The 57,671-nt window shown below is 68.4% G+C and carries 45 protein-coding genes (2 of these 45 cut by a window edge); 23 read left to right on the top strand and 22 right to left on the bottom strand.

Features of this window, described 5'->3' with window-relative positions; translation table 11 throughout:
- The 9 genes from N7640_RS11745 to N7640_RS11705 all read right to left on the bottom strand — a co-directional run.
- Positions 1-570: the 5' portion of a sulfotransferase family protein gene (locus N7640_RS11745; protein ID WP_279905248.1), read on the bottom strand. The gene continues 435 nt to the left of window position 1, outside the view; 570 of the gene's 1,005 nt are visible here — the first part of the coding sequence; the start codon lies at positions 568-570; the stop codon falls past the left edge of the window.
- Positions 558-1,361, bottom strand: a complete 804-nt coding sequence (locus N7640_RS11740) for an aspartyl/asparaginyl beta-hydroxylase domain-containing protein (protein ID WP_279905250.1) — start codon at positions 1,359-1,361, stop codon at positions 558-560. Before N7640_RS11740 ends, N7640_RS11745 begins: the two co-directional genes overlap by 13 nt.
- Positions 1,362-1,396: 35 nt before the next feature.
- Positions 1,397-3,493, bottom strand: coding sequence for a biotin/lipoyl-binding protein (locus N7640_RS11735; RefSeq protein ID WP_279905251.1), 2,097 nt, complete (start codon positions 3,491-3,493; stop codon positions 1,397-1,399).
- Positions 3,494-4,813, bottom strand: a complete 1,320-nt coding sequence (locus N7640_RS11730; RefSeq protein ID WP_220814276.1) for an HlyD family efflux transporter periplasmic adaptor subunit — start codon at positions 4,811-4,813, stop codon at positions 3,494-3,496.
- The gene (locus tag N7640_RS11725) at positions 4,810-5,592 is read right to left on the bottom strand and encodes an efflux RND transporter periplasmic adaptor subunit (RefSeq protein WP_279905252.1); all 783 of its coding nucleotides are present in this window, start codon (positions 5,590-5,592) and stop codon (positions 4,810-4,812) included. Before N7640_RS11725 ends, N7640_RS11730 begins: the two co-directional genes overlap by 4 nt.
- A 110-nt stretch (positions 5,593-5,702) precedes the next feature.
- Entirely contained in the window at positions 5,703-6,308 is a 606-nt protein-coding gene (locus tag N7640_RS11720; protein ID WP_220814278.1) for a hypothetical protein, read from the bottom strand.
- A 74-nt stretch (positions 6,309-6,382) separates the two neighbouring features.
- On the bottom strand, positions 6,383-7,792 hold the full coding sequence (mapR, locus tag N7640_RS11715; protein ID WP_279905286.1) for a GntR family transcriptional regulator MpaR: 1,410 nt from the start codon (positions 7,790-7,792) through the stop codon (positions 6,383-6,385).
- Positions 7,793-7,857: 65 nt separating this feature from the next.
- Positions 7,858-9,273 carry a cytochrome c oxidase accessory protein CcoG gene (gene ccoG, locus N7640_RS11710; RefSeq protein ID WP_279905253.1) on the bottom strand — a complete coding sequence of 472 codons (1,416 nt, stop codon included), beginning with the start codon at positions 9,271-9,273 and terminating at the stop codon, positions 7,858-7,860.
- A 124-nt stretch (positions 9,274-9,397) separates the two neighbouring features.
- Positions 9,398-10,732, bottom strand: a complete 1,335-nt coding sequence (locus N7640_RS11705) for an alpha/beta hydrolase (RefSeq protein WP_279905254.1) — start codon at positions 10,730-10,732, stop codon at positions 9,398-9,400.
- Between the two features lie 282 nt (positions 10,733-11,014).
- On the opposite strand from N7640_RS11705, the gene N7640_RS11700 reads away from it, so the two are divergent.
- The 5 genes from N7640_RS11700 to maiA all read left to right on the top strand — a co-directional run bounded on the left by N7640_RS11700 (position 11,015) and on the right by maiA (position 17,781).
- Entirely contained in the window at positions 11,015-13,459 is a 2,445-nt protein-coding gene (locus tag N7640_RS11700) for an EAL domain-containing protein (RefSeq protein ID WP_279905256.1), read from the top strand.
- A gap of 223 nt (positions 13,460-13,682) precedes the next feature.
- A complete protein-coding gene (hppD, locus tag N7640_RS11695; RefSeq protein ID WP_279905257.1) occupies positions 13,683-14,768 on the top strand; it encodes a 4-hydroxyphenylpyruvate dioxygenase in 1,086 nt (361 codons plus the stop codon).
- 100 nt (positions 14,769-14,868) lie between these two features.
- Complete coding sequence (locus N7640_RS11690; protein WP_279905258.1) at positions 14,869-16,008, top strand: homogentisate 1,2-dioxygenase; 1,140 nt, start codon at positions 14,869-14,871, stop codon at positions 16,006-16,008.
- A gap of 137 nt (positions 16,009-16,145) precedes the next feature.
- Entirely contained in the window at positions 16,146-17,129 is a 984-nt protein-coding gene (locus tag N7640_RS11685) for a fumarylacetoacetate hydrolase family protein (RefSeq protein ID WP_279905260.1), read from the top strand.
- Positions 17,119-17,781: a maleylacetoacetate isomerase gene (gene maiA / locus N7640_RS11680; protein WP_279905261.1), complete on the top strand. Its 663-nt coding sequence runs from the start codon at positions 17,119-17,121 to the stop codon at positions 17,779-17,781. Before N7640_RS11685 ends, maiA begins: the two co-directional genes overlap by 11 nt.
- A gap of 378 nt (positions 17,782-18,159) precedes the next feature.
- Here the strand turns inward: maiA and N7640_RS11675 are convergent, their stop codons facing one another.
- Positions 18,160-18,876, bottom strand: a complete 717-nt coding sequence (locus N7640_RS11675; protein WP_279905262.1) for a hypothetical protein — start codon at positions 18,874-18,876, stop codon at positions 18,160-18,162.
- A 255-nt stretch (positions 18,877-19,131) separates the two neighbouring features.
- Entirely contained in the window at positions 19,132-19,599 is a 468-nt protein-coding gene (locus tag N7640_RS11670) for an Lrp/AsnC family transcriptional regulator (protein ID WP_279905263.1), read from the bottom strand.
- A 197-nt stretch (positions 19,600-19,796) separates the two neighbouring features.
- Here N7640_RS11670 and N7640_RS11665 point away from each other — a divergent pair, with 197 nt between their 5' ends.
- The 3 genes from N7640_RS11665 (at position 19,797) to N7640_RS11655 (ending at position 26,345) form a co-directional block, all read left to right on the top strand.
- Positions 19,797-23,261 (top strand): indolepyruvate ferredoxin oxidoreductase family protein, encoded by a 3,465-nt coding sequence (locus tag N7640_RS11665; protein WP_279905264.1) that lies wholly within the window; start codon positions 19,797-19,799, stop codon positions 23,259-23,261.
- A gap of 166 nt (positions 23,262-23,427) precedes the next feature.
- Positions 23,428-24,480, top strand: a complete 1,053-nt coding sequence (locus tag N7640_RS11660) for a Glu/Leu/Phe/Val dehydrogenase dimerization domain-containing protein (protein ID WP_279905265.1) — start codon at positions 23,428-23,430, stop codon at positions 24,478-24,480.
- A 458-nt stretch (positions 24,481-24,938) separates the two neighbouring features.
- Positions 24,939-26,345 (top strand): amino acid permease, encoded by a 1,407-nt coding sequence (locus N7640_RS11655; protein WP_279905287.1) that lies wholly within the window; start codon positions 24,939-24,941, stop codon positions 26,343-26,345.
- A gap of 170 nt (positions 26,346-26,515) precedes the next feature.
- On the opposite strand, the gene N7640_RS11650 is transcribed toward N7640_RS11655, so the two are convergent.
- Positions 26,516-28,123, bottom strand: coding sequence for a methyl-accepting chemotaxis protein (locus tag N7640_RS11650; protein WP_279905266.1), 1,608 nt, complete (start codon positions 28,121-28,123; stop codon positions 26,516-26,518).
- A 60-nt stretch (positions 28,124-28,183) separates the two neighbouring features.
- Entirely contained in the window at positions 28,184-29,227 is a 1,044-nt protein-coding gene (locus tag N7640_RS11645) for a metal-dependent hydrolase (RefSeq protein ID WP_279905267.1), read from the bottom strand.
- Positions 29,228-29,364: 137 nt separating this feature from the next.
- Between N7640_RS11645 and edd the strand changes: the two genes are divergently transcribed.
- The 7 genes from edd (at position 29,365) to N7640_RS11610 (ending at position 35,984) form a co-directional block, all read left to right on the top strand.
- Positions 29,365-31,188: a phosphogluconate dehydratase gene (gene edd / locus N7640_RS11640; protein WP_279905268.1), complete on the top strand. Its 1,824-nt coding sequence runs from the start codon at positions 29,365-29,367 to the stop codon at positions 31,186-31,188.
- Complete coding sequence (pgl, locus tag N7640_RS11635) at positions 31,185-31,901, top strand: 6-phosphogluconolactonase (protein ID WP_279905269.1); 717 nt, start codon at positions 31,185-31,187, stop codon at positions 31,899-31,901. The genes edd and pgl overlap by 4 nt, the downstream gene beginning before the upstream one ends.
- A 197-nt stretch (positions 31,902-32,098) precedes the next feature.
- On the top strand, positions 32,099-32,521 hold the full coding sequence (locus N7640_RS11630) for a YciI family protein (protein WP_220814300.1): 423 nt from the start codon (positions 32,099-32,101) through the stop codon (positions 32,519-32,521).
- Between the two features lie 13 nt (positions 32,522-32,534).
- Positions 32,535-32,954 carry a VOC family protein gene (locus tag N7640_RS11625; RefSeq protein ID WP_279905270.1) on the top strand — a complete coding sequence of 140 codons (420 nt, stop codon included), beginning with the start codon at positions 32,535-32,537 and terminating at the stop codon, positions 32,952-32,954.
- Positions 32,955-33,003: 49 nt separating this feature from the next.
- A complete protein-coding gene (gene arfB / locus N7640_RS11620) occupies positions 33,004-33,417 on the top strand; it encodes an alternative ribosome rescue aminoacyl-tRNA hydrolase ArfB (RefSeq protein WP_220814318.1) in 414 nt (137 codons plus the stop codon).
- A gap of 287 nt (positions 33,418-33,704) precedes the next feature.
- Entirely contained in the window at positions 33,705-35,027 is a 1,323-nt protein-coding gene (locus N7640_RS11615; protein WP_279905271.1) for a hypothetical protein, read from the top strand.
- Between the two features lie 3 nt (positions 35,028-35,030).
- Positions 35,031-35,984, top strand: a complete 954-nt coding sequence (locus N7640_RS11610) for a sensor domain-containing diguanylate cyclase (protein ID WP_279905272.1) — start codon at positions 35,031-35,033, stop codon at positions 35,982-35,984.
- Between the two features lie 43 nt (positions 35,985-36,027).
- On the opposite strand, the gene N7640_RS11605 is transcribed toward N7640_RS11610, so the two are convergent.
- The 4 genes from N7640_RS11605 to N7640_RS11590 are packed head-to-tail and all read right to left on the bottom strand — an operon-like array spanning position 36,028 to position 39,051.
- Positions 36,028-36,708, bottom strand: coding sequence for a glycosyltransferase family A protein (locus tag N7640_RS11605; protein ID WP_279905273.1), 681 nt, complete (start codon positions 36,706-36,708; stop codon positions 36,028-36,030).
- A complete protein-coding gene (locus tag N7640_RS11600; protein WP_279905275.1) occupies positions 36,705-37,304 on the bottom strand; it encodes a methyltransferase domain-containing protein in 600 nt (199 codons plus the stop codon). The genes N7640_RS11605 and N7640_RS11600 overlap by 4 nt, the downstream gene beginning before the upstream one ends.
- Positions 37,301-38,065 carry a PIG-L family deacetylase gene (locus N7640_RS11595; protein WP_279905276.1) on the bottom strand — a complete coding sequence of 255 codons (765 nt, stop codon included), beginning with the start codon at positions 38,063-38,065 and terminating at the stop codon, positions 37,301-37,303. The genes N7640_RS11600 and N7640_RS11595 overlap by 4 nt, the downstream gene beginning before the upstream one ends.
- Positions 38,062-39,051: an acyl-CoA dehydrogenase gene (locus N7640_RS11590; RefSeq protein ID WP_279905277.1), complete on the bottom strand. Its 990-nt coding sequence runs from the start codon at positions 39,049-39,051 to the stop codon at positions 38,062-38,064. Before N7640_RS11590 ends, N7640_RS11595 begins: the two co-directional genes overlap by 4 nt.
- 183 nt (positions 39,052-39,234) lie before the next feature.
- On the opposite strand from N7640_RS11590, the gene N7640_RS11585 reads away from it, so the two are divergent.
- Complete coding sequence (locus tag N7640_RS11585) at positions 39,235-39,630, top strand: NUDIX domain-containing protein (RefSeq protein ID WP_220814307.1); 396 nt, start codon at positions 39,235-39,237, stop codon at positions 39,628-39,630.
- Positions 39,631-40,458: 828 nt separating this feature from the next.
- On the opposite strand, the gene N7640_RS11580 is transcribed toward N7640_RS11585, so the two are convergent.
- A complete protein-coding gene (locus N7640_RS11580) occupies positions 40,459-41,019 on the bottom strand; it encodes a nucleotidyltransferase family protein (RefSeq protein WP_220814308.1) in 561 nt (186 codons plus the stop codon).
- Between the two features lie 196 nt (positions 41,020-41,215).
- Between N7640_RS11580 and katE the strand changes: the two genes are divergently transcribed.
- On the top strand, positions 41,216-43,378 hold the full coding sequence (gene katE, locus N7640_RS11575) for a catalase HPII (RefSeq protein WP_262880256.1): 2,163 nt from the start codon (positions 41,216-41,218) through the stop codon (positions 43,376-43,378).
- A 173-nt stretch (positions 43,379-43,551) separates the two neighbouring features.
- Here katE and N7640_RS11570 read toward each other — a convergent pair whose 3' ends face one another.
- A complete protein-coding gene (locus N7640_RS11570) occupies positions 43,552-44,061 on the bottom strand; it encodes a hypothetical protein (protein ID WP_279905278.1) in 510 nt (169 codons plus the stop codon).
- 158 nt (positions 44,062-44,219) lie between these two features.
- On the opposite strand from N7640_RS11570, the gene N7640_RS11565 reads away from it, so the two are divergent.
- Positions 44,220-46,499, top strand: coding sequence for a fatty acid cis/trans isomerase (locus N7640_RS11565; protein ID WP_279905279.1), 2,280 nt, complete (start codon positions 44,220-44,222; stop codon positions 46,497-46,499).
- 214 nt (positions 46,500-46,713) lie between these two features.
- Here N7640_RS11565 and N7640_RS11560 read toward each other — a convergent pair whose 3' ends face one another.
- The 3 genes from N7640_RS11560 to phhA form a co-directional block, all read right to left on the bottom strand.
- Positions 46,714-47,913, bottom strand: a complete 1,200-nt coding sequence (locus N7640_RS11560; RefSeq protein WP_279905280.1) for an aspartate/tyrosine/aromatic aminotransferase — start codon at positions 47,911-47,913, stop codon at positions 46,714-46,716.
- Entirely contained in the window at positions 47,910-48,263 is a 354-nt protein-coding gene (locus N7640_RS11555) for a 4a-hydroxytetrahydrobiopterin dehydratase (protein ID WP_192397398.1), read from the bottom strand. Before N7640_RS11555 ends, N7640_RS11560 begins: the two co-directional genes overlap by 4 nt.
- Before the next feature lie 77 nt (positions 48,264-48,340).
- Positions 48,341-49,171 (bottom strand): phenylalanine 4-monooxygenase, encoded by an 831-nt coding sequence (gene phhA, locus N7640_RS11550; protein ID WP_279905288.1) that lies wholly within the window; start codon positions 49,169-49,171, stop codon positions 48,341-48,343.
- A gap of 226 nt (positions 49,172-49,397) precedes the next feature.
- Here phhA and N7640_RS11545 point away from each other — a divergent pair, with 226 nt between their 5' ends.
- From N7640_RS11545 to N7640_RS11525, 5 genes are all read left to right on the top strand, one after another.
- Entirely contained in the window at positions 49,398-50,951 is a 1,554-nt protein-coding gene (locus N7640_RS11545; RefSeq protein WP_279905281.1) for a sigma-54-dependent transcriptional regulator, read from the top strand.
- Between the two features lie 846 nt (positions 50,952-51,797).
- Positions 51,798-53,753 carry an acetate--CoA ligase gene (gene acs / locus N7640_RS11540; protein ID WP_220815037.1) on the top strand — a complete coding sequence of 652 codons (1,956 nt, stop codon included), beginning with the start codon at positions 51,798-51,800 and terminating at the stop codon, positions 53,751-53,753.
- 278 nt (positions 53,754-54,031) lie between these two features.
- The gene (locus tag N7640_RS11535) at positions 54,032-54,319 is read left to right on the top strand and encodes a hypothetical protein (RefSeq protein ID WP_279905282.1); all 288 of its coding nucleotides are present in this window, start codon (positions 54,032-54,034) and stop codon (positions 54,317-54,319) included.
- 345 nt (positions 54,320-54,664) lie between these two features.
- Positions 54,665-57,046: a xylulose 5-phosphate 3-epimerase gene (locus tag N7640_RS11530; RefSeq protein WP_279905284.1), complete on the top strand. Its 2,382-nt coding sequence runs from the start codon at positions 54,665-54,667 to the stop codon at positions 57,044-57,046.
- Between the two features lie 184 nt (positions 57,047-57,230).
- Positions 57,231-57,671: the start of an MBL fold metallo-hydrolase gene (locus N7640_RS11525; RefSeq protein WP_279905285.1), read on the top strand. 918 nt of this gene lie beyond the right edge of the window; only the first 441 of its 1,359 coding nucleotides appear in the window; the start codon lies at positions 57,231-57,233; the stop codon falls past the right edge of the window.

Here is a 57,671-nt window from a genome sequence, read left to right as displayed (position 1 = left end):
CTGGGACACGGCGATCTCCAGCGGGTCGCGGTAGAGGAAGAGACGTGGCGTGTTCGGGTAGAGCTGTTGCAGCAGCGCTGCCTCGAAGACGTTCCAGGCGTCCAGCTTGACCAGCAGCCGCTGTTCGTCGCCTCGCCGGCGCTGGCCGAAGGCGGAGAGCAGGGCGGCCACCAGGGCGGGCTGGTGGGGCGCCATGTCCGGGTCGGCTCGGTGGGCGCGCAGCAGGCTGTCCAGGGGAGGTGGTTCGGAGAGCACGACGTTGCGCTCCAGGCCGGCGAGCATCCGCGCCATCAGCGTGGAGCCGCAGCGCGACGCATGGAAGATGAACGCGCCGGGGGCCAGGCCCGGGTTGGCGGCCTGCCAGTCCAGCAGCGCCTGGAGGCCGGTTTCGCGGCGGAAGGCCTGGTTGAAGGGCAGGCGCAGGGCCTGGTCCACGTCGTCGCGGAAGAAGGGATGGGTGAGTCGTTGCTCGCCGAACCAGCACCAGTCCACCCGCCATTCGCGGTCGGGGCGCCAGAGGCGGATGGGCAGCCAGCCGTGGAAGTCCTCGCCGGGGTTCATGCTCGCCATTGGTCGCTCCAGGCCTGCCGTCCCTGGCGCATGGCGCCTCGCACTTCCGCCTCGGAGAAGCGCAGCCCCTGTCGTTCGCCCAGCGCCACCACTTCGCGCAGGAAGTCCCGGGTGTCGGTCAGCGACTGCAGCCGCCGCGCCAGCTGCGGATCCCGTTCGACCTGCTGGCGGAAGCGCAGGAAGTCCTGCACCGCCTTGCCCGGCTGCAGCGCCGGCGTGGTCGGCAAGCCCTGTTCGATGGCGGCCAGCAGCCAGTCGTTGGGCTCGCAGTCCAGCACCAGGTGGATGCGTTCCGAGGACGAGGGATTATCCACCCGGTGGGGCCGGGACAGGTCGAGGAACCAGCACTCGCCGGGACGCATGGGGGCCTGCAGGCCGTCGACCAGGAATTCCACACCTTCGGGGCTCAGCAGCGGCACGTGCAGGCGCAGCACGCTGCCGGCCAGGCCGAGGTCCGGGTCGCGGTGTTCGTGGATGCGCGAGCCGGGGCCGAGGCGCAGCAGGCGCGCGCTGCGGACGGTGGTGTGGAACGCTTCCAGCAGTTCGTGGAAGGCCGTCTCACGTTGCCACCAGCCGGTGCGCACCGGCGCGCCCTGGCCGGGGGCCAGCGGCAGCGGGGCGTCGTCCGCCGCGATCAGGGCGACGCCGCTCCAGTCGCCTTCGTAGTAGCCGGTGTTGAAGTGATGCTGCCAGGCGTCAGGGGCGATCCGCTCCAGCGCCTGCAGCAGGGGTTCCAGGGCGAAGGCGAGGGACAGTCGCGAGCAGATCGGCAGTGCGTGGGGTTCGAGCATGGAGACTTCCCTGTTTCCCGTGGATGACAACCTTGTCAGAAGCCGCTTTCCCTCACCCCCAGCGCCGCCAGCCGGCGCCAGGCCGCGCCGAGGACGGATTGCCCCGCGCCGTCCAGCACCACCACGCCGCGCAGGGGCTGGGACGGATCGGGTAGCTCGTCCAGCAGGGTCAGGCGCACGCCGTACTGGGCCTGCACCGGTTCCGCCCGGCGCTGGGCGTCGCGGCGCACCGCGATGGGGCCGTGGTGGTCGGAGCTGAGCGACTCCAGTTCAAGATAGGCGACGCCGGTGTCGTCCACTTCATCCAGCCGCACCGCCAGCGCCGGGCGGGCCGGGTCGTCGGCGATGAAATGGCCCTCGGCGCCGGATTGCACGCGCCACAGGTATTCCTCTCCCAGGTAGCCGCGCAGCCGCAGGCCGGCCGCCTTGACCCGCACCAGCGGATCGGCGGGGCTCAGCCAGCGGCCGGGGGCGAGGGCGGGCAGCAGGTCGCGCACGGTCCCGGCTTCCGGGGCGCGTAGCTGCAGCCGTTCGCGCTGCGCGGCTAGGCCCCGGTATTCGGCCACGGCCTCGGCCAACTGCTGTTCGAGGATGCCCACGTCGCCGGCCGTCTCGCTGCGCCCGGCCTGGCGGCGCAGTTGCAGCTGCAGGATCTGGATTTCATGGCGGACGATGGCCTGCCGCGCGTCCAGGTCGGGGGACTCCAGTTCCAGCAGCAGGTCGCCCTTGGCCACCGCCTGGCCGTCGTGCACGTGCAGCTGTTTCAGGCGCGCGGCCACCGGGGCGTGCAGGGCGCTGGTGCTGGAAGCCTCGAGCATCGCCGGCACTTCCACGCCGCTGCGCCAGGGCAGCGCCAGCACGGCCAGCACCAGCAGCAGGCCGCTCGCGGTCAGCAGCACCTTGGACGGGTTCGCCTGGTCGCGGCGGCTCCACCATTCCTGCCACTCGCGCCAGATCGGCAGGCCGATGAACCAGAGCAGCTCGACCAGCATCAGGAAGATGCCCAGCAGCTTGAAGAACATGTGGTACACGGCCAGGGCGATGCCGAGGAACAGCGCCGCGCGCCACAGCCAGGCGCCGTAGCCCCAGAACAGCAGGCGGCTCTGCATGGCCGGCGTCCAGGGCTCCGGTGCGGGCTCGCCGTAGCCGAACAGGGCCTCGCGCAGGCGCCAGCGGCACAGGGCGAAGGCGCGGTGCTGGAGGTTGTCCACGCCCCACAGGTCGCTGAGCAGGAAGTAACCGTCGAAGCGCATGAACGGGTTGAGGTTGATCGCCAGGGTGGTGATCCAGGTGGCGCTGGCCAGCATGAAGGTGGCGGTGCGCAGCGGTCCGTCCGGCAGCAGCGACCAGGCCAGCAGGGCGATGCACGCCAGCAGCAGCTCGGCGAGCACGCCGCCGGCGCCGATCAGCAGTCGCGAGCGGCGGTCGTTGACGCGCCAGGCGTCGCTGACGTCGGTGTAGAGCATCGGCAGCAGCACCATGAAGGCCAGCCCCATGCTCTGCACCCGGCAGCCGGCGCGCTTGGCCATGTAGGCGTGGCCGAACTCGTGGCACAGCTTGGCGAAGGCCAGGGCGATGCCGAAGGCGATGGCGCCGCCCAGGCTGAACAGGTGGGGGAAGGTCGCGATGAAGCGCTCCCAGTCGCGCGCCACCAGGAACAGGCCGATCACCAGCAGGGTCGGCAGGCCATAGCGCAGCAGCCGCGGGCCGTGGCGTTCGAGCCAGGGCCAGGTACGGTCGAGGAAGGCGTTCGGCCGCCACAGCGGAATGCGGAAGAACAGGTACTGGTGCAGCAGACTCTTCCAGAAGCCGTGGCGCTGCTGCGCCGCCTTGGCCGCGTAGCTGGCGCGCTGCTCCGCGTCGGCCGCGTCGACCAGGTCGTGGCCACGCAGGAAGCGCAGCATCTCTTCCAGGTCGGAACCGGTCAGCGGTTGCCCCGGCTCGGTGTTCGCCGCCTGCAGCACCCGCGCGGGGTCGCCCAGCTGCCAGTGGCGCAGCAGGCGCATGGCCTCGGCACCGAGCTTGAAGTAGCGTCCGCGCAGCGGGTCGGCGAGGGTCCATTGCGGCGCGCCGTCCAGCGCCGGCGCGGCGCCGGAGAGCTGCAGGTCGGCGCGCAGGCCGGGCAGGCGCATCTACAGGCCCAACGTCTGGCGCAGCGCGGCCAGCGGCCGGCGCAGCAGGAACAGGGCCAGCGGCACCCGTTCGCCGTACAGCTTGGCGGTGCCGCGCAGGCCGATGCGCGGCGGCGTTTCGGCGAACTCGGCGTCCAGCCGGTAGGCCAGCTGGCCGCTGCTCAGCGATTGCGCCTCGTAGGCCAGGCGCTGCAGGCGGGCGTCGTGGCGGTGCAGCGGGTCGCTGTCGAGGAACAGGCCGACCTCCGCGCCGGGCTGGAAGTCCAGCGCGTCGGCCACGGCCAGGTCGATGCGCAGTTCGGCATGGTTCGGGTCGGCGATCTCCATCAGCCGCTCGCCGGTCTGCACCGGCCGGCCGATCCAGCGCTGGGCGTCGGCGAACACCGCGATGCCGTCGCGCTCGGCGCGCACCTCGGTGCGTGCCAGCAGTTCGCGGGCGTAGTCGCGCTCGGCGCGCTTCTGCTCCGCGCGGGCGGCGAACAGGTCGATGCGCGCGCTCGACTCGGCGTCGCTGAAGGCGCGCTGGGTGTTGGCCTTGAGTTCGGCCTCGGCCACCTGCAGGCTGCGTTCCGCCACGTCGGCCTGGGCGCGGATGGTGGTGGCGTCGAAGCGCAGCAGCACGTCGCCCTTGGCCACCGCCTGGTTGGGCTTGACCAGGAACTCGGCGATCACCCCGTCCACCGGCGCGGCGACCACCTGGCCGTCGCGCGGCACCACCTCGGCGGGCGCCAGCACCGACTGGCGCACCGGCACCAGCAGGAGCAGCAGCGCCGCCGCTGCGACCGCCAGGATGCGTCGCCGCGGCCAGCGCAGGCGCCAGGGCTTGCGCGGCTGCAGGGCGAGCCAGGCGTGGGCGTAGCAGTCGCCGAGCTGGGTCAGCAGGGCCTGCTCGGCGTCGCTCCAGGGCTGCTCGCGGGCGATCCACAGGCCGCCGAAGGGCTGCTGCTGGCGATCCAGCAGGGGCAGCCAGAACACCGAGCCGGCGGACAATGCCTGCCAGTCGCCACGGGCCTGCTCGTTGAGCGACTCGGCGGCGATCACCTGGGGCTGGGCGGAGCGGCCCTGGTCGTGCAATTGCTGGACGGCGTTCTCGACGAAGGCGACGAAGGGGGAGTGGGGCTCGACGACGCTGATGCCGGTCAGCGACCGCACCCGCCCCGCGATGAGCAGGGCGGCATGGCGGAAGCCGAACAGGCCCTGGGCGTCGTTGACCAGGGCATAGGCCAGGCTGTCGATGTCCGCGGCGGCGCGGGCCTGGCGCTGCAGGGCCAGGAAGCGGGCAAAGACCTGTTCGGCCAGGCCCGGCACCTGCGCGGTCATGGCGACTCCGGGAAGCGCGCGCTGCCGCTCATGCCGGCCAGCAGGCCGCTGGCGTTCTCGGGCAGGCTGCCGATCAGCAGCAGGGTCTGGCTGCCTTCGTCGATGCGCGCGCCCAGGCGCTTGACCTCGACCCGCAGGGGCTGGCCGGTCTCGTCGGGGAGGAACTCGAAGTGCTCGCCGGGCTTGAGCCGGCCCAGCCAGCTGGACGGGACCAGCAGGTGCACTTCGAGCGTGCGGTTGTCGACGATCTCCAGCAGCGGCGTGCCGCTGGCGACGCTCTCGTGCGGCCGCACCCGGCGCTGCACCACGCGGCCGCTGAACGGCGCGGTGACGCTGCAGCGCTTGACCTGCACCTGGTAGACCTGGGATTCCGCCGCCGCCTGGGCCTGGCGCGCCTCGGCCAGCGCCACCTCGAAGCGGCCCACCGAGTTGAGCGCGGCCAGCTGCTTCTTGTTGCCCAGCTCTTCGCGGGCGGCCCGGGATGCGGCCTGGGCGGCGTTGAGCTGGGCCTGGTAGGCGCTGCAGTCGAAGCGCACCAGCACCTCGCCCTGCTTGAAGTCCTGGCCCTCGGCGAACGGCATGTCGACGATGCGCCCGGCCAGTTCGCTGGACAGCACCGCCTGGTCGCGGGCGCGCAGTACGCCGCGGGCCGAGCGTTCGCCGGCCTGCGGGGCGGCGGTGGGGGCATCGAGGAGCGGGTCGTTTTCGGGCGAGGCGTGGATCGCCTGGGCGCAGAGCAGGCCCAGGATGATGCCGGTGCGGCACAGAGGGTGAGGCATGGTGGCAGTCCCTTGTTCTATGCCCGCAGTGTACGGAAGAAGCGGGGTGGCGCAAACGTCCCGTTAACGCTCCCCGGGAGCGGGCGCGGGTTGCACCCGCCCTACGATGGTCAGGGTGTGGTCTGTTCGCCGGACCACTGCTGCAGCGCCTTGACCCGGGCCTGGCTGTCGGCCATGGGCTTGGCCAGGGATTCTTCGTAGAAGTCCAGCCAGCTGCGCGAGCCGGGCGTCATGCCGGCCAGTTCGCGCATGCCGTTCTTCAGGGCGTTGAGGGTGTGCTGGTAGTTGTGTTCCTGGCCGATCAGGGTGCGCGCCACCATGCGTACGTTGTCCCGGTCCTGCCGGCGCGGCTCCGCGCCCTGTTCCGGCACCGCCTCGGCGGCGGAAGGCGCCACCTGCTGCTGGGCCTGCAGCAGGATGAGCTTCTGCTGGTCCTTGATCTGCTGCTGCAACGGCGCGATCTGCAGTTGCAGCGCGCCGATCTCCTTCTGCAGGGCCTCGACGCTGGCCATGCTCGCCATGGCCGCCTGTTCGTCCGCGTCGGCGCCGCCCGAGGAGCCGAGCACGGCCACCAGCACCCAGGCGATGAGGTTGAACAGCAGGGCGCCGGCCAGGCCGAAGATCAGCAGGCGGTTGAGCCTGCCGGCTCTTTCCAGCTGCTCGATGCGCTGGTCGCTGGGGACGTCGGTGCCGGCGGTGTCGCTGTCTTCGTTCATGGTCGCCTGTCCTTGTTCTGTCATGGCGTTGTGCCATTATTGTCCGAAGCCGGGCTATTGCCTAGCCATGGGCTCTAGAACGAGGCAATGATCCTGCCCAGCAGTTCCATCGCCCTCTCGCTTTGGGCATCCCAGGGGTGCCCATGGTTCAGCCTGGCGCAATGGCGGAAGCCGCGGGTGGCGGAGAAGATCGGCCCGGGCGCCAGGCTGATGCCCTGGGCCAGCGCCAGCTGGAACAGTTGCAGCGAGTCCACCCGCTCGGGGAATTCGAACCACAGGAAGTAGCCACCGCCGGGGCGGGTGACCCGGGTTTCCGCCGGGAAGTGGCGGGCGGCGGAGGCCAGCATGGCCGCCTGCTGGGTCTCCAGGGCGATGCGCAGCTTGCGCAGGTGGCGGTCGTAGCCGCCGTGTTGCAGGTAGTCGGCGATGGCGGCCTGGGCCGGCACCGAGGGCGAGATGGTGGTCATCAGCTTGAGCCGGCCGATCTGCTCGGCGAAGCGCCCACCGGCCACCCAGCCGACCCGGTAGCCCGGCGCCAAGCTCTTGGAGAAGGAGCCGCAGTGCATCACCAGGCCGTCCCGGTCGAGGCTCTTCATCGGCCGGGGCGGGTGGGGCCCGTAGTACAGCTCGGCGTAGACGTCGTCCTCGATCAGCGGCACCTGGCGCTGCCGCAGCAGTTCGTACAGCGCTGCCTTCTTCGCCTCCGAGAGGCTGGCGCCCATGGGGTTCTGCAGGCTGCTCATGAACCAGCAGGCCTTGATCGGCAGTTGCGCCAGGCGCTCGGCCAGCACGTCGAGGTCGATGCCCTCGCGCGGGTGAACCGGGATTTCCACCGCCTTCAGTTCCAGCCGCTCCAGCACCTGCAGGGTGGCGTAGAAGGCCGGCGACTCGATGGCGACCAGGTCGCCGGGGCGGGTCACGGTCTGCAGGCAGAGGTTGAGGGCCTCCAGCGCGCCATTGGTGATCACCAGTTCCTCCAGCGGCAGGCGCACGCCGGCGACCATGTAGCGCAGGGCGATCTGCCGGCGCAGGTCGGGGTTGCCGCTGGTCATGTCGGCGATCACCGCGTGGCCGGGCATGTCGCGCAGGGCGTGGGCCATGGAGCGGGCCAGGCGCGGCAGGGGGAACAGGTCCGGGCTGGGGAAGGCCGAGCCGAAAGGTACGGTGTGCGGGTCCTTCAGCGAGCCGAGCACGGAGAAGACCAGTTCGCTGACGTCCACCTCGGTGCTGGCGGCGGTGGGCGCGCTGGTTTCCGGCTCGGCCAGCGGCTGGCGCGCCAGCGCGCGGACGAAGTAGCCGGAGCGGGCGCGGGCCTGGATCAGGCCGCGGTCTTCCAGCAGGTAGTAGGCCTGGAACACGGTGGAGGGGCTGACCCCGTAGGTGCGGCTGGCGTGGCGCACCGAGGGCACCCGGTCGCCGGGGGCGAGCACGCCGCTGCGGATAAGCTCGGCGATCTGGTCGGCGAATCGCTCGTAGCGCTTCATCTTGTCCGTGACTGTGGCCAGGGTCGGGCCACAGTCTAAGGGCATCGGCGGCGCGGCGGCCATGCTCAGCGTCCGCGTGGCGCCAGGAAGGTGCTGGCCGAGACCTGGCGCTCGCCGGCGTCGGCCTGGTTGACCACCTCGAACTCGACCGGCGCCGGGATGCTCGCCAGCGGCTCGCGCAGCAGGACGACGCTCACCGGCACTTCGAGGATCTCGCCGGCGGCCAGGGCCAGGTCGCCGGGGCCGCTCATGGCGAACGGCTGCCCCTCGACCAGGCCCAGGTAGTAGCGTTGCGGGTGCTGGGTCTTGTTGATCACCTTGAGGCGGTAGACGTTCTCGATCTGGCCGGCGGCATTCTCGCGGTACATGCCACGGTCCTTGGCCACGTCGAGGGAGACCAGCGAGCGCGCCTGCAGGGCCCAGGCGAAGGCGCCGATCATCAGCAACAGCGCTGCCGCGTAGCCCACCAGGCGCGGCCGCAGCAGGTGGCGCCGGCCGCCCTGCATCTCGCGCTCGGAGCCGTAGCGGATCAGGCCACGGGCGTAGCCCATCTTGTCCATCACGCCGTCGCAGGCGTCGATGCAAGCGGCGCAGCCGATGCAGTCCACCTGCAGGCCGTCGCGGATGTCGATGCCGGTGGGGCAGACCTGCACGCACAGGGTGCAGTCGATGCAGTCGCCCAGGCCCTGGGCCTTGTGGTCGCTCTCCTTCTTGCGCGGGCCGCGATGTTCGCCGCGAGCCGCGTCGTAGGAGACGATCAGGGTGTCCTTGTCGAACATCACGCCCTGGAAGCGCGCGTAGGGGCACATGTACACGCAGACCTTCTCGCGCAGCCAGCCGGCGTTGAGGTAGGTGGCGGTGGTGAAGAACAGGACCCAGAACAGCGCCGCGCCCTCCAGCTGGCCGCTGAACAGCTCCACCGCCAGCGGGCGGATCGGCGTGAAGTAGCCGACGAAGGTCAGCGCGGTCAGCAGGCTCACCGCCAGCCACAGGCCGTGCTTGGCGCCCCGGCGCAGCAGCTTGGTCGGGCCCCAGGGCGCGGCGTCCAGTTTGATGCGCTGGTTGCGCTCGCCCTCGGTGACCTTCTCCACCCACATGAACACCCAGGTCCACACGCTCTGCGGGCAGCTGTAGCCGCACCAGACTCGGCCGGCGAACACGGTGATGGTGAACAGGCCGAAGGCGCAGATGATCAGCAGCGCCGAGAGCAGGATGAAGTCCTGCGGCCAGAAGGTGGCACCGAAGATGTAGTAGCGGTGCTCGGCCAGGTTCCACAGCACCGCCTGGCGGCCTTCCCAGTTCAGCCAGGCGGTGCCGAAGAAGATCAGGAACAGCAGGCCGGCGCCGTACAGCCGCAGGTTGCGGAAGCGGCCGCTGAAGCTGCGGGTGTGGATCGGCCCGCCGGCCTGGGAAGGCGTCAGGCGGATGGGCTGGCGGGAGTCGATGGACTCGATGATCTGCGCTGGTATGCGCTCGCTCATGGTGGGCCTCTTCGGGCGGTAATCAGGCTGAGCGAACTGTGCGCGACCGGCTGTTTGGATAACAGACTCAGGTTTTCCAGGAAAAACCGTATCAGATGGCGCCCCGGGTGGGGCGCCGTGGGGCTCAGGGCAGCAAGCGGAACACTCTGCGCGATACCTTGCGGGTGAGGATGACCTCGATCAGCAGGGTGCGGTGGGCCTTGAAAAACTCGGGAAACTGCGCCTTGGGAATGTGCAGCCCTGCCAGCTCGTTGGTGGGCACCGCCAGGTAGCCGACAGGATGCTCCTTTTCCTTTTCCGGACTGAACGTCGGGCTGGCCAGCAGGCTGATGTAGAGCTCCTTGACGGCGAAGTCGCGCTGGGCCTTGTCCAGTTCCTTGATGTTCAGGTACAGCGCGCGGAAGGCGGTGTTGTCCTTGTAGGGGTGGATGGAGTGGATGAATTTCTTGTACAGCCGGGCATCGAGCGGATCCTGCCCGACATGCCGGTAGAACTCGACGAAGTAGTCTTTGACCTCATGACCGAGATCGTCTGTGAGGTGGACCACTGTGTTCTGGAAGGCGTCGCTACGCTGCTGGATGTCCGGGTCGTGCTTGTCGATCTCTTTCTGCCAGGGGAAGGCGCCGTCGCCGTCAGGGTAGTCGCCGTCGTCCACCGACAGGGCGCGCAGGATCAGTTGCTTGGTCAGCGGGTTGCCCGGTGTCTTGTTCAGGGTGATGGTGCTGTGGTTCTCCTTGGCGATCAGGCCGAAGGCGATCGCACCCTTGCTGGACGCGAGAACCGGTTCGTCAATGACTTCCTGTTTATCGCTGAGCCGTACCTGCAGCCTGGCGCAGTTGAGGTTGGCGGTGCTGAAGTAGACCGTGCCGTCCGAGCCATCCGCGTCGACCAGCGCCCCGGTGAAGCCGCCGTAGCCCTTGTTGCCCACCAGCACCGTGGCGAGGATGCGGCCGCGGCCGTACCAGGGCGTGGCGGAGAACAGGTCGCGCTCGGCGAGGGCGAAGGTATAGGGCGACGCCAGTTCCAGGCCTTTGAGGATGTGCGTGCCGGTCTGGAAGCCCGGCTCGTCCCAGCCCTTGAGGGCGCGGCCGATGAAGCTGTTTCCCTTGTGCGCCAGCGGCGAGCCGAAGTTGGCCGGCGCCAGCATCAGGAAGCGCTTGATCGGCACCGTCGAGGGTTGGTAGAAGCGGGTCATCCAGTGGCGCACCACCAGGGCTCCGGTGCTGTGCACCACGATGTTTACCGAGCGCGGCGCGGTCGGCAGCTTGTGCTGCTCCCAGGCGTTCTTCATGGCCTCGGCCAGGTCGGCGAAGGTCACTTCGTTGTGCATGGACATCCAGTCGGCGAGCTTGATCACCACCGGCTTGACGGCGAGGTTGCTGGCGAGGAAGGCCTCCAGCTTCTGGAACGACGAGGGTTCGTCGCTCCAGCCATGGACGATGACGAGAGGTTCTGGCATATGGGGATGCTCCGGGCAGTGGGGGCGGTGCTGCGTACTGGGAGCGTGGCGGCTGAAGGGGGACTGCATGGCAGTCTCGTCGCGATGGCCAGGTGACTCCCTGTCGTGGCGTTGTCGCTATGGAACGGCGCATAGCCCCGTACTTATAGATGTGGCAACGGCGCCCGGCAAATGCGCAGGGCAGCGCGGCGCTGCCGTTGCGGTTGCCGTCCTGGCAGAAAGCCATCTATACCTGACAGACCGGCCCCGCACGGAGGGCGCGGGTCAGGAGAGTGCGACGCGATGAGTCAGGAGACCGGCGCCGGTGCGGCGCCCATCACTTCGCAACTGCTACGGCTGGTCTGGCCGTTCGTGGCGGTAGTGCTGCTGCAGGCGCTGCTGGCCTGCGGCAGCCTCTACCTGCACTCGGCGATGCGCAGCTACGTGGCCGGCGAGAGCCTGTGGTCCAAGGGCCTCAAGGACGGCATCTATTACCTGGGCCTGTACGCCAGTACCGGCGACGCCGAGTACCTGGCCGGCTACCGCGCGGCCATCGCCGTGCCGCTCGGCGACCACGCCTTCCGCGTCGCCCTGGACCGCCCCGACCCGGACCTGGCGGCGGCCCGCGCCGGCATCCTGCAGGGCAGGAACCACCCGGACGACATCGCGGCGATGACCTGGCTGTTCCGCTACTTCCGCGACTACGGCTACATGCGCCGGGCCGTCGAGCAGTGGAAGGTGGGCGACGAATACGTGTTGCGTCTCACCGCGCTGGCCGACGAGGTGGTGGCGGTGCGCCGGCGCGGCCAGCCCGACGAGGTGCAGGTGCTCGACTGGCGCACTCGCATCGAGGCGATCAACCGCGGCGCCACCCCGGCGGCGGAAGCCTTCTCGCGGATTCTCGGCGAGGCCTCGCGCGCGGTGGTGGTGGCGCTGCTGCTGGCCAACCTGCTCACCGGCACGCTGCTGATCAGCCTGGCCCTGCTGCGCACGCGCCGCCTGCTGATCCTGCGCGAGGAGGCCGACCGCGCCCTGGAGGCGGTCAAGCAGCGCGCGCAGACCATCCTCGCCTCCATCGGTGACGCGGTGATCAGCCTCGACCGCGACGGCCGCATCGCCTACATGAACGCCGCCGCCGAGCAACTCACCGGCTGCGCCGTGGGTGAGGCCGAGGGCGCGCCGTTCGAGCGGCTGTTCTCCATCGTCGACGAGCACGCGGTGCCCGGCGAGCGCACGCCGCTGCAGCGCATCCTCGCCGGCGAGCCGGCGGCGGACGGCGACTTCGCCAAGCTGATGGTGCGCCCGGACGGCAGCAAGGTGGCGGTCAACCTGGTCGGCGCGCCGATCCGCGAGCGGGGCCTGGTCAGCGGCATGGTGATGGTGCTGCACGACATGACCCGCGAGCGCCAGTTCGTCGCCAGCCTCTCCTGGCAGGCCAGCCACGACGCGCTGACCGGCCTGGCCAACCGCCGCGAGTTCGAATATCGCCTGGCCCAGCTGCTGGCGCGCATGCTGCGCCAGCCGGGGCGCCACGCGCTGATGTTCATCGACCTGGACCAGTTCAAGCTGGTCAACGACACCTGCGGCCACGCCGCCGGCGACGAGCTGCTGCGCCAGGTCTGCCAGGAGCTGCAGCAACACCTGCGCGAGGGCGACACCCTGGCGCGCCTGGGCGGCGACGAGTTCGGCGTGATCCTCGAGAACTGCCCACCGGACGCCGCCCTGCGGGTCGCCGAGTCGCTGCGTCGGGCGGTGCAGGACCTGCGCTTCGCCTGGGGCGGGCGGCCGTTCTCGGTCAGCGCCAGCATCGGCCTGGTGCAGGTGCCTCCGGGGCAGACCAGCCTGGCGGAACTGCTGCGCACCGCCGACGTGGCCTGCTATGCGGCCAAGGAGCGCGGTCGCAACCGGGTGTACGCCTCGCAGCCGGACGACTCCGAGTTGTCCCTGCGGGTCGGCGAGATGAGTTGGGTGCAGCGCATCCACGCGGCCCTGGCCGAGCAGCGCTTCCGCCTGTTCGGCCAGCCGATCGTGCCGCTGCGCGGCGGCGAGCACGGCGGTCACCTGGAAATCCTCCTGCGCCTGCAGGACGAGGAGGGCGCGCTGGTCAGCCCGGCGGCGTTCATCCCGGCGGCCGAGCGCTACGGGCTGATGCCGCAGATCGACCGCTGGGTGGTGGCCGGCACCCTGGAGGCGATGGCGCGCTTCCACGCCGAGCACCCGCAGGCGCCGCTGCTGCACTGCGCCATCAACCTGTCCGGCGCCAGCATCGGCGACCACGAATTCCTCGCCTTCATCCGCGACTGCCTGGCCAGCCAGCCGGTGGCGCCGGAGAGCATCTGCTTCGAGATCACCGAGACCGCCGCCATCGCCAACCTGGCCGATGCCACCCACTTCATCGACGAGCTGAAGGCGCTGGGCTGCCGCTTCTCGCTGGACGACTTCTGCGCCGGCATGTCCTCGTTCATGTACCTGCGCCACCTGCCGGTGGACTACCTGAAGATCGACGGCAGCTTCGTGCGCAACCTGCTGGACGACCCCATCGACCGGGCCATGGTGGAGATGATCAACCAGATCGGCCACGTCATGGGCAAACGCACCATCGCCGAGTTCGTCGAGAACGGCGAAGTGCTCGAAGCCCTGCGCGCCATGGGCCTGGACTATGCCCAGGGTTACCACATCGGCAAGCCGCAGCCGCTCGGCGAACTGCTGGCCTCGGCCTGGCCGCTGCCCGGACTGGCAGCCGTCTGAACCGCCCTGGCAAGAAATCGTTACGGGGTGGCGGGCGTGGGTGCCGCCATTCCACCCGGCTCGCAGGGTGTAAGGAAAACTTGCCGCGTGGAGCGTCGGGGGCGGGCTTCCCGGCCTTGCGGGCACCTTGTCCGGGCCCGGCCCAGGGGTTGTGATGAAGGCAGTCCAACGCGCCGCCGACCGAGGCGGACGCTTGCCCCACAACAACAATCAAGGAGGCCGGATGAACGCCGTGGCCAAGATCGAACAGCACAACCCCATCGGAACCGACGGTTTCGAATTCGTCGAATTCACCGCGCCCAACGCCGAGGGCATCGAGCAGCTGCGCCAGCTGTTCACCGCCATGGGCTTCACCGAAACGGCCAAGCACCGCTCCAAGCAGGTGTGGCTGTTCCAGCAGAACGACATCAACTTCGTCCTCAACGGCAGCCCCACCGGCCACGTCCGCGCCTTCGGCGAGAAGCACGGGCCGAGCGCCTGTGCCATGGCCTTCCGGGTGAAGAACGCGGCCCAGGCCGCCGCCTACGTGAAAGAGCAGGGCGCCACCCTGGTCGGCAGCCACGCCAACTTCGGCGAGCTGAACATCCCCTGCGTGGAAGGCATCGGCGGCTCGCTGCTGTACCTGGTCGACCGCTACGGCGACAAGACCATCTACGACGTGGACTTCGAATACATCGAGGGCCGCAAGCCGGGCGACAACGCCGTCGGCCTGCAGCAGATCGACCACCTGACCCACAACGTCAAGCGCGGGCAGATGGACGTCTGGTCCGGCTTCTACGAGCGCATCGCCAACTTCCGTGAAATCCGCTACTTCGACATCGAGGGCAAGCTCACCGGCCTGTTCTCCCGCGCCATGACCGCGCCGTGCGGCAAGATCCGCATCCCGATCAACGAATCGGCCGACGACAAGTCGCAGATCGAGGAATTCATCCGCGAATACCACGGCGAGGGCATCCAGCACATCGCCATGAGCACCGACGACATCTACGAGACGGTGCGTCAGTTGCGCGCCAACGGCGTGGACTTCATGACCACCCCGGACACCTACTACGAGAAGGTCGACCAGCGCGTGGCCGGCCACGGCGAGCCGCTGGACCAGCTGCGCGAACTGAACCTGCTGATCGACGGCGCCCCCGGCGACGACGGCATCCTGCTGCAGATTTTCACCAACACGGTGATCGGTCCGATCTTCTTCGAGATCATCCAGCGCAAGGGCAACCAGGGCTTCGGCGAAGGCAACTTCAAGGCGCTGTTCGAATCCATCGAGGAAGACCAGCTGCGCCGCGGCGTGATCAAGGCCGACGAATGATGAGCACTGTCCGTAGGGTGCGCTGCGCGCACCGGCAATTCCTCGTTACGTGGTGCGCACGGCCTGGGCGGCCCTGCGACACCCTGCAGGGGGCCTGCCCATGAGCCGCAAATGGATCAGCTTCCCCCTGCGCGAAGGCGAGCACTCGCGCCAGGCCCACTGCGACTTTCCCGCGGATACCTATGAGCGGGAAATGGGCCGCGAGGGCTTCTTCGGCCCGGTGACCCACCTGCACCACAAGCACCCGCCCACCGGCTGGATCGATTGGGAAGGGCCGCTGCGCCCGCACGCCTTCAACTTCAACAAGATTTCCAGCGAGCGCGACTGCCCGCTGGAGGCACCGCTGACCCTGCACAATGCCGACGTCAAGCTGCGCGTGTGGAAGACCCACGGCGCCATGCGCCACCTGGTGCGCAACGGCGACGGCGACGAGCTGCTGTTCGTGCACGACGGGGCGGGGCACTTCTATTGCGACTTCGGCCACCTGGAATACCGCGACGGCGACTATCTGGTGATTCCGCGCGGCACCGCCTGGCGCATCGAACCGAGCGCGCCCAGCCACTTCCTGCTGATCGAGAACACCGACGGCGCCTACCAGCTGCCGGACAAGGGCCTGCTCGGCCCGCAGGCGATCTTCGACCCGGCGGTGCTCGACCACCCGCGCCTCGACGACGCCTTCAAGGCCCAGCAGGACGAAAGCACCTGGCAGATTCGCATCAAGCGGCGCAACCAGATCAGTACCGTGATCTACCCGTTCAACCCCCTGGACGCGGTGGGCTGGCACGGCGACAACACCGTGGTGCGCCTGAACTGGCGCGACATCCGCCCGCTGATGAGCCACCGCTACCACCTGCCGCCATCGGCCCACACCACCTTCGTCGCCAACGGCTTCGTGGTCTGCACCTTCACGCCGCGGCCGGTGGAATCCGATCCGGGCGCGCTCAAGGTGCCGTTCTTCCACAACAACGACGACTACGACGAAGTGCTGTTCTACCACCGGGGCAACTTCTTCAGTCGTGACAACATCGAGGCCGGCATGGTCACGCTGCACCCCTGCGGCTTCCCCCACGGCCCGCACCCCAAGGCGCTGAAGAAGGCCCAGGAAGACCCGGCCACCTTCGCCGAGGAAGTGGCGGTGATGATCGACACCCGCCGCGCCCTGGAAGTGGCTGAAGCTGCCGCCGCGGTGGACGTCCCCGAATATGTGAACTCCTGGCGCGCGCCGGGTAAGCAAGGCTGACGCAGAACAACCCCCTCTCCCCCTGGGAGAGGGTTGGGGTGAGGGTGTTACTGGCAGCTCGGAGCCGCCTGGGAACCCCTCACCCCCGGCCCCTCTCCCAATAGGAGAGGGGAGAACCAACCAATTCGAGGTAATCCATGAAACTCGCATCACTGAACCTGGGCCGCGACGGCGAACTGGTGGTCGTTTCCCGTGACCTGTCCCGCGCCGTCAAGGTGCCGCAGATCGCCGCCACCCTGCAGGCCGCGCTGGACGACTGGGAAGTCAAGCGCCCGCTGCTGGAATCGGTGTACCAGCGCCTCAACGATGGGCTGATCGACGAGGCCTTCTTCTTCGACCAGGCCGACTGCCACAGCCCGTTGCCACGCGCCTACCACTGGGCCGACGGCAGCGCCTACGTCAACCACGTGGAACTGGTGCGCAAGGCCCGTGGCGCGGAAATGCCCGAGTCGTTCTGGCACGATCCGCTGATGTACCAGGGCGGGGCGGACAGCTTCATCCCGCCGCACGCCCCGATCCGCCTGGCCGACGAGGCCTGGGGCATCGACCTGGAAGCGGAGATCGCGGTGATCACCGACGACGTGCCAATGGGCGCCACGGCGGCGGAAGCGGCCGGCCATATCCAGCTGCTGATGCTGGTCAACGACGTGTCCCTGCGCAACCTGATCCCGGGCGAACTGGCCAAGGGCTTCGGCTTCTACCAGAGCAAGCCGTCGTCGAGCTTCTCGCCGGTGGCGCTGACACCGGACGAACTGGGCGAGGCGTGGAAGGACGGCAAGGTCCACCGCCCGCTGATCTCGCACATCAACGGCGCACTGTTCGGCCGCCCGGATGCCGGCGTGGACATGACCTTCAACTTCCCCACCCTGGTGGCCCACGCCGCCAGGACCCGCCCGCTGGGCGCCGGCACCATCATCGGCTCGGGCACCGTGTCCAACTACGACCGCAGCGCCGGCTCCTCCTGCCTGGCGGAGAAACGCATGCTGGAAATCGTCGAGCACGGCGAAGCCAGGACGCTCTTCCTCAAGTTCGGCGACCGGGTGCGCATCGAGATGCTCGACACCGCCGGCCAGAGCCTGTTCGGCGCCATCGACCAGGTGGTAGAGCGGTATGAGCAGTGAGCTGACGCTCTACTCCTACTGGCGCTCCAGCGCCGCCTACCGGGTGCGCATCGCCCTGGGCCTCAAGGGCCTGGCCTATCGCCAGGTGCCGGTGCACCTGGTCAAGGACGGCGGCCAGCAACACGCCGACGAGTACCGCGCGCTCAACCCGCAGGAGCTGGTGCCGCTGCTGGTGGACGACGCCAACGGCGGGGTGCGCATCGCCCAGTCGCTGGCCATCCTTGAATACCTGGACGAAGTCTTCCCGGTCCCGGCGCTGCTGCCGGCCGACCCGGCCCAGCGCGCCCAGGTACGCGCCCTGGCGCTGCATATTGCCTGCGATATCCATCCGCTGAACAACCTGCGGGTATTGCAGTACCTCAGTGTCGAGCTGGGCGCTGACGATGAGGCGAAGAATGCCTGGTATCGGCATTGGGTGGAGAAGGGGTTGGCGGCGGTGGAAGAAGGGCTGGCTGTGCTCAAGGGTGGCCTGTCGCTGGGCAACCGGCCGGGGTATCTGGAGGCTTGCGTGATTCCGCAGTTGTATAACGCGCGGCGTTTCTCCTGCGATCTGCAGGGCCTGTCGAGATTGTTGGAGATGGAGGATCGTTGCTTGGCTCTCGATGTTTTCAAGGATGCCTCGCCGGAAGTGCAGCCGGATGTGGTGGCCTGACTGAAAACTGGCCTAGTTCATCCGCTAGTGGCATTTCTTCTGACTAGTGGCTGACCGCTGGGTAGCCACGCGTGGGCTCACTTATGCCAGCTTTCAGCCACGGTGATTCGCACACTGTGAAACTTCATAACCTAAATAGCCTGTAAGGCTACATAATCTGTAGGTGAGGTTTGATGCGAAATAATATCTAGGGTTACGGTTTTTCTGTGAGAACGGTTTAAGTTTTTCGATGTTTCAGGAGTGTGCTGTATTGGGTTGAGTAGGAGGTTGGTATTTCTGTCGACTTGAATCATTTTTTTGGTGGGGCTCTTTAATATAGGGGGCGCAGAGTGAAGGCTTTCTTGGTTCTCTATGTCGTCATGGCAGGTTGTCTGTGATTTATTTTGCTTGATGGTCTTTGGTCGTGGTGGCTCCAGTTAAGCTCAGGACTTCAGCTTGGAGTGCTCTTAGTTTTAGTGTTTGTTCGCGACTTTGATAGTTCGGGGACTCTTTGATTCCTTTAAGCAGGTTGAGAAGCCAGTTTTTCTCGTATTCTAGCCCAATGTTTTGGTTTTCTATTGTGGCTCTACCAGTTAGAGCTATAAGTCTTTGAATATCGTCGTGGCTATTTAGTGCAGCCTTTATGCAGTCAAGAGATACTTGGCTCTTGAATCCGTATCTATCACGAATGGCATTGGCTAAAATATGCACGTCCCTTTCTGATTTGACTGTGGATGTGGTACTGGGAAGAGGAAGCTCCAGTAAAACATCTCGGGCATATATTCTGGTCGAATCTGGAAGATTGGGGTTTTCAAGGATGACTCTTGTCGTTGAAGTGCCAGCTATATCTTTGTTGGTATGTATAATATTTAGCGCGAGATGCTCATTCTTCATTGCTGTAAGCATTGAATAGCCGACCGCTCGAGCAGAGTCCTTTTCTGATGTGATCAGGTCGCCGACACGTCCAATTAATTCAATCTGCGAAAGTTCTATTCTTCGCAGGTCATTTAGGTATGTAAAAAAGGCGGCGATGCCTGCTATTATTCCGCCAATTATGAGTGGTGTAAGTTTTTCTATAATTTCGATTTTGCTGTAATTTTTTTCGGATTTTTCCACGATTGAGTATCTCTTGGTTTAATGTTGCGGTTAATTGGCTTGGGTCGCTGGCAATCGCCGTAATGTAAGCTGATTTTGATTGATCTGGCCAAGTCTGCTAAAGATTTTTATCCTTGAGTAGGCTGATTTCAGTCGCCTCAAACGCTTAATTGAAGCAATTGCAAAGCAATATAATGCAGCTTGGCCGGTAACATTCATGCATGCTTAGAAGCTTATTCAATAGAGTCGCTGATAGCAGCCATACTCTTTACATCGTTAATCCAACGGCAACTCCGTAGTCCTCTTCACCACGCTCATCGCGATATGCGAGTGCGCCTCGTGCACATGCGGGCGTTGCAGCAGGTGGTCGCGCAGGAAGCGTTCGTAGTCGGCGATGTCCTTGGCCACCACCTTGAGCAGGTAGTCCGAGCCGCCGGCCATGGTGTGGCATTCCAGTACCTGAGGGTAGCCGACCACCGCCTGCTCGAATTCCTCCAGGTTGTTGCGGCCGTGGGCCGACAGCTTGATGTCGACGAACACCGTCATGCCCAGGCCCAGTTTCTTCGGGTTGAGCAGGGCGACCTTGCGTTCGATCAGCCCTTCTTCCTGCATGCGATGGATGCGCCGCCAGCAGGGCGATTGCGACAGTTCCACCTTCTCGGCGATCTCGGCGGCGGAGAGGTCGGCGTCGTGCTGCAGCAGGCGAAGAATGCGGCGGTCGATGGGGCTCAGCTTTTCCTGCATGATTTTTTCTCTTTATTCGTCATGGAGGGTTCATTCATGCCGAGTATCCCGCTGGGCGGTCGAAAAAAGAAAGAAAAATCCAGAACTACTCGGTCATAGTCTTGCCCATACGACCCACCGCGGTGATCCCGCGTCAGGGTTCAACGGCGATGCTCAACAGGCACGTCTCGCTCACACAAGAATAAAAGGAGCGCCCCATGTCTCTGGCCGAAATCCGTCTGGACGACAAATACCGTGTAGCCACTGGTCAGCTGTATCTCACCGGCACTCAGGCGCTGACCCGCCTGCCCATGCTGCAGAAGCAGCGCGACGCCGCCTTCGGCCTCAATACCGCCTGCTTCATCTCCGGGTACCGGGGCTCGCCCCTGGGCAACCTGGACAAGAGCCTGTGGGAAGCCAAGCAGTTCCTCCAGGAAAACCACATCCACTTCCAGCCCGGCGTCAACGAGGAGCTGGGCGCCACCGCCGTGTGGGGCAGCCAGCAGGCCAACCTGTTCCCCGGCGCGCGCTACGACGGCGTGTTCGCCATGTGGTACGGCAAAGGTCCGGGCGTGGACCGCTGCGGCGACGTGTTCAAGCACGGCAACTCGGCCGGGGTCGCGGAGAAGGGCGGCGTGCTGGTGCTGGCCGGCGACGACCACGGTTGCAAGTCCTCGACCATCGCTCACCAGAGCGAGCATGCTTTCATCGCCGCGTCGATGCCGGTGCTGAACCCGGCCAACGTCCAGGAAATCCTCGACTACGGCATCATCGGCTGGGAGCTGTCGCGCTACAGCGGCTGCTGGGTGGCGCTGAAGACCATCGCCGAGAACGTCGATTCCTCGGCCGTGGTAGACGTCGATCCGCTGCGCGTGCAGGTCAAGCTACCGACCGACTTCCAGCTGCCGGAGGACGGCGTGCATATCCGCTGGCCGGACCCGCCCCTGGCCCAGGAAAAGCGCCTCAACCAGTACAAGATCTACGCCGCTCGGGCCTTCGCCCTGGCCAACAACCTCGACCAGATCAAGCTGGATTCGCCCAATCCGCGCCTGGGCATCATCACCACCGGCAAGTCCTACCTGGACGTGCGCCAGGCGCTGAACGACCTGGGCCTGGACGACCAGCTGTGCGCCGGGGTCGGCCTGCGTGTGTTGAAGATTGGCATGAGCTGGCCGCTGGAACCGGTGTCCGTGCACCAGTTCGCCGAGGGCCTGGACGAGATCCTGGTGGTCGAGGAGAAGCGCAGCATCATCGAGGACCAGCTCACCGGCCAACTGTACAACTGGCCGGTCGGCAAGCGCCCGCGCGTGGTCGGCGAGTTCGACGAGGAGGGCAACTCGCTGCTGCCCAACCTGGCCGAGCTGACCCCGGCGATGATCGCCCGGGTGATCGCCAAGCGCCTGGCGCCGATCTACACCAGCGCCACCATCGACGAGCGCCTGGCCTTCCTCGCCGCCAAGGAAGCCGCGCTGGCCGCGCCCAAGCACGACACCAAGCGTACCCCGCACTTCTGCTCCGGCTGCCCGCACAACAGCTCCACCCAGCTGCCGGAAGGCAGCCGCGCCCTGGGTGGCATCGGCTGTCACTACATGACCCAGTGGATGGACCGCAACACCGACACCTTCACCCAGATGGGCGGCGAGGGCGCCACCTGGATCGGCCAGGCGCCGTTCACCGACACCCCGCACGTGTTCCAGAACCTGGGCGACGGCACCTACTTCCACTCCGGCCAGCTGGCCCTGCGCGCGTCCGTCGCGGCGGGCGTCAACATCACCTACAAGATCCTCTACAACGACGCGGTGGCGATGACCGGCGGCCAGCCCATCGACGGCGAGCTGCGCATCGACCAGCTCAGCCAGCAGGTCTACGCCGAAGGCGTGAAGCGCATCGCCCTGGTCTCGGACGAGCCGGACAAGTACCCGACCCGCGCCACCTTCGCGCCCATCGTCAGCTTCCACCACCGCCGCGAGTTGGACGCCGTGCAGCGCGAGCTGCGCGAGTTCAAGGGCGTGTCGGTGATCCTCTACGACCAGACCTGCGCCACCGAGAAGCGCCGCCGGCGCAAGCGCGGCAAGATGGTCGACCCGCAGAAGCGCGCCTTCATCAACCCGGCCGTGTGCGAGGGTTGCGGCGACTGCAGCGTGAAGTCCAACTGCCTCTCTGTGCTGCCGCTGGAGACCGAGCTGGGGCGCAAGCGCGAGATCGACCAGAACGCCTGCAACAAGGACTTCTCCTGCGTCGAAGGCTTCTGCCCGAGCTTCGTCACCGTGCACGGCGGCGCCCTGCGCAAGCCCGAGGCGCTGGGCGCCAAGGCACTGTTCGTGGCCCTGCCGGAGCCGCGCCAGCCGGACCTGTCGCGGCCCTGGAACATCCTCCTGCCCGGCGTCGGCGGCAGCGGCGTGACCACGGTCGGCGCGCTGCTGGGCATGGCCGCGCACCTGGAAGGCAAGGGCTGCACCGTGCTCGACCAGGCCGGCCTGGCGCAGAAGTTCGGCCCGGTGATCAGCCATATCCGCATCGCCCGCAAACAGGACGATATCTACGCCGTGCGCATCGCCGCCGGCGAGACCGACCTGTTGCTGGCCTGCGACCTGGTGGTGGCGGCCGGCGAGGAATCGCTGGCCAAGCTGAACGACAGGATCGCCAACGCCGTGGTCAACAGCCATGAGGCGCCGACTGCCGAGTTCACCCGCAAGCCGGACGCCCAGGTGCCTGGCGCGGCCATGCGCGAGGCGCTGGTGGAAGCGGTGGGTGAGGGCAAGACCCACTTCGTCGACGCCACCCGCCTGGCCACCGCACTGCTCGGCGATACCATCGCCAGCAACCTGTTCATGCTCGGCTATGCGTACCAGAAGGGTCTGGTGCCAGTGTCCGCCGAGGCCATCGACAAGGCCATCGAGCTCAACGGCGTCGCCATCAAGCTCAACCAGCAGGCGTTCCTCTGGGGCCGCCGCGCCGCCCATGACCTGGCGGCGGTGGAGCAGCTGGCCAGACCGAAGAGCCCCGAGGCGCCGCGCTGCGAGAGCCTCGAGGAGATCGTCGCCGACCGCATGGCCCGCCTCACCGCCTACCAGGACGTCGCCTACGCCCAGCGCTACCAGGCCCTGGTGGAGCGCGTGCGCCAGGCCGACGGCGCCGACCAGGCCCTGAGCCGCGCCGTGGCGCGCTACTACTTCAAACTGCTGGCCTACAAGGACGAGTACGAAGTGGCGCGGCTGTACAGCGAGCCGGCCTTCCGCCAGCGCCTGGCAGCGCAGTTCGAGGGCGACTACCGCCTGCAGTTCCACCTGGCGCCGAGCTGGCTGGCCAAGCCCGATCCGCGCACCGGCGCGCCGGTCAAGCGCGCCTTCGGGCCCTGGATGCTCAAGGCCTTCGCCGTGCTGGCGCGCTTCAGGTTCCTCCGCGGCAGCGTGCTCGACCCGTTCGGCCACAGCGCCGAGCGCCGGGTGGAGCGCGAGCTGATCGACGAGTACGAGGACCTGATCGAGCTGGTGCTCAAGGAGCTGCGCCCGGACAACTACCGCACCGCGGTGGCCCTGGCCGAGCTGCCGGAGCAGATCCGCGGCTACGGCCACGTCAAGGAGCATGCCGTCGCCAAGGCCCGCGAGCAGGCCACCCAGCTAAAGGCCCGTCTGCTGCTCAGCGAGATTTCCGCCGTCCAGCTGTTCGAACCGGCCGCCTGAAGCCAAGCAACCCGGAAGCCAGTTCCCCCTCTCCCTCCGGGAGAGGGGCCAGGGGTGAGGGTCTCCCAGGCATCTGGGACTCCCTCATCCGGCCTTCGGCCACCTTCTCCCAGGGGGAGAAGGCTATCCGTGCCTACTCAACATCCAACAAGAACCGAGAGTACCCATGCCCGTCTTCACCCATATCGACTTCGACAACCACGAGCAGGTGGTCTTCGGCCACGACCAGGCCAGCGGCCTCAAGGCCATCATCGCCATCCACGACACCACCCTCGGCCCGGCCCTGGGCGGCTGCCGTATGTGGAACTACGCCGACGACGAGGAGGCACTGCGCGATGTGCTGCGCCTGTCCCGCGGCATGACCTACAAGTCCGCGCTGGCGCGCCTGCCGCTGGGCGGCGGCAAGGCGGTGATCATCGGCGACCCGCGTCACGACAAGAGCGAGGCGCTGTTCCAGGCCATGGGCGACTTCGTCGACAGCCTGGGCGGGCGCTACATCACCGCCGCCGACTCCGGCACCGGCGTGGCCGAGATGCAGATCATGGCCGAGCGCACCCGCCATGTGGCCGGCGCCGGCCAGCGCGAGGCCTTCGGCGGCGGCACCCGCGACGGCGACCCGTCGCCGTCCACCGCCTACGGTGTGTTCGTCGGCATCCGCGCCGCCGTGCGCCACCGCCTCGGTCGCGGCGACCTGAAGGGGCTCAAGGTGGCGATCCAGGGCGTCGGCCAGGTCGGCTTCGGCCTGGCCAGGCATCTGAAGGACGCCGGCGCCGAGCTGTGGGTGACCGACATCCATGAGGCCAACCAGCGCCGCGCCGTGGACCAGCTGGATGCTCGCGCGGTGAGCCAGCAGGAAATCTTCGGCCTCGACGTGGACGTGTTCGCCCCCTGTGCCCTGGGCGCGATCATCAACCCGCAGACCCTGGAGGCGCTGCGCGCGCCGATCGTCGCCGGCGCCGCCAACAACCAGCTGGCCAGCCCGGAGCTGGCCGAGCAGCTGCGTCGCCGCGACTGCCTGTACGCGCCGGACTACGCGATCAACGCCGGCGGCATCATCGACGTGTGCTACGAGCGCACCGGCGGCAGCGCCGCCGAGCTGAAGGCGCACATCGAAGGCATCGAGGCGACCCTGGACGAGATATTCGCCCGCTCCACGGCCGAAGGCGCCACCACCACGGCGGTGGCCGACCGGATGGCCCGCGAGCGCCTCGGCCGCTAGGGGCTGTTGATGTTTGCTTTGGCTATGTCCCCGTTGGTTGTTGCACGCCTTGTGGGAGCGGATTTATCCGCGAATTTCGCGGCCAATCGGATGCCGCCCAGCCGCTCCCACAAGAGCAGAGTTGTGCCACCAACAAACGGGTACATAGCTTTTGCTTTACCTCACCCGGTTAGCACCAGGCGCGGCGTGGGAGCGGCCTTGGCCGCGATGGCGGCAGGCGGTATAAGCGCTTCGCAGGCAATCGGAATGCCGCCCAGCCACTTCCACGCCCCCGAAGCGTCAACTGGCCCTGGGCGCGTCGGCAAGCCGGCCCCAAGCCCCGGGTGTATACTCGCCGCGCCCGGGGCCACGGCCGGCGGGCCGCGACCGGCGGATCACGAGTCCGCCGGCCCATTCTTCCAGACAGGTGAACCCATGCCTCGCACTTGCCTCTCTCTCCGCTCGACCTGGAGCGCTCGCTGATGTCCGAACATCTGCATACCGGCCCGCTCAAGCGCGGCCTGAAGAACCGTCATATCCAGTTGATCGCCCTCGGCGGTGCCATCGGCACCGGCCTGTTCCTCGGCTCGGCCGGGGTGATGCAGAGCGCCGGCCCGTCGATGATCCTCGGCTATGCCATCGGCGGCTTCATCGCCTTCCTGATCATGCGCCAGCTCGGCGAGATGATCGTCGAGGAGCCGGTCGCCGGCTCCTTCAGCCACTTCGCCCACAGCTACTGGGGGCCGTTCGCGGGCTTCCTGTCGGGCTGGAACTACTGGGTGCTCTACGTGCTGGTGGGCATGGCCGAGCTGACGGCGGTGGGCAAGTACGTGCAGTACTGGTATCCGGAAATCCCCACCTGGGCCACGGCCGCCGCGTTCTTCGTGCTGATCAACGCGATCAACCTGGTCAACGTGAAGGCTTTCGGCGAGACCGAGTTCTGGTTCGCCATCATCAAGGTGGTGGCGATCATTGGCATGATCCTGCTCGGCGGCTGGCTGCTGTTCAGCGGCGCCGGTGGCGAGCAGGCCAGCGTCAGCAACCTGTGGAGCCACGGCGGCTTCTTCCCCAACGGCGTGTCCGGCCTGGTGATGATGATGGCGATCATCATGTTCAGTTTCGGCGGCCTGGAGCTGGTGGGCATCACCGCCGCCGAGGCCGACCAGCCGAAGAAGGTGATCCCCAAGGCGATCAACCAGGTGGTCTGGCGCATCCTGATCTTCTACATCGGTGCGCTGACCATCCTGCTGTCCCTGCACCCCTGGGACGACCTGGTGAAGACCCTGACCTCCGGCGGCGACGCCTACGCCAGCAGCCCGTTCGTGCAGATCTTCTCGCTGATCGGCGAGGATACCGCCGCCCACGTGCTCAACTTCGTGGTGCTGACCGCCGCGCTGTCGGTCTACAACAGCGGCGTGTACTGCAACAGCCGCATGCTCTACGGCCTGGCCGAGCAGGGCGACGCGCCCAGGGCGCTGATGAAGGTCAACGCGCGCGGCGTGCCGGTGCTGGCCATCGCCCTGTCGGCGGCGGTGACCCTGCTCTGCGTGGTGGTCAACTACCTGGCGCCGAAGAGCGCGCTGGAGCTGCTGATGTCGCTGGTGGTGGCATCCCTGGTGATCAACTGGGCGATGATCAGCCTGGCCCACCTGAAGTTCCGCAAGGCCATGGCCGCCAAGGGCGTGCAGCCGAGCTTCAAGGCCTTCTGGTTCCCCTTCGCCAACTACCTGTGCCTGGCCTTCGTGCTGTTCATCCTCGGCGTGATGCTGATGATCCCGGGCATCCAGGTTTCGGTGTACGCGATCCCGGTATGGCTGCTGCTGCTCTGGGTCTGCTACCGCATCAAAGTGGCGGCCGGTTCGGCGCTCGTCACCAGCCAGGGTTGATCCTGGCGGCATGAAAAAAGCCCGGCTTCGGCCGGGCTTTTTCTTGGCGGGCGTCTCCGCTCTGGAGCTGCGTAGGGCGGGTGAAACCCGCGTGCGGTGGCGCAGGGAAACGCGGGTTTCACCCGCCCTACTTCTATTCATCGGGTAGTACCGCTGTGGGCGATCCGACGTCAGGTCTGGAACTGCAGCACCGAGCCCTGCATGCTGCGCGCCACGCTGTCCAGGCGTTGCGCGGCGGCGGCCAGTTCGTCCACCGTCTGGCTGTTCTGCTGCGACATGCGGGCGATCTGCTCGACCCGCTGGGCCACCTCGCTGGAGGCCTTGCTCTGCTCGCCGATGGTGTGGGAAATCTCCTCCACCACCTCGGCCGCGCGCTGGGCGCCGCCGCGAATCTCGCTGATCGACTCGCCGGCCTGGCGCGCCAGGCCCACGCCGTCGTTCACCCGCGTCACCCCGGCCTGCATGCTGCTCACCGCCTGGGCGGTGGTATTGCGGATGCGCTCGATCATGCCGCTGATCTCCTGGGTCGACTGCGCCGTGCGCGCCGCCAGGTTGCGCACCTCGTCGGCGACCACGGCGAAGCCGCGCCCGGCTTCGCCGGCGCGGGCCGCCTCGATGGCCGCGTTGAGCGCCAGCAGGTTGGTCTGTTCGGCGATGCCGTTGATCACCTGGATGATCGAGTGGATTTCCTCGGACGACTGGCCCAGCGCGGTGATGGTGCTGGACGATTCGTTGACCGCCTCGGCGATGCGGCTCATGCCGTCGACCACGCCGAGGATCACCTGGCCGCCACTGCTGGCCAGCTCCTCGGACTGGGACGAGATGGCCTGGGCGTTGCGCGCGTGGTCGGCGATCTGCGCGATGTTGTGGATCATCTGCTCCATGGCGGCGGCCATGCTGGTGGCGTTGTCCGATTCCTCGCGGGCGCTGTGGACGATGCTCTGCGACGCGCCGCTGAGATGCTGCGCGGTGCTCTGCAGCTGCTCGCTGTCGCGGCGGATGGTCTCGATCATCTGCCGCAGGTTGTTCTGCATCTCGGCCAGGGACCGCTGCAGCTGGCCGGCCTCGTCGTCGCTGTCGATCTGGATGATGCTGCGCAGGTTGCCCTGGGCGATGGCGCGGGCCACGGCGATGGTCTTGCCCAGCGGCCGCAGCACCGCCTTCATCAGGTGGCTGGTGAGCAGGGCGAGCAGCAGGCACACCAGCAGGATGCCGCCGACCAGCAGCCAGGCGGCGTTGCGCGTGGCTGCCTGGCTGTCGGCGCGGACCTGGGCGGCGTGCTGCTCGATCAGCTCGCTGAGCGCCTCGTTCTTCTCTTCCAGCTCGGCGAAGCTCTGCTCGAAGGCCGGCATCTCGGCGCGCGCCGCCTGCGGGTCGCCCAGGGCCAGGCCGACGATGCGCTCGGCCTGGGCGATGTAGGCGTTGAGCGCCGGTTGCGACTGGCCGATGGCCTGGCGGATGTCCTCGCTCAGCGGCAGCGCGGCGTTGGCCGCCATGGTGCGCTGGAACCACTGGCTGTGCTCGCGCAGGTCGGCGCGCACCTGCTCGGCCGCCGCCGGGTCGCCGGGCGGGGCGTAGAAGGCGGCCAGCACGTCGGCGCGCAGGGCGTCGTGCATCATGTCGCCTTCCAGGTGGTTGCGCAGGGCGCTGATGCTCAGCTCGCTGCTGGCCAGCACCTCCGCCAGGCGCATCTGCCCCCAGTAGCCGACGCCACCGAGCAGGGCGGCGGCGACCACGCTGATGGCGCCGCAGGCGATCATTTTCTGGCGGATGTTCATGCTGCTGCCTCCGACGGCCGACTGTTCGTCAAGCCTAGTTCAGAGACGGCGGCGGGGGAGTCAGGGCTTTCCTTGCAGCGCGCTGGCCCAGGCCAGCAGCTCCACCGGCTGGCGCTGGTCCCAGATGCGCTGCCAGAGCACCAGCATGTGCTCCGGGTCGCCGCGGCTGAAGGGCAGGCGGTCGACCACCGGCAACGTGTGCCAGCGCCCGTCGCGGTGCTCGGCGAAGACGAAGCGGAACGGATGGAAGCCGGTCATGCCCAGGCGCATGTCGGTGACGATCAGCTCGTCGCCGACCCGGTCGTAGCGCAGCACGCCGTGGGTGAACCACTCCAGCCGCTGGTGCTGGGGCGAGTCGCGCAGCACGCCGGCCAGTTCCGCGCCCCGGGGAATGCGTTCGAGCCGTGGCGGGCGCTCGTCGAACCAGCTCACCAGCGCCTCGTGGTAGTCGGCGCCATCCACCACCGTGACCCGCCAGAGCAGGCTGTTGAACGGCGTCGGCGAGCTGAACAGCACGTCGGACTGGATGCCGCGCTCGACCAGCACGTCCTGCACCCGCTGCTCGGCCATCCACTTGCCGGCCAGGGTGGTCGCCAGGTACAGGCTGGACAGGCCCAGCGCCGTGGCCGCCAGCCACTGGGGCCGGTCGCGCAGGCCGCGGACCAGGCCGACGACCACCGCCACCAGCAGCGGCACGGTGTACAGCGGGTCGATGATGAACACCGAGGACCAGGCCACCGGCGGCGTCTGCAGCGGCCAGAACAACTGGGTGCCGTAGCTGGTGAAGGCATCCAGCAGGGGATGGGTGATCAGCGCCAGCCAGATGGCCAGGAACAGCCGTCGCGTGGAGTAGGCGGGGTTGGGCCGCAGCCGGCGGATCAGCACGGTGAGCGCCACGGCCAGCAGGCTGAGCACCAGCAGCGAATGGCTGAAACCGCGGTGGTAGGTCATGTCGGCCACGGCGTCGCCGTAGTCGATGATCACGTCGAGGTCGGGCAGGGTGCCGAGCATGGCGCCGTAGAGCAGGGCGCGGCGGCCCTGCCAGCGGCCGAGCAGGGCGCCCTGGATGCTGGCGCCGAGCACCGCCTGGGTGAGCGAATCCATGGTGCGTCTCGCGAAGGAAGCAGGCGGCTAACTTAGCGCCGGCCGGCTTCGGCGACAGCCTGGAAATTCCGACGAAAGATTTCAACCGCGCGCGGGGTTACAGTGTCGGTATTGCAAAGCCCCCAGGAGTCCTTCCCATGCACCCCCGCGTTCTCGAAGTCACGGAGCGCCTGATCGAGCGGAGCCGCGCCACCCGCCAGCGCTACCTGGCGATGGTCGCCGCGGCCGCCGAGCAGGGGCCGCAGCGCGGCAAGCTGCAGTGTGCCAACTTCGCCCACGGCGTGGCCGGCTGCAGCGGCGCGGACAAGCAGACCCTGCGCCTGCCCGATGCGGCCAACGTGGCCATCGTCACCGCCTACAACGACATGCTCTCCGCGCACCAGCCCTACGAGCGCTTCCCGCCGCTGATCCGCCAGGCCCTGCACGAGGTCGGCTCGGTCGGCCAGGTGGCCGGTGGGGTGCCGGCCATGTGTGACGGCGTCACCCAGGGCGAGCCGGGCATGGAGATCGGCATCGCCAGCCGCGAGACCATCGCCATGGCCACCGCCGTGGCGCTGTCGCACAACATGTTCGACGCCGCCCTGTGCCTGGGCGTGTGCGACAAGATCGTCCCCGGCCTGCTGATCGGCGCGCTGCGCTTCGGCCACCTGCCGACCATCTTCGTGCCGGCCGGGCCGATGCCCTCGGGCCCGTCCAACAAGGAAAAGGCCGAGGTGCGCGAGCGCTACGCCGAGGGCAAGGCCAGCCGCGACGAGCTGCTCGCCTCGGAGATGGCCGCCTACCACAGCCCCGGCACCTGCACCTTCTACGGCACCGCCAACACCAACCAGATGCTGATGGAGGTGATGGGCCTGCACCTGCCCGGCGCCTCCTTCGTCAACCCCGACACCCCGCTGCGCGACGCCCTGACCCGCGAGGCGGCGCAGCAGGTGGTGCGCCTGAGCCGCCAGGGCGGGCAGTACCTGCCGCTGGCCGAGATCATCGACGAGCGTGCGCTGATCAACTCGGTGGTGGCGCTGCATGCCACCGGCGGCTCGACCAACCACACCCTGCACCTGCCGGCCATCGCCCAGGCCGCCGGCATCCAGCTGACCTGGCAGGACATGGCCGAGCTGTCCGAGGTGGTGCCGACCCTGGCCCACGTCTATCCGAACGGCAAGGCCGACATCAACCACTTCCACGCCGCCGGCGGCACTGCCGTGCTGATCCGCGAGCTGCTCGATGCCGGCCTGCTGCACGAGGACGTCGCCACCGTGGCCGGCCCGGGCCTGCGCCGCTACACCCGGGAGCCGTTCCTTGACGAGGGGCGCCTGGTCTGGCGCGAAGGCGCCGCGGCCAGCCTGGACGCGACCATCCTGCGCCCGGTGGCGCAGCCGTTCTCCGCCGAGGGCGGCCTCAGCCTGCTGCAGGGCAACCTCGGCCGCGGGGTGATGAAGCTCTCCGCCGTGGCGCCGGAGCGTCACGTGATCGAGGCGCCGGCGCGGGTGTTCCACGACCAGCAGTCGCTGGCCGAGGCCTTCCAGGCCGGTGAGCTGGATTGCGACTTCGTCGCCGTGGTGCGCTTCCAGGGCCCGCGCTGCAATGGCATGCCCGAGCTGCACAAGCTCACGCCGTTCCTCGGCGTGCTGCAGGACCGCGGGCACAAGGTGGCGCTGGTCACCGACGGGCGCATGTCCGGCGCCTCCGGCAAGGTGCCGGCGGCCATCCACATCTGCCCCGAGGCGTTCGACGGCGGTCCGCTGGCCAAGGTGCGCGACGGTGACCCGATCCGCATCGACGGCTGCAATGGCGAGCTGCGGGTGCTGGTCGATGCGGCCGAGTGGGAGGCCCGCGACCCGGCCGCGCCGCCGCCGGCGGAGATCGGTTGCGGCCGCGAGCTGTTCGCCTTCATGCGCGCCGCCTTCAGCCCGGCGGAGCAGGGGGCCAGCGCCTTCACCGCCAGCCTGAGCGCGCTGCGATGAGCGCCGTGGCCGATCTGCTGCTGCCCGAGGGCGTGCAGGGCCATACCCATGCCGACGCCCAGGCCCTGGCCGAGGCGCTGGCCGGGCAGGTAGCCGAAGCCCTGCGCACTGCCGTGGACGAGCGCGGGAGGGCGCTGCTGGTGGTCTCCGGTGGGCGTAGCCCCGTAGCCTTCTTCGAATGCCTGGCGCGCCAGGAACTGCCTTGGGCCAGGGTGCAGGTGAGCCTGGCCGACGAGCGCTGGGTGCCGCCGACCCATGCCGACAGCAACGAGGCGCTGGTGCGCCGCCACCTGCTGCAGGGGCCGGCGGCCCAGGCGACGATGCTCGGCCTGTACCACCCGGCGGAGAGCCTGGAGGAGGCCGCGCGCCTGGCCGAGCAGGCGCTGGCCGGCCTGCCGCCGATCGACGTGCTGGTGCTGGGCATGGGCGACGACGGCCACACCGCCTCGCTGTTCCCGGCCAGCGCCAACCTGCCGGCGGCCCTCGACCCGGCCTGCCCGCGCCGGGTGCTGGCGATGCAGGCGCCGAGCGAGCCCCGCCAGCGCCTGACCCTGACCCTGCCGCCCCTGGCCGACGCGCACCTGGCGCTGCTGGCCCTCCAGGGCGCCACCAAGCTGGCTACGCTGAACCAGGCGCTGCGCCCGGGGCCGGCGGCAGACATGCCGATCCGCGCGTTCCTGCACGGGCCATTGCAGGTCCACTGGAGCCCGTAGCCCGGATGCAATCCGGGGGCATGCGCGCCGCCTCGGAGCCGATGGTGCGCACGGCGCACCCTACGGATTGCATCCGGTGAAAAATTTTCCGGGGTCTGTCGAATTGCCGGAATGCCGTTCGACCAGGGAACAGAACCCCATGCCGGGGTGACCCCGGGGCGCCGGCCGGCGCTCCCGCCAAGACGAGGAGAAGGACGATGCGTTTCATGGTGATAGTCAAGGCCACCGCGGATTCGGAAGCCGGTGCGATGCCCAGCGAAGAACTGCTGGCGGCCATGGGCCGGTACAACGAGGAACTGGTGGCCGCCGGGATCATGAAGGCCGGCGAGGGCCTGCACCCGAGCAGCAAGGGCGTGCGCGTGCGTTTCTCCGGCGACCAACGCAGCGTGATCGACGGCCCCTTCGCCGAGACCAAGGAGCTGATCGCCGGCTTCTGGCTGTGGGAAGTGGCCTCCCTGGCCGAGTGCATCGAATGGGTCAAGCGCTGCCCCAACCCGATGCCCGGCGAGTCGGATATCGAGATTCGCCAGGTCTTCGAGGCCGAGGACTTCGGCGATGAATTCACCCCCGAGCTGCGCGAGCAGGAAGAACGCCTGCGTGCCCGCATGGCCGGCCAATGAGGAGCGACGAATCATGAAAATCCATGCCTACCTGATCTTCGACGGCCAGTGCGCCGAGGCCTTCCGCTTCTACCAGCAGGTGCTGGGCGGCGAACTGCTGGTGATGCCGTTCGGCGACAGCCCGGCCTGTGGCGAGGTGGCGCCGGAACACCGCGAGCGCACCATGCACGCCAGCCTGAACACCGGCGGCGAGCTGCTGATGGGCTCCGACACCATGCCGGGCGATGCCTACGACGGCATCAAGGGCTGCCACATCTCCCTGCAGGCCGAGGACCTGGCCCAGGCCGAGCGCCTGTACCGGGAGCTGGCGGCCCAGGGTTCGGTGCAGATGGAGCTGCAGAAGACCTTCTGGGCCGAGGGCTTCGCCATGCTCACCGACCGCTTCGGCGTGCCATGGATGATCAACTTCTCCGGCGACTGCCAGGAGTCCTGACGGCCGCTGCGCTATGCTGGGCGCCCCTTTGCCGCGGCGCCCGTTCCCCATGCTGGTGATCTCCAACAACGTCCACCTGCCCGATGACGAGATCGAGCTGACCGCCATCCGCGCCCAGGGCGCCGGCGGGCAGAACGTCAACAAGGTGTCCAGCGCCGTGCACCTGCGCTTCGACAGCCAGGCCTCGTCGCTGCCGCCGTTCTACAAGGAGCGCCTGCTGGCGCTGCGCGACAGCCGCGTCACCGAGGAAGGCGTGGTGATCATCAAGGCCCAGCAGTACCGCACCCAGGAACAGAACCGCGCCGACGCCCTGGAGCGCCTGGCGGAGCTGATCCGCAACGCCGGTAAGGTGGAGAAGGCGCGCCGGCCGACCAAGCCCACCCTGGGCTCGAAGAAGCGCCGCCTGGAGGGCAAGGCCAAGCGCGGCGCGATCAAGGCCGGGCGCGGCAGGGTGGATTTCTAGGGCTGTGTCCCCATTGAGCGTTGTCGGAATGCGCCGTTGCCCCCAGTGGGAGCGGACTTGTCCGCGAAGCTTTTCTGCCAGCCCCGTTCGCGGACAAGTCCGCTCCCACAAGGGGTTGAGTCCCCCGACAACAGTTGACTCGGACATAGCCATTTCTACAGCCGTTGCGTCGGGCTCCCGGGTCGGCCAGGTCGTTCGTCGGGCGCCGGGGTAGCCATTTGCCACTGTGCGATTTCACTGTGTATAACCAAGGCATCGGTTTCACCGCCAACACAGGGAATGTCGCCATGCACCAGCCGTCCGCCGCCACGCAGAACGCCCACCGGCTGCTCGCCGCCGCCCAGGAGAAGATCGACCTGCTCCAGCGCATCGAGCCCTATCTGATCGACCTGTCCCTGCGCGAGAACCCGGTGGGCGCGCGGATCGGCCAGACCCTCAAGGACAAGCTGGAGATCCTGCCGAAGCTGCGCGAATTCGGCTTCCGCAACATCCTGCTCGGCACCCTCGACTATTCCTACCCGGCCGAGCTGGAGGTCGACGACGACTTCATGATGTACCTGCGCGACCATCAGGTGGACACCACCGGCTGCTTCGCCTTCACCGCCCTGGGCCTGGTCGACGCCCAGGGCCAATTCACGCCCGACGCCTCGCAGCTCAAGCTGCGCGACTACCGGGTGCCCAACACCCTGCACGAGATCTACCTGAGCAAGGAGGGCATGGGCACGCAGTACGACCTGGCCACCGTGCTGCGCAGCCTGCCGGCCAGCATCCGCTGGCTGCGCGAGAACATCCGCGGCGACCACGGCGCGCCGCCGCGCATCCTGATCAACATCGTCGACGGCTGCGACGCCTTCGCCGAGGACCCGGGCGCGGTCTTCCAGGTGCTGGAGCTGCTGGCCGGGCAGCCGATCGAGGGCATCAGCATCGAGGACGACCGAGGCACCTACCTGCCGCTGCAGGTCGGCGCCTACGTCGCCGCGGCGCGCAGCCTGCTGCCGCCGCCGCTGAAAATCCTGGTGCACATGCACGCCGGCGGCGGCTTCGAGAACGCCTCGCTGATCGAGGCCCTGCTCAACGGCGCGGACGGCGCCTGGGGCGGCCTGCCCAAGCGTGCGGCGATCATCGGCCACGCCTCCCTGGGCGAGCTGATCGCCAACCTGGTGCGGGTCGGCAACCCGAACATGCGCCAGTACCGCCTGGACCGCCTGCTGCCGCTGGCCACCAATCTTCAGGAGCTGGACGACGAGGCGGCGGTGCCGGACGACCTGCCGATCCTCGGCCACAATGCCTACCGCCTGCCGCTGAGCTTCTTCCGCCAGTTGCCCGGGCGCTTCATGGACCTGCCGCCCGAGGCCATCGGTGGCACCTACCGCTACCGGGTCTGCCCGCTGGTCAGCGACACCGCGGTGATCGCCGGGCGCCTGGCGGAGGTGCTCTGCCTGCAGGCCGACGGCTTCCGCGAGGCGGTGCTGGAGCAGATGATCTTTCTCATGCGCCGCGACCTGCGCGCCGGCGAGCGGATCGCTTACGATGAGCCCGACAACCTGAAACAGCTGTACGCCCGCGCCCTGCGCGAGTGCGAGCCACCCGTGACGCAAGCCGAGGCCTGACCCGTGGAAACCGATAGCGCCGTATACAAGACCCTGCTGGAGTCGACCAAGGCGATCCCCTGGAAGATCGACTGGAAGACCATGACCTTCGCCTACATCGGCCCGCAGATCGAGCCGCTGCTGGGCTGGACGCAGGAGAGCTGGATCAGCGCCAACGACTGGGCCGAACGCATCCACGAGGAAGACCGCGAGCGGGTGGTGAACTTCTGCATCGCCCAGTCCCAGTGCGGCATCGACCACGAAGCCGACTACCGGGCGCTGACCAGGGACGGCGACTACGTGTGGATACGCGACGTGGTCCACGTGATGCGCAACGAGGCCGGCGAGACCGAGGCGCTGATCGGCTTCATGTTCGACATCAGCGAGCGCAAGAAGACCGAGGAACAGCTGCTGGCCCTGCAGCGGCAGCTGGAGGAGTACTCCTACAAGGACGGCCTGACCGGCATCAACAACCGGCGCATGTTCGACTCCATCCTCGACATCGAGTGGGGCAACGCCCAGCGCACCCGCCGGCCGCTGTCGCTGATCCTGCTGGATATCGACTGCTTCAAGCAGTTCAACGACCACTACGGCCACATCAAGGGCGACGACTGCCTGAAGCGCGTCGGCCAGACCCTGTTGGGCGCCGCGGCGCGCCCGCGCGATTGCGTGGCCCGTTACGGTGGCGAGGAGTTCGTGCTGATCCTGCCGGAAACCGACGCCGCCTCGGCGAAGCGGATCGCCGAGCGCTGCCGCAAGCTGGTGCGCAAGCAGCAGATCGCCCACGAGCAATCCAAGGTGGCGCAGCTGGTGACGGTCAGCCTGGGCGTCGGCACCATCATCCCGGAAGTGCGCGACACCCCGCTGGCCTTCCTCGAAGCGGTGGACCGCCTGCTCTACCAGGCCAAGCAGGAGGGCCGCGACCGCCTGCAGCACGGCCACTGCGGTGGCGGCGAGGCGGAGGCCTGCCAGGCCTGAACCGTCCCGTGACCGGGCCAGCCCGCGGGCGGACGGCAGCGCTTCAGGTCGACGCCCCGGTGCCGTTCGCCAGGGTGGCGGCGAGCTGCGACAGGTAGTCGCCGAACCCGCAGCGGGCCCGCGCGTCGCGGCGGGCGCTGGTGATGACGCTGTTCTGGCCGGTCCAGACGATGCGCGCGCCGGCGTCCTGCAGGGCGCCGACCAGGTGCACGTCCTCGTGGGCGCTCAGCGGCGAGAAGCCACCGACCCGCTGATAGGCCGCCGTACATACGCCCAGGTTGGCGCCGTGGATGTGCCGGTGGCCGTCCACGTGGCAGTACTGCTGGTGGTAGGCGGCCTGGACCTGGCCGTCGTAGCCCTCCCAGTCGTGCACCCGCACGGTGCCGCAGACCACCTCCGCCTCATGTCGCAGCTGTTGCACCAGCCAGTCCGGCGACACCCGGCTGTCGGCGTCGGTGCAGGCCAGCCAGCGCGCGCCCCGGGCGATGACGTGGGCGGCGCCGGCGCGGCGCGCCTGGCCGACGTTGCCCGCGTCGATGCTCAGGGTGGCCACGCCCAGCTCGCCGGCGATGGTGGCGGAGCCGTCGCTGCAGGCGTCCAGCACCACCAGGATCAGCACCGGCTCGCCGTCCAGACCGGGATGCCGGGCGGCCTGCCCGAGGGCGTGCAGGCACTGGCCGAGCAGGCGTTCCTCGTTGTGCGCGGGCACCACCACGCCGATCACAGCGCGTCCTCGTCGAGGTCGACGCTGCAGTGCGGGACGCACCAGAGTTCCAGCAGGAAGTCGCTTTCCTCGTGGCGCACGGCGCGCTGCAGCGGCAGGTTCGCGTGCAGCAGGCGGTGCACCTGGCGGCCGTCCAGCGGGCAGTCGAGGATCGGGTGCAGCCAGTGGCAGGCGAGCAGCGCGCCGTCTGCGCTCAGGCTGTCCAGGCAGCGCTGGATCAGCCGCTGCAGGTCGGCCTCGCCGAGGTAGTAGCCCAGTTCGCTGAGCACGATCAGATCGAACGGCCCCGCCGGCCATTCCTCGGGCAGCCGGGCGGTGCGCACCTCGGCGCCGGGGAAGGCGGCCAGGCGTTCCCGCGCGAGGGCCGTGGCGCGGGCGCTGATGTCGCAGCTCAGCAGGCGGTCGCAGCGCTCGGCGAGGGCCGCGCTGAGTTCGCCGTTGGAGCAGCCGGGCTCGAAGATGTGCGCGTAGCGCTGGCGCGGCAGCGTCGCCAGTGCCAGTTCGCGCTTGCGCCGCTCGTACCAGCGGCGGCGGAAGCCCCAGGGGTCTTCGCTGTGCTGGTACAGGGCGTCGAAGTAGCCGGCCGGCATGCTCATAGGAAGAAGATCTCGCGGGACTCGGCGAAGCGCTCCAGGGTGCCCTCGGTGAGCACCGGGTCGGCGCCGGTCGAGGCGTCGGGTAGCAGCTGCGAGCGGTGGGCCTGGATGGCCGAGCGCTTGCGCGCCAGGGCGTCGTCGTCGAGCAGCAGCTTGCGCGCCCGCTCCCAGGGCAGGCGCGGGTCGTCCGGCTCGGCCCAGTGCCAGGCCCAGATCGGAACCTCGTAGAGCTGGCAGCCCCAGGCCTCGGCGGCGATGGCGGTGGCGCGGCCCACCGCCTCGTGGTCGCAATGGCCGTCGGCGTGCCAGGTGGTGATCACGTGGGTGTAGCCTTCGAGCAGCTGCCACAGGCGATCGACCAGGCGTGCCTCGTCCCGTCCCACCTGGCTGTCGGCGAAGCGCAGGCGCAACCATTGCAGCTGCCTGGGCGAGAAGCCCAGGCGGCGCAGCGCCAGCTGGCTCTCCCATACCCGTTCGCGGCGCAGGCGGTTGGCCGACCAGGCGCTGGAGCCCGGGTGGCTGGCCTCGCCGTCGGTGACGGCGATGACACTGATGCCGGCGCCGCGCCGTGCCAGGGTGGCGAGCAGGCCGCCGCAGCCGAGGATTTCGTCGTCCGGGTGGGGCGCGACGATGGCGACCCGGGCGCCCGGCGGCAGCAGTTCGTCGATGCCGATGGGGGCGACGGCGGCCAGCCGGTTCGAGCCGCGCCAGGCGCTGGCTGGCGTGCCGGCGCCGCGGATCGGGTTGAGGGCTTCGCTCATAGGTTCCATGCCTCCGTGGGGCGCTCCAGCGCCAGTTCGCCCAGGCGCTGCAGGTCTCGCTCGGCGTGGCTCTGGCGCAGGAACACCGGCAGGTCGGCCATCAGCCGGGCGAAGTGCGGGTCGCGGCAGTAAGGGGTGGCGCCGAGGGCGCGGCCGGCGTGGCGGATGACCGCGTCCAGCGCGTCCTCGACCGCGGCGCGCACCCGGCGGGCCTGGTATTCGGCATCCTGGCGCGGGTGCCGGTCGATCCAGCGGGCGCAGTCGCGCAGCGCGTCGCGGGCCGAGGCCAGGGCCTTGTCCAGGGCGCCCAGGTGGGCCAGGCCGTGGGCGTCGCGGCGCACGTGGCGGTGGGCGTGGCGGCCGAGCGCCGCGCCGGCGCCGTACCAGCAGGCGGCGACCCCCGCCGCGCCGTGCCAGAAGCCGGGCCGCTCGACGTACACCGAGGTGTCGCCGATGCATTGCCCCAGGGCTTCCTCCAGCACGATCTCGACGCTGTCGGCGGCGGCCATGCCGACCGCCTGCCAGCCCTGGTCCGTCACCCGTACGCCGGGCTGCTGCAGGGCCAGGGTGACCAGTTGCGGATGGCCCTGTTCGTCCCACACGGTCATCACCGCGTGGTCGACGTGGGCGGCGCCCGAGCACCACGCCTTGCGCCCGCACAGGACCACCTGGTCGTGGGTGCGCCCGACGATCTCGACCCGCGCCTGGGGCGGCTCGGCGGCCCATACGGCCCACAGGCCCGCCACCCGGTTGGTGTCGGCGCCCAGCTCGTGGAGGATCGCGTGGGCGTCGGTGTGGCCCTCGAACAGCTTGACCAGCGCCAGGTCCGCCGCCGCCACCTGGGCGAGCGCCTGCCAGCGCTGCAGGGTGGCGCCCTGGCCGGGGTAGGGCAGTTCGGTCAGCCCCGCCGACAGCAGCACCTGCATCTGCAGGGCGACGCCCAGCGCCGGCCGCTCCACCGGGCGCTGGCTGAAGTCGCGGAGCATGGTTTCGAGTCCGATCAGGTGTGCGGAGGCCATCGGGGGTGCTTGCCTGCCTTGGGTGCCGTGTCCTTATCCGATGACCGCGCCGCCCGCCACGCGGTTCAGGGAGAACGCGAGTGATCATTGCGTTCGAACTTTTACCGGCCGCCGGAGCCTCTAGGGCTCGGATGAATAGAAGGGGGGCACATGAGCAGAGCGGCGAAACCCAGGGCGAGCGTGATCTGCCAGCAGGACGGCAAGGTGCTGCTGGTGCGCAAGGCGGAGGCGAAATGGACCCTGCCCGGCGGCAAGATCGAGGCCGACGAGGGGCCGGCCGAGGCCGCGCTGCGCGAGCTGAACGAGGAAACCGGGCTGGCCTCGGAAACCCTTGAGTATCTTGCCACCCACGAATTCGCCACCCGTGCCCACCATGTGTTCCGCCTGGCCGTGCCCGAGGCGCTGGCCGCCACCCCGCGCAACGAGATCGCCGACTGCCGCTGGTTCTCCGCCGAGGACGTGGCGCGCAAGCCGGTCAAGCGGCCCTGCCTGGAGCTGCTGCGGCTGTACTGCCAGGCGCCTGCCGCGTCGGGGCCGCAGGGGTAGGAAAGATTCCGTCATTCCCGCGCAGGCGGGAATCCATGTACAGGGCAGGGCGCTGCGTTCCTGGGTCCCCGCCTTCGCGGAGACGACGGGGCGTAGGGCGCGCGCGTAGCTGCGGCTCTCCTCGATTGGTGCAGGCAAGGCCCTGTATGGACCAAGTAGGAAACTTCCTCGTCATTCCCGCGAAGGCGGGAATCCATATGCGGGGCAGGGCGCCGCGTTCCTGGGTCCCCGCCTTCGCGGGGACGACGGGGCGTTGGGGGCGCGTGTAGCTGCGGCTCTCCTCGATTGGTGCAGGCCAGGCCCTGTACGGACCAAATAGGAAACTTCCCCGTCATTCCCGCGCAGGCGGGAATCCATGCGCGGGGCAGGGCGCCACGTTCCTGGGTCCCCGCCTTCGCGGGGACGACGGGGCGTTGGGCGCGCGCGTAGCTGCGGCTCTCCTCGATTGGCGCAGGCAAGGCCCTGTACGGACCAAGTAGGAAACTTCCTCGTCATTCCCGCGAAGGCAGGAATCCATGTGTGGGGCAGGGCGCTGTGTTTCTGGGTCCCTGTCTGCGCGGGGACGACGGGGCGTTGGGTGCGCGCGTAGCTGCGGTTCCCCCCTCGATTGGCGCAGGCAAGGTCCTGTACGGACCAAGCAGGAAACTTCCTCGTCATTCCCGCGAAGGCGGGAATCCATGTGTGGGGCAGGGCGCCGCGTTTCTGGGTCCCCGCCTGCGCGGGGACGACGGGGTGTGGGGGGCGGATTGCCTAAGGGCTGCGCGGGTTGCGCCCGCCCTACGGTAGCCCGGATGCAATTCGGGGTGGCGCGTGGGGCGAATGCGGGGGCTATCCGTCCTGCTGGATGATCAGGTCGGGCCAGGTGGCCAGCCAGTTCTTGCTGCGTAGGCGTTCGCGGTAGAGGTGCAGTTTTTCCGTCTGGAAGCGCGGCGTGGGGCGTACCCGCAGGGCGAACAGGTCCTCCAGGCCCAGCGGGGCGGCGATCTCGATGCCGTCCGCGCCGAGCCTGGCGGCCACCGCGGTGGCGGTTTCCGGCCAGTGGCGCATGGCGTCGGTCGCCGAGCAGTAGGGCGGATCGTCGTTGCGGTGGTGCATGCGCGCCTGGTTCTTCACCGACCAGGCGAGCGAGCCGTCCAGGCGTTTCAGCGAGGCTTCGAGGGCGGCATCCTGCTCGGCGCTGGCGCCGCCGGCGTCGAACCAGATCACGTCGATGTCCGCCGGTAGCGGCGAGTGGTCGCGCCGGTGCAGGTGATCCCACACCGCGCTGCGCACGAAGCCCGCCGCCACCCAGCTATCCGGCAGGTCCAGTTCGCGCACCAGGCGCAGTACCCGCATGCGCTCGGCGTCGGCGGCGATCAGGTGTTCCAGTTGCGAAAAAAGCGGGTTCATCTCGGTCCCGTGTCGGGTCGTCACGCGCGGACTGTAGCCGATCTCGCCATTTCCGCGGCGACCCGGACGTGGGGGCAAGGCCCCGCTTGCCCGGCCCGGTGAGGCCGGAGACTGCGCCGCCCGGCCCGGGCCGAAAAAACGGTAGAACCTCCGCCCGGGGCATTCCTCATAACTAGGTCCACCCTCGTTCCCGACCGTGAACGAAGCCAGCCATGAGGAGAACAGCACCATGTCAGCCAAGAAGAAAGGCGCCAGCCAGGCAGCGGGCACCCAGACCACCGACCGCGGCAACAGCAACGCCAAACTGGACCAGCTCGAGACCTGGCGCGAGGACGCCAGCGGCCAGGCCCTGACCTCCAACACCGGGGTCAAGGTGGCCGACAACCAGAACACGCTGAAGGCCGGCGAGCGGGGGCCCTCGCTGCTGGAAGACTTCCTGATGCGCGAGAAGATCACCCACTTCGACCACGAGCGCATCCCCGAGCGCGTGGTGCACGCCCGTGGCGCGGCGGCCCACGGCTACTTCCAGGTGTACGAGCCGCTGGGCGAGCTGACCAAGGCCGATTTCCTCAACCACCCGCAGAAGAAGACCCCGGTGTTCGTCCGCTTCTCCACCGTGCAGGGCCCGCGCGGCTCGGCGGACACAGTGCGCGACGTGCGCGGCTTCGCCACCAAGTTCTACACCGACGAGGGCAACTTCGACCTGGTCGGCAACAACATGCCGGTGTTCTTCATCCAGGACGCGATCAAGTTCCCCGACTTCGTCCATGCGGTGAAGCCCGAGCCGCACAACGAGATCCCCACCGGCGCCTCGGCCCACGACACCTTCTGGGACTTCGTCTCGCTGCAGCCGGAGTCGGCGCACATGGTCCAGTGGGCCATGTCCGACCGCGGCATCCCGGTGTCCTACCGGGCCATGGAAGGCTTCGGCGTGCACACCTTCCGCCTGGTCAACGCCGAGGGTCGCAGCGTGTTCGTCAAGTTCCACTGGAAGCCCGTGTCCGGCGTCTACTCGCTGGTCTGGGACGAGGCGCAGAAGCTCGCCGGCAAGGACCCGGACTTCAACCGCCGGCAGCTGTGGGACGACATCGAGAACGGCGACTACCCCGAGTGGGAGCTGGGCCTGCAGGTGATCCCCGAGGAGGACGAGCATAAGTTCGACTTCGATCTGCTCGACCCGACCAAGCTGGTGCCCGAGGAGCTGGTGCCGGTGCGTCGGGTGGGCAAGATGGTGCTCAACCGCAACCCGGACAACTTCTTCGCCGAGACCGAGCAGGCCGCCTTCCACATCGGCCACCTGGTGCCCGGCATCGACTTCACCAACGACCCGCTGCTGCAGGGCCGGCTGTTCTCCTACACCGACACCCAGCTGCTGCGCCTGGGCGGGCCGAACTTCAACGAGCTGCCGATCAACCGGCCGCTGTGCCCGTTCCACAACAACCAGCGCGATGCGCCGCACCGGCAGACCATCAACAAGGGCCGCGCGGCCTACGAGCCCAACTCCATCGACGGCGGCTGGCCCAAGGAAACGCCGGAGGCGCCCAGCGGCGGCGGCTTCGCCTCCTACCCGGAACCCATGAGCGGGGTGAAGCTGCGCAAGCGCGCCGACTCCTTCGCCGACCACTTCTCCCAGGCGCGGCTGTTCTGGAACAGCATGGCCCCGCATGAGAAGGAACACATGATCGCCTCCTACAGCTTCGAGCTGGGCAAGGTGGAACGCCGCGAAATCCGCGAGCGCGAGGTCAACCAGATCCTCGCCAACATCGACCTGGACCTGGCCTCCCGGGTGGCCGAGAACCTCGGCCTGCCGGCGCCGACCGGCACGGCCGCCAAGCCGGCGAAAGGCGCGGCGAAGGCGTCGCCGGCGCTGAGCCAGGCCAACCTGCTGTCGGGCAACATCCGCTCGCGCAAGGTGGCGATCCTGCTGGCCGACGGCGCCGACGCCGACGACATCCGCCACATCATCGGCGTGCTCGACGGCGAGGGTGCCAGCGCCAAGCTGCTCGGCCCGACCTCGGCGGCGGTGAAGACCAGCGACGGCAAGACCCTGCAGCCGGATGCGACCTTCGACGGCCTGCCATCGATCGCCCTGGACGCGGTGTTCGTGCCCGGCGGCGTGGCCAAGGCGCTGGAGGGCAACGGCGTGGCGCTGCACTACCTGCTGGAGGCCTACAAGCACCTCAAGGCCATCGCCCTGTGCGGCGATGCCGGCGGGCTGCCGAAGCGCCTGCATCTTGAGGAGGACGAGGGCCTGCTGGTGGCGGCGAAGGCGTCGGACCTGTGCGCGAAGTTCGTCGCGGCGATGGCCAAGCACCGGGTCTGGGCGCGTGAGGCGAAGGCCAAGGCCGTGCCGGCGTGATGGATGAAGCCCGCTCCCGAGCGGAGCGGGCGGTTGGCCCTTGCATGTATGGCTGTCTGGCCAGGGCTGGTTCTGGTTCCGGACCTCTGGCCTTCTTGTCTGGTTGTACACAATGCCTGCAGCAGCGAGCCCAGAGGTCCTTGTTTCCCCCTTCGCTCTTCATCCTGTGCAGTTCAGGGCCGGCAGAGCGCTGCCAGTGGCTCGCGCGTATGGACCCGGCAATCGACGAGCGCATCTCCGTCGCACTGGCTACCGAGTACCAGTTGGTCGCCTTCGACCGCCATGAGCTGGCCGGAGATGTCCCGGCTCAGCAGCCGCTGGCAGGTGCGGGTGTCGTAGACCATCAGGTCGCCGCTGGAGCCGCTGGTCTCGTAGGTCAGCAGGCGTGTTTCGTCGAGGCTGAGGTACATCGGTTCGCGTGCCCAGATGCCGCCGTCCTCTATCAGGCAGCGCCGGCCGCTGGTCTTGTCCAGGAGGATGGCCGGCGGCTCGGGGAATGCGTCGGGTTCGGCGATGTTTGGATTTTCGTTTGTAAAGCGCACCTCGATGCGTTCGCCTGCGGCGGTGAATGTGCCCGGGGCGCTGGTGTCGGCGGCCAGGTGCAGCGGCGCGAAGCCGCAGTCGGCGGCCTGGGCGCAGGTGGCGAGGAGCGAGGCGGCGAGTGCCGTGCCGAGGGCTTTCATGGCGGATGTCCTTTCCGTGGGGGTGGCTGAATGATCGCGGGGCGGCCGCTGCGCAGCATAAGCCGCGCGGAGGGTCGGCGGCATGACCTGCGTCTTGTCCGCGACGGCTTCCGGCGTATGAGGCTAGAATCGCCCCGTCATTCTCCAGGGAAAAGGCCATGCCGTACCGTGTCTGGTCCGCCGTCGTCATGTTCGTTGCGGGCGCCACGGCGCATGCTGGCGAAATCTCCTATCTTCGCGACGTCCAACCGATCCTCACCCAGAAATGCGTGGCCTGCCACGCCTGCTACGACTCGCCTTGCCAGCTCAACCTGGGCAGCGGCGAAGGCGTGCTGCGCGGTGCCAGCAAGTTGCCCGTGTACGACGGCGCGCGCACCAGCGCCCAGGCCACCACCCGGCTGTACTTCGATGCCCGGGGCGAGGACGCCTGGCGCAAGAAGGGCTTCCATTCGGTGCTCGACCCGCAGGCCGGCCAGGCCGCGCTGGTGGCGCGCATGCTGGAGCTGGGGCGCGGCAACCCGCTTGAGCCTAATGCCAGGCTGCCGGCCGACCTGGACATCTCCCTCGACCGGGAGAACCAGTGCCCGCTGCCCGGCGAGTTCGACGCCTATGCCCGGAAGTTCGCCCACGGCGGCATGCCGTTCGCCGTCGCCGGCCTGAGCGACGCCGAGTACGCCACCCTGCAGCAATGGCTGAAGGATGGCGCGCCGGTGGAGGAACTGGCCCTGCAGCCGTCCGCCGCCGAACTGGCCCAGGTGGCCGAGTGGGAGGCGTTCCTCAATGCTCCCGGTGCGCGGGAGAGCCTGGTCAACCGCTGGCTGTTCGAACACCTGTTCCTCGCCCACCTGTACTTCGAGGGTGGCGAGCCGGGGCACTTCTTCCAGCTGGTGCGCTCGCGCACGCCCAGCGGCCAGCCGATCGACCCCATTGCCACCCGCCGTCCCAACGAGGACCCGGGCACCGAGGTGTTCTACCGCTTGTGGCCGATCCAGGGCGTGATCGTGCACAAGACCCACATCACCTACCCGCTCGGCGCGGCGAAGCTGAAGCGTGTCCGCGAGCTGTTCTACAGCGGCGACTGGACGGTGGACGCGGTGCCCGGCTACGGCGCCCAGCGCCGGGCCAACCCCTTCGAGACCTTCCAGGCGATTCCGGTCCAGGCCCGCTACCAGTTCATGCTGGATAACGCGGAATACTTCGTGCGCACCTTCATCCGCGGCCCGGTGTGCCGCGGCCAGATCGCCACCGATGTGATCCGCGACAACTTCTGGGCGGTGTTCCAGGACCCGCGGCAGGACCTCTACGTCACCGATGCCGAGTACCGCGCCAAGGCCACGCCGCTGCTGGCGATGCCGGGCCAGTTCGACGAGATCGGCGATCTGCTGGGGCTGTGGACGGCCTACCGGGACAAGCGCAACGACTACGAAGACCTGCGTCGGGACGCCTACGCCGATGCGCCGGTGCCGAACTGGTCGAGCCTGTGGAGCGGCAACGACAACGCGCTGCTGTCGATCTTCCGCCACCACGACAGCGCCATGGTGCGCAAGGGCCTGATCGGCGAGATTCCGCAGACGATGTGGCTGCTGGACTACCCGCTGTTCGAGCGCACCTACTACCAGCTGGTGGTCAACTTCGACGTGTTCGGCAACGTCGCCCACCAGGCCCAGACGCGCCTGTACTTCGACCTGATCCGCAACGGCGCCGAGCTGAACTTCCTCCGCCTGCTGCCGCCGGACGCGCGCCAGACCTACCTGGACGACTGGTACCAGAACGCCGGCAAGCTGAAGATGTGGCTGGACTACGCCGAGGCCGACCTGGACACCGCGACCGGCCTGAACCTGCCGGAGAAGGGCGCCAAGGGCGCGTTCGCCCGCGCCCTGCTGACGCGCTACGCCGACCTCAACGCGCGGCCCGACCCGATCAACCGCTGCGAGGGCGCCGACTGCCACCGGCCGGGGCTGCCGGCCGACCTGGCCGACGCCGAGCAGGCGCTGAGCCGCCTCACCGGCCGCCCGGCCGGCGGACTCAAGGCGATCGACCAGCTGCCCGAGGCGACCCTGCTGCGGGTGGAGCGGGCCGATGGCGGCCGCGAGGTCTACAGCCTGCTGCGCAACCGCGCGCACAGCAACGTCGCCTTCATGACCGGCGAATCCCTGCGCTACCAGCCGGGGCTGGACACCCTGACGGTCTACCCGGATGTGCTGACCAGCTACCCCAACTTCATGTTCAGCCTGCCGGCCCGGGAGGTGCCCGAGTTCGTCGGCGCGCTGGAGCAGGCCCGCGACCCGGCGGCGTTCGAGAAGGTGGTGGCGCGCTGGGGCATCCGCCGCAGCCACCCGGAGTTCTGGCGTTACTTCCACGACCTGTCGGCCTATATCCACGAGACCGAGCCGGTGGAGGCGGGCGTGCTGGACATGAACCGCTACCAGAACCTCTAGGACACCCTGGAGAAAGCCCCTAGCCGTCACTCCCGCGAAGGCGGGAGCCCAGGTGCCTCGGGGGACTGGGTTCCCGCTCCCGCCTGCGCGGGAATGACGAGTCTTTCAGGCTTTTCCTGGGGGGCTCTGGCCGGTGCGCGCGGCGCACCCTACAGGAGCGAGGCCCGGTTTGACGTAGGGTGCGCCGCGCGCACCGCCCTGGGCCCGATGGGCCTCAGGGCGTGTACACGCTGGCGATGGCGCCGGCCAGGTAGTCCAGCCGTTCCTCGGCCATGCCGGCCACGTTGGCCCGGCCGCTGCTGACCAGGTACACGCTGAACTCCTGGCGCAGGCGCTGCACCTGCTCGGCGCTGAGGCCGGTGTAGGAGAACATGCCGCGCTGGGCGGCGACGTGGGCGAAGCGCCCGGCCAGGCCGTGGGGAACCAGCGCCGCCACCAGGCCGTTGCGCAGGTTGGCCACGCGCAGGCGCATGGCTTCCACTTCCTCGGCCCACAGGCCGCGCAGCTCGGGGTCGCCGAGGATGGTGGCGACCACCGCGGCGCCGTGGGCCGGCGGCGTCGACCACAGGTTCCGGGCGAGGGCGGCCAGCTGGCTGCGGATGTCGATCAGCTTGCCCGCATCCTGCGCCCGCACGATCAGCGCGCCGGTACGTTCGCGGTACAGGCCGAAGTTCTTCGAGCAGGAGCTGGTCACCAGCAGTTCGGGCAGCTCGGCGGCGAACAGGCGCACGGCCCAGGCGTCTTCGTCCAGGCCGTCGCCGAAGCCCTGGTAGGCGAAGTCGATCAGCGGCAGCAGCTCGCGCGCCTTGACCACGTCCAGCACGCGCTTCCAGTCGCGTGGGGCGAGGTCGAAGCCGGTCGGGTTGTGGCAGCAGGCGTGCAGCAGCACCACGTCGCCGGCCGGCACCCGCTGCAGGGCGTCGAGTAGGGCTTCCACGTCCAGGCGGTTGTCGGCGCCGACGTAGGGGTAGTGCTCCACCCGCAGGCCGCAGGTGGCGAAGATGCTCTCGTGGATCGGCCAGGTCGGCGCGCTCAGCCAGATGCCGCGGCCCGGCAGGTTGGCGGCGATGAAGTCGCCGGCCAGGCGCAGCGCGCCGGTGCCGCCCGGGGTCTGGGTGGCACCGACGGCGCCGTCGCGCAGCAGCGGGTTGTCCGCGCCCAGCACCAGTTGCAGCAGGTAGTCGCCGAACACCGGGTCGCCGTGGCCGCCGATGTAGCTCTTGGTCGGCTCGTGCTCCACCAGGTGCCGCTCGGCCAGCTTCACGGCGTAGGGGATCGGGGTGATGCCGAGGGCGTCCTTGTACACGCCCACGCCCAGGTCCAGCTTGGCCGGGTTGGGGTCGGCGCGGTAGGCGTCGAGCAGTCCGAGTATGGGGTCGCCGGGCACCCGGCCGATGGCGGCGAAATGGCTCACTTGCGGCCCTCTGCGCTGGCGGCGAGCACGTCGGTGCGGGCGGCCATGATGAAGTCGTTGCGGTGCAGGCCCTTCATTTCGTGGCTCCACCAGGTGACGGTGACCTTGCCCCATTCGGTGAGCAGGGCGGGGTGGTGGCCGACTTCCTCGGCGATGGCGCCGACCGCGTTGGTGAAGGCCAGGGCGTGGCGGAAGTTCTTGAACAGGTAGACCCGCTCCAGCTCCATGTGGCCGTCGCGGGTCTCGATGTTCCAGTCCGGGATCTCGCGGATCAGCGTGGCCAGTTCCTCGTCCGAGACGTGGGGCGCGTCGGCGCGGCAGGCTTCGCATTGGGCTTGGGCAAGGCTCATCGTGTTCTCCGGAGTAGCTGTATGGGATGTAGGTGGGAGCGGCTGGGTGGATGCCAACCGGTCGCTCCCGGGGTTTGTCAGGCGGCTTTCGGCGGAAACTTCGGCGTGTGCAGGCCGAGGGCCGTGGCCTGGCCGACCAGGCCCATGATGTCCTCGTGGGCCAGTTCGAACAGGCGCTTGAGTTCCGGCAGGACGAAGTACAGCGGCTGCAGGATGTCGATGCGGTAGGGCGTGCGCATCGCCTCCAGCGGATCGAAGGCCTGGTGTTCCGGCGCGTCGGATAGAGAGTAGACCGTCTCCTTCGGCGAGGAGAGGATGCCGCCGCCGTAGATGCGCCGGCCTTGCGGGGTGTCGACCAGGCCGAACTCGATGGTCATCCAGTACAGCCGCGCCAGGTACACCCGCTGCTCCTTGGTCGCGGCCAGGCCGAGTTTGCCGTAGGCGTGGGTGAATTCGGCGAACCAGGGGTTGGTGAGCAGCGGGCAGTGGCCGAAGATCTCGTGGAAGATATCCGGCTCCTGCAGGTAGTCCAGTTCTTCCGGGGTGCGGATGAAGGTGGCGACCGGGAAGCGCTTGCTGGCCAGCAGCTCGAAGAAGGTCTGGAAGGGGATCAGCGCCGGTACCTGGGCCACGCTCCAGCCGGTGGTGGCGCCGAGCACGCGGTTGATCTCGCCGAGCTGGGGAATCCGCTCGTGGGGCAGGTCGAGCTGTTCGAGGCCGTCGAAGTATTCCTGGCAGGCGCGGCCGTCGAGCAGCTTCATCTGCCGGGTGATCAGGGTGTTCCACACCTGGTGCTCGGTGTCCGAATAGTGGATGAAGCCAGCTTCGTCCGGTTGCCGGGCCACGTAGTGCGTGGTTTTCATCGCATCGCCTCCTCGTCTGCGGCGTGCCGCGGAGTGTTGTTGTATGGAGCATTGATACCCCGCGGGCGTGGCGATGGCAGCCGGGGGCAGGGCGTCGCGGGAGGGTGTGGGGCAGGGATGTTCGTAAAGAAAATATTACGAATGAGCCGAGGCGGCATGTCATCGCCTTGCTGGTGAGTCAATCCGTCACATATTCTTGACGGAAATCAGCGGCCGCCTTGCGAAAAATCAGGCCGTGACCCAAGCACAACGATAAACAGGGTCGACCACCGTGCGAATCAAGATCCACTGCCAGAACCGCGTCGGCATCCTGCGCGACATCCTCGAACTGCTGGTCGACTACGGCATCAACGTCGCCCGTGGCGAGGTCGGCGGCGAGCAGGGCAACGCCATCTACCTGCATTGCCCGAACCTGATCAACCTGCAGTTCCAGGCGCTGCGCCCCAAGCTGGAGTCCATCTCCGGCGTGTTCGGGGTCAAGCGCGTCGGCCTGATGCCCAGCGAGCGGCGTCATCTGGAACTCAACGCGCTGCTCGGCGCGCTGGACTTCCCGGTGCTGTCCATCGACATGGGCGGCTCCATCGTCGCCGCCAACCGCAGCGCCGCCCAGTTGCTCGGTGTGCGGGTGGACGAGGTGCCGGGCATGGCTCTGTCGCGCTACATCGAGGACTTCGACCTGCCCGAACTGGTGCGCGCCAACAAGGCGCGGATCAACGGCCTGCGGGTCAAGGTCAAGGGCGACGTGTTCCTCGCCGACATCGCGCCGCTGCAGTCCGAGCACGACGAGAGCGAGGCGCTGGCCGGCGCCGTGCTCACCCTGCACCGCGCCGATCGGGTCGGCGAGCGCATCTACAACGTGCGCAAGCACGAGCTGCGCGGCTTCGACTCGATCTTCCAGAGCTCAAGGGTGATGGCGGCGGTGGTGCGCGAGGCCCGGCGCATGGCGCCGCTGGACGCGCCGCTGCTGATCGAGGGTGAGACCGGCACCGGCAAGGAACTGCTGGCCCGCGCCTGCCACCTGGCCAGTCCGCGCGGCCAGGCGCCGTTCATGGCGCTGAACTGCGCCGGGCTGCCGGAATCGATGGCCGAGACCGAGCTGTTCGGCTACGGCCCCGGCGCCTTCGAGGGCGCGCGGCCGGAGGGCAAGCTGGGCCTGCTGGAGCTGACCGCCGGCGGCACCCTGTTCCTCGACGGCGTTGGCGAAATGAGCCCGCGCCTGCAGGCCAAGCTGCTGCGCTTCCTGCAGGACGGCTGCTTCCGCCGGGTGGGCAGCGACGAGGAGGTGTATCTCGACGTGCGGGTGATCTGCGCCACCCAGGTCGACCTCTCCGAATTGTGCAGCAAGGGCGAATTTCGCCAGGACCTGTACCACCGCCTCAATGTGCTCAGCCTGCACATCCCACCGCTGCGCGAGTGCCTGGACGGCCTCGGCCCGCTCGCCGAGCACTTCCTCGACTCGGCCAGCCGGCAGATCGGCTGCCCGCTGCCAAAGCTGGCGCCCCAGGCCTTCGAGCGCATGGCCCACTACCACTGGCCGGGCAACGTGCGCCAGCTGGAGAACGTGCTGTTCCAGGCCGTGTCGCTGTGCGACGGCGGCACGGTCAAGGCCGAGCACATCCGCCTGCCGGACTATGGCGCGCCGCAGCCGCTGGGCGACTTCTCCATCGAGGGCGACCTGGACGCCATCCTCGGCCGCTTCGAGAAGGCGGTGCTGGAGCGGCTGTACGCCGAGCACCCGAGCAGCCGCCAGCTGGGCAAGCGCCTCGGCGTGTCGCACACCACCATCGCCAACAAGCTGCGCCAGCATGGGGTGGGCAAGGAGTAGGCCATGTCCCCGTTACGTGTCGCTGCACCGATCCCGCTTTTGTGGGAGCGGCGGGGCGGCATTCCGATTGGCCGCGAAATTCGCGGATAAATCCGCTCCCACAAGATGCGCAACAACTTAACGGGGACATAGCCAAGGAGTAGGGCGCCGGTCTACGACCTTGGTGCAATGGTCTGCCTGGCGCAGGCGGGGTAAAAAGTCGCTCGTCCGAATCCTGCGAATCGGACTGCGTTTCTGACATTCCTCCCCGGAATGAATTGGTGGCGGCCCTCCCGATGGGTCGCCTTTTTTTTGGCTTGCCGATAGCTAAAGGGCAGTCGTAGCCCGGATGAAATCCGGGGGCGGTGTTGGGGTGATGTTTGGGTTTCCAGCTGATTGCCGAGCGTACTGACGGTTCTGGTTTCGCCCTCCCGGGCGACTCACTTTTCTTTGTTTGCGCAAAGAAAAGTAAGCAAAAGAAAGCGCACCCCGGCATCCGGCCCCGCCTGCGTCGGGGTTCCCTCCTTCCGGTGCCGCTCCGGGGGCACGGCATACACGGACCATCCATGGTCCGTTATGCCTCTCGCCGCATCCCTGCGGCTCGTCCCCCTGCGCGGCACCTCCACTCGGCCTCCTGACGGGGACTCCGGCTCAGAGTTGCCTGATGGTTCTTCCTGGCCGCTGCGCGGACTGGGTTCCTGTTCAAACTGCCATATGCACGGTGTATCGATTTGACTTTCCTGCCCCCAGAAACAGGTTCAAGACCATGGTCGTAGAGCGGTAAGACCATGGTCGAATGGCCCCACGAAAGGGCGGGGGATACAAAAGGCGGCATACAAAAACAACCGCCCGCCGAGGTACCCCAGAATGACTGCAGCTTCCCTCTACCCCGTCCGCCCCGAGGTGGCCGCCAACACGCTGACCGACGAAGCCACCTACAAGGCGATGTACCAGCAGTCGGTGATCAACCCGGACGGCTTCTGGCGCGAGCAGGCCAAGCGCATCGACTGGATCAAGCCCTTCACCAAGGTCAAGCAGACCTCCTTCGACGACCACCACGTCGACATCAAGTGGTTCGCCGACGGCACCCTGAACCTCTCGGCCAACTGCCTGGACCGCCACCTGGAAACCCGCGGCGACCAGATCGCGATCATCTGGGAAGGCGACGATCCGTCCGAGCACCGCGAGATCACCTACCGCGAGCTGCACGAGCAGGTCTGCAAGTTCGCCAACGCCCTGCGCGGCCAGGACGTGCATCGTGGCGACGTGGTGACCATCTACATGCCGATGATCCCGGAAGCCGCGGTGGCCATGCTCGCCTGCGCCCGCATCGGCGCCATCCACTCGGTGGTGTTCGGCGGCTTCTCGCCGGAGGCCCTGGCCGGGCGCATCATCGACTGCAAGTCCAAGGTGGTGATCACCGCCGACGAAGGCGTGCGCGGCGGCAAGAAGGTGCCGCTCAAGAGCAACGTCGACGACGCGCTGACCAACCCCGAAACCCACAGCGTGCAGAAGATCATCGTGGTCAAGCGCACCGGTTCCGAGATCAAGTGGAACGGCCACCGCGACATCTGGTACGAGGACCTGATGAAGGTCGCCGGCAGCACCTGCGCGCCGAAGGAAATGGGCGCCGAGGAAGCGCTGTTCATCCTCTACACCTCCGGCTCCACCGGCAAGCCGAAGGGCGTGCTGCACACCACCGGCGGCTACCTGGTGTACGCCTCGCTGACCCACGAGCGGGTGTTCGACTACCGCCCGGGCGAAGTCTTCTGGTGCACCGCCGACATCGGCTGGGTCACCGGCCACACCTACCTGATCTACGGCCCGCTCTCCAACGGCGCTACCACCGTGATGTTCGAGGGCGTGCCCAACTACCCGGACGTGAGCCGCGTCGCCAGGATCATCGACAAGCACAAGGTCAACATCCTCTACACCGCGCCTACCGCCATCCGCGCCATGATGGCCGAGGGCAAGGCCGCGGTCGAAGGCGCCGACGGCTCCAGCCTGCGCCTGCTCGGCTCGGTCGGCGAGCCGATCAACCCGGAGGCCTGGCACTGGTACTACGAGAACGTCGGCCAGGGCCGCTGCCCGATCGTCGACACCTGGTGGCAGACCGAGACCGGTGCCTGCCTGATGACCCCGCTGCCGGGCGCCCACCCGATGAAGCCGGGCTCCGCCGCGCGGCCGTTCTTCGGCGTGCAGCCGGCCCTGGTCGACAACCTGGGCAACATCCTCGAGGGCGCCACCGAGGGCAACCTGGTGATCATCGACTCCTGGCCGGGCCAGGCGCGCAGCCTGTACGGCGACCACGACCGCTTCGTCGACACCTACTTCAACACCTTCAAGGGCATGTACTTCACCGGCGACGGCGCCCGCCGCGACGAAGACGGCTACTGGTGGATCACCGGCCGGGTGGATGACGTGCTCAACGTCTCCGGCCACCGCATGGGCACCGCCGAGGTGGAAAGCGCCATGGTCGCCCACCCGAAAGTGGCCGAGGCCGCGGTGGTCGGCGTACCGCACGACATCAAGGGCCAGGGCATCTACGTCTACGTCACCCTGAACGCCGGCGAGGAGCCTTCCGAGCAACTGCGCCAGGAACTGAAGAACTGGGTACGCAAGGAAATCGGCCCGATCGCCACGCCGGACGTGATCCAGTGGGCGCCGGGCCTGCCGAAGACCCGCTCGGGCAAGATCATGCGCCGTATCCTGCGCAAGATCGCCACCGCCGAATACGATTCCCTCGGCGACATCTCCACGCTGGCCGATCCCGGCGTGGTGCAGCACCTCATCGACACTCACCGCACCATGCAGGCCGCCTGACCCGGCGACCCCGCACAGGTCGGGGCCCCAGCCACAAGCCGGGGCCATGCGACACCCCGCCAGGGCCTTGCCCTGGCGGGGTGTTGTTTTTTCGGGGGGCCAAGCAGCGGCCGATGGCTCGGCGAGAAAGTGGCACTGGCGCACACAGGAGAGCCTTGGCGCCTGCTATCCAGTGATCTGAGCAAGCTTTCGAGAACAGCGCGGTGGCGCCGACGCGCTTCGAGGATGAGCATAGGCGCCAGCCGATCGCCCACATCGTTTCGCCGGGAGGCCAACCCATGACCGCGAAGACATCGAGCGTTTCACCGGCCCGGTCGCTACACCATCTGGCGTGCGGCGAGTGTGGCTGGACCATCAGCATTCTGGCCGAGACCTCGGCACCCCTCCGTCAGTGCCCGTGGTGCGGCTGGGACGATCTGGACATCTCCTCGGTTGAGCGGCAGGGCGCCGGGCAGCACCTGCGGTGCGCCGAGCATGGCGCGATCTCGGTCCAGGTCCTCGGTCCGGATATCTCGGTGGACGATTTCCCGGATGACCTGTTCTGTCCGTTCTGCAAGCGCTCCTAGGTTCTGTACGAAAAGTCGTCGAGCGAAGGTCAGGCAAGGCAAAAACAGGCGAAGAAGCGGAGTTTACGTGCTGTAAATGAGCATTCTGAGCCTGTTTTTAACGCAGCATCACCGAGCACAGGCACTTTTCGTACAGAACCTAGCGCTTCAAGTCGATCCGGCCTGTAGCCCGGATGCAATCCGGGAAAGAGCGCCGCCGGTTACACCTGACCGGAATCTGCTACGGTTTGGCTCCGCTCCCCGCGGAGCGCGGCGGCCGATGCGCGATGCATTGACATGGAACAGGGTCGCCGCCGGCTCCGCGCCGGAGAATGGCGCCAGGCACAGGTAAAGGAGGCACCTCGCATGAGTGATGGTTTGGATGCGTTCGCGCGGTGGCAGGCGGGCTTCGGTCCGATCCGCCATCGCGAGGAGACCGTGGAGCGCCTGCAGGCGCAGATCGCGCGCCTGGTGGCCGAGGGCCGTGTCGCCGATGCCGGGACGGCCCATGCGCTGCTCGCGGCGGCGGACCGGCTGACCTGCATGGCGCTGAGCGTGGTGGCGCACATGACCTATGCGCGGCGCATCGACCTGTCCGGCGCCGACCTCGCCGCCGAGGACTTCAAGCCGACGCCGGAGGGCCACACCGGCGGCTCGCTGAACATGGTGCCGGCCTTCGTCGGCTACCTGCTGGCCAACGCCCTGAGCGGCACCACCCGGGGCTGGCTGATGGGGCAGGGCCACTGCGTGGCGGCCATCGAGGCGATCAATGCGCTGACCGGTGACCTGTCGCCGGCCCAGCGCGGGCGCTACGACCGCAGCGAGGCGGGGCTGTCGCGCCTGATCGGCGATTTCTACTCCTACGCCATCGATGGCAAGGGCCTGCCCGCCGTGCCGCTGGGCAGCCACGCCGGGCCGAACACCGCCGGCGCGGTTTCCGAGGGTGGCTACCTCGGTTTCGCCGGGCTGCAGTACGTGCACATGCCGCTGCCGGGCGAGAGCCTGGTGGCCTTCCTCAGCGACGGCGCGTTCGAGGAGCAGCGCGGTTCCGACTGGGCGCCGCGCTGGTGGCGCGCCGAGGACAGCGGCCTGGCCATTCCGGTGATGATCCTCAACGGTCGGCGCATCGAGCAGCGCACCCAGATCGTGCAGGAGGGCGGTGCGCCCTGGCTGGCCGAGGACCTGCGCCACAACGGCTTCGCCCCGGTGATCGTCGACGGCCGCGACCCGGCCGCCATCGCCTGGGCGATCCTCGATGCTGAGGAGCGCCTGCGTGCCTTCGCCAGCGACCCGCAGCGCCACTATCCCGCGCCGCTGCCCTACGTGATCGCCGAGACCGAGAAGGGCTTCGGCTTCCCCGGCGCCGGCAGCAACGCCGCGCACAACCTGCCGTTGGCCGGCAACCCGCAGCGGGATGCCGCCGTGCGCGAGGTGTTCAACGCGGGCGCCCGTGCGCTGTTCGTGCCGCCCCGCGAACTCGACGAGGCGCTGGCGACCCTCGCCAACCACGGCGCCGGAGCTCGTCCGCGGGAGGGTGAGCATTCCCTGGCGCACCGCCGGCCGGCGGCGCCGGTCCTGCCCGAGCCGGCCTGGGCCGCGCCGGGCGACGCCGGTAGCGCCATGAGCGCGCTGGACCGCTGGTTCGTCGCCCTGGTCGAGGCCAACCCGCAGTTGCGCGTGCGGGTGGGCAACCCGGACGAACTGGCCAGCAACAAGATGGGCGAGACCCTGGCGCTGTTGCGCCACCGGGTCAACGCGCCGGAGCCGGGTGTGCCGGAGTCGCTGCACGGCGCGGTGGTCACCGCGCTCAACGAGGAGGCGGTGGCCGCGGCGGCGCTGGGCAACAAGGGCGGCCTGAACCTGATCGTCAGCTACGAGGCGTTCGCGGTGAAGATGCTCGGCCTGCTGCGCCAGGAAATCATCTTCGCCCGCCGGCAGAAGGTGCTCGGCCAGGCGCCCGGCTGGCTGTCGGTGCCGCTGATCGTCACCTCGCACACCTGGGAGAACTCGAAGAACGAGCAGTCCCACCAGGACCCGACCATCGGCGAGGCGCTGCTGGGCGAGATGTCCGACACCTCGCGGGTGCTGTTCCCGGTGGACGGCAACACCGCTCAGGCGGCGCTCGGCGAACTGTACGGCGGGCGCGGCCAGCTCGGCTGCCTGGTGGTATCGAAGCGCGATACTGCCTGCCGCTTCGATGCCCGGGCCGCCCGCGAACTGGTGCAGCGGGGCGCCGCGCACGTGGCCGGCGACCCGCGCCATGCCGAGGTGCAGTTCGTCGCCATCGGCGCCTACCAGCTGGAGGAGGCACTGGCGGCGCACGACCACCTGGCGCGCCGGGGCCATGCCTCCTGCGTCACCGTGGTGCTCGAGCCCGGCCGCCTGCGGATACCCCGTGACGAGATCGAGGCGGCCTTCGTGACGGACGACGACGCCCTGCGCGCGCTGTTCCCCCGCGGCCTGCCCCGCGTGCTGCTGTGCCACACCCGGCCCGAACCGATGCTCGGCGTGCTGCGCCGGCTGGACGAGGGGCCGGACAGGACCCGCGCGCTCGGCTACATCAGCCGGGGCGGCACGCTCGATGTGGCCGGCATGCTGTTCGCCAACCGCTGCACCTGGGCGCACGCCGTCGAGGCGGCCGCGGCGGTCGCCGGCTGGCGGCGCGAGGCGCTGTTCGATACCGCGCAGCTGCGTGCCCTGGATGGCGAAGGCGCCGCCGCCGACCTGCGGATGGACGAGCCGCGTTGAAAAAGGCCATGCCCCCTGTCGTTCATCACTGTGGGAGCGGCCTCGGCCGCGAAGCTTCTGCCGGGTTGCCCCGGTTCGCGGCCAAGGCCGCTCCTACAACGGTGGCCTGGCTTTGACAGAACACCTGCGTTGCCAGGCCGTCGCTCAGGACGGCCTGGCTGGCATCGATTGAGGAAACCGACCCATGCTCACACTCACTAGCCTCGGCGGCGCCGGCACCGTCACCGGTTCCAAGCACCTGCTCACCCACGGCGACACCCGCCTGCTCGTCGACTGCGGCCTGTTCCAGGGCCTGAAGAACCTGCGCGAGCTGAACTGGCAGCGCCTGCCGGTGAACGCCGGCGACATCGACGCGGTGGTGCTGACCCATGCCCACCTGGACCATTGCGGCTACCTGCCGCGGCTGATGCTCGACGGCTTTTCCGGGCGCATCCATTCGACGCCGGCCACTCGCGACGTGGCCGAGCTGATCCTGCGCGACAGCGCCTTCCTGCAGGAGAAGGACGCCGAGCTGGCCAACCGCAAGGGCTTCTCCAAGCACAAGCCGGCGCTGCCGCTGTACTGCGTCGCCGACGCCGAGCGCACCCTCAAGCTGTTCAAGCCGGCGCCGCTGCACCAAGAGGTC

The organism is Pseudomonas sp. GD04015, from assembly GCF_029837675.1.
Classification (GTDB): domain Bacteria; phylum Pseudomonadota; class Gammaproteobacteria; order Pseudomonadales; family Pseudomonadaceae; genus Aquipseudomonas; species Aquipseudomonas paralcaligenes.
Note: the sequence above shows the minus strand (reverse complement) of the source record. Positions and strands in the feature narration are given on the sequence as shown.

Coding starts and splice junctions, on each gene's coding strand:
- N7640_RS11740 (WP_279905250.1), bottom strand. CDS start 1,361: ATGCTCGAACCCCACGCACTGCCGATCTGCTCGCGACTGTCCCTCGCC.
- N7640_RS11735 (WP_279905251.1), bottom strand. CDS start 3,493: ATGCGCCTGCCCGGCCTGCGCGCCGACCTGCAGCTCTCCGGCGCCGCG.
- N7640_RS11730 (WP_220814276.1), bottom strand. CDS start 4,813: ATGACCGCGCAGGTGCCGGGCCTGGCCGAACAGGTCTTTGCCCGCTTC.
- N7640_RS11725 (WP_279905252.1), bottom strand. CDS start 5,592: ATGCCTCACCCTCTGTGCCGCACCGGCATCATCCTGGGCCTGCTCTGC.
- N7640_RS11720 (WP_220814278.1), bottom strand. CDS start 6,308: ATGAACGAAGACAGCGACACCGCCGGCACCGACGTCCCCAGCGACCAG.
- mapR (WP_279905286.1), bottom strand. CDS start 7,792: ATGAAGCGCTACGAGCGATTCGCCGACCAGATCGCCGAGCTTATCCGC.
- ccoG (WP_279905253.1), bottom strand. CDS start 9,273: ATGAGCGAGCGCATACCAGCGCAGATCATCGAGTCCATCGACTCCCGC.
- N7640_RS11705 (WP_279905254.1), bottom strand. CDS start 10,732: ATGCCAGAACCTCTCGTCATCGTCCATGGCTGGAGCGACGAACCCTCG.
- N7640_RS11700 (WP_279905256.1), top strand. CDS start 11,015: ATGAGTCAGGAGACCGGCGCCGGTGCGGCGCCCATCACTTCGCAACTG.
- hppD (WP_279905257.1), top strand. CDS start 13,683: ATGAACGCCGTGGCCAAGATCGAACAGCACAACCCCATCGGAACCGAC.
- N7640_RS11690 (WP_279905258.1), top strand. CDS start 14,869: ATGAGCCGCAAATGGATCAGCTTCCCCCTGCGCGAAGGCGAGCACTCG.
- N7640_RS11685 (WP_279905260.1), top strand. CDS start 16,146: ATGAAACTCGCATCACTGAACCTGGGCCGCGACGGCGAACTGGTGGTC.
- maiA (WP_279905261.1), top strand. CDS start 17,119: ATGAGCAGTGAGCTGACGCTCTACTCCTACTGGCGCTCCAGCGCCGCC.
- N7640_RS11670 (WP_279905263.1), bottom strand. CDS start 19,599: ATGCAGGAAAAGCTGAGCCCCATCGACCGCCGCATTCTTCGCCTGCTG.
- N7640_RS11665 (WP_279905264.1), top strand. CDS start 19,797: ATGTCTCTGGCCGAAATCCGTCTGGACGACAAATACCGTGTAGCCACT.
- N7640_RS11660 (WP_279905265.1), top strand. CDS start 23,428: ATGCCCGTCTTCACCCATATCGACTTCGACAACCACGAGCAGGTGGTC.
- N7640_RS11650 (WP_279905266.1), bottom strand. CDS start 28,123: ATGAACATCCGCCAGAAAATGATCGCCTGCGGCGCCATCAGCGTGGTC.
- N7640_RS11645 (WP_279905267.1), bottom strand. CDS start 29,227: ATGGATTCGCTCACCCAGGCGGTGCTCGGCGCCAGCATCCAGGGCGCC.
- edd (WP_279905268.1), top strand. CDS start 29,365: ATGCACCCCCGCGTTCTCGAAGTCACGGAGCGCCTGATCGAGCGGAGC.
- pgl (WP_279905269.1), top strand. CDS start 31,185: ATGAGCGCCGTGGCCGATCTGCTGCTGCCCGAGGGCGTGCAGGGCCAT.
- N7640_RS11630 (WP_220814300.1), top strand. CDS start 32,099: ATGCGTTTCATGGTGATAGTCAAGGCCACCGCGGATTCGGAAGCCGGT.
- N7640_RS11625 (WP_279905270.1), top strand. CDS start 32,535: ATGAAAATCCATGCCTACCTGATCTTCGACGGCCAGTGCGCCGAGGCC.
- arfB (WP_220814318.1), top strand. CDS start 33,004: ATGCTGGTGATCTCCAACAACGTCCACCTGCCCGATGACGAGATCGAG.
- N7640_RS11615 (WP_279905271.1), top strand. CDS start 33,705: ATGCACCAGCCGTCCGCCGCCACGCAGAACGCCCACCGGCTGCTCGCC.
- N7640_RS11600 (WP_279905275.1), bottom strand. CDS start 37,304: ATGAGCATGCCGGCCGGCTACTTCGACGCCCTGTACCAGCACAGCGAA.
- N7640_RS11595 (WP_279905276.1), bottom strand. CDS start 38,065: ATGAGCGAAGCCCTCAACCCGATCCGCGGCGCCGGCACGCCAGCCAGC.
- N7640_RS11590 (WP_279905277.1), bottom strand. CDS start 39,051: ATGCTCCGCGACTTCAGCCAGCGCCCGGTGGAGCGGCCGGCGCTGGGC.
- N7640_RS11585 (WP_220814307.1), top strand. CDS start 39,235: ATGAGCAGAGCGGCGAAACCCAGGGCGAGCGTGATCTGCCAGCAGGAC.
- N7640_RS11580 (WP_220814308.1), bottom strand. CDS start 41,019: ATGAACCCGCTTTTTTCGCAACTGGAACACCTGATCGCCGCCGACGCC.
- N7640_RS11570 (WP_279905278.1), bottom strand. CDS start 44,061: ATGAAAGCCCTCGGCACGGCACTCGCCGCCTCGCTCCTCGCCACCTGC.
- N7640_RS11565 (WP_279905279.1), top strand. CDS start 44,220: ATGCCGTACCGTGTCTGGTCCGCCGTCGTCATGTTCGTTGCGGGCGCC.
- N7640_RS11555 (WP_192397398.1), bottom strand. CDS start 48,263: ATGAGCCTTGCCCAAGCCCAATGCGAAGCCTGCCGCGCCGACGCGCCC.
- acs (WP_220815037.1), top strand. CDS start 51,798: ATGACTGCAGCTTCCCTCTACCCCGTCCGCCCCGAGGTGGCCGCCAAC.
- N7640_RS11535 (WP_279905282.1), top strand. CDS start 54,032: ATGACCGCGAAGACATCGAGCGTTTCACCGGCCCGGTCGCTACACCAT.
- N7640_RS11530 (WP_279905284.1), top strand. CDS start 54,665: ATGAGTGATGGTTTGGATGCGTTCGCGCGGTGGCAGGCGGGCTTCGGT.